At 69.4% G+C, this 57,671-nt stretch carries 37 protein-coding genes and 1 pseudogene (1 of these 38 running past the window's edge); 17 read left to right on the top strand and 21 right to left on the bottom strand.

Annotation, left to right across the window (positions count from 1 at the left end; translation table 11 throughout):
• The 4 genes from SNE206_RS28550 to SNE206_RS28535 all read right to left on the bottom strand — a co-directional run.
• Positions 1-170: the 5' portion of a DUF6009 family protein gene (locus SNE206_RS28550; protein ID WP_407916383.1), read on the bottom strand. It extends 235 nt beyond the left edge of the window; the window shows 170 of its 405 coding nt (coding positions 1-170); its start codon is at positions 168-170; the stop codon falls past the left edge of the window.
• Positions 167-1,759, bottom strand: coding sequence for a phage/plasmid primase, P4 family (locus SNE206_RS28545; protein WP_407916382.1), 1,593 nt, complete (start codon positions 1,757-1,759; stop codon positions 167-169). Before SNE206_RS28545 ends, SNE206_RS28550 begins: the two co-directional genes overlap by 4 nt.
• On the bottom strand, positions 1,756-2,808 hold the full coding sequence (locus tag SNE206_RS28540) for a bifunctional DNA primase/polymerase (protein ID WP_407916381.1): 1,053 nt from the start codon (positions 2,806-2,808) through the stop codon (positions 1,756-1,758). The genes SNE206_RS28545 and SNE206_RS28540 overlap by 4 nt, the downstream gene beginning before the upstream one ends.
• Before the next feature lie 901 nt (positions 2,809-3,709).
• Positions 3,710-3,835 (bottom strand): hypothetical protein, encoded by a 126-nt coding sequence (locus tag SNE206_RS28535; protein ID WP_407916407.1) that lies wholly within the window; start codon positions 3,833-3,835, stop codon positions 3,710-3,712.
• On the opposite strand from SNE206_RS28535, the pseudogene SNE206_RS28530 reads away from it, so the two are divergent.
• A pseudogene (locus tag SNE206_RS28530) lies at positions 3,788-4,960 on the top strand (IS110 family transposase); the annotation flags it as partial. The gene SNE206_RS28535 and the pseudogene SNE206_RS28530 overlap by 48 nt on opposite strands.
• Before the next feature lie 6 nt (positions 4,961-4,966).
• On the opposite strand, the gene SNE206_RS28525 reads toward SNE206_RS28530, so the two are convergent.
• Positions 4,967-5,452 (bottom strand): hypothetical protein, encoded by a 486-nt coding sequence (locus SNE206_RS28525; RefSeq protein WP_407916380.1) that lies wholly within the window; start codon positions 5,450-5,452, stop codon positions 4,967-4,969.
• Positions 5,453-6,167: 715 nt separating this feature from the next.
• On the opposite strand from SNE206_RS28525, the gene SNE206_RS28520 reads away from it, so the two are divergent.
• Positions 6,168-7,118 carry an LLM class flavin-dependent oxidoreductase gene (locus tag SNE206_RS28520; RefSeq protein ID WP_407916379.1) on the top strand — a complete coding sequence of 317 codons (951 nt, stop codon included), beginning with the start codon at positions 6,168-6,170 and terminating at the stop codon, positions 7,116-7,118.
• 521 nt (positions 7,119-7,639) lie between these two features.
• Here SNE206_RS28520 and SNE206_RS28515 read toward each other — a convergent pair.
• Together SNE206_RS28515 and SNE206_RS28510 are read right to left on the bottom strand one after the other, a co-directional pair.
• Positions 7,640-8,326 (bottom strand): hypothetical protein, encoded by a 687-nt coding sequence (locus SNE206_RS28515; protein ID WP_407916378.1) that lies wholly within the window; start codon positions 8,324-8,326, stop codon positions 7,640-7,642.
• 756 nt (positions 8,327-9,082) lie between these two features.
• Complete coding sequence (locus SNE206_RS28510) at positions 9,083-9,796, bottom strand: septal ring lytic transglycosylase RlpA family protein (protein ID WP_407916377.1); 714 nt, start codon at positions 9,794-9,796, stop codon at positions 9,083-9,085.
• A 617-nt stretch (positions 9,797-10,413) separates the two neighbouring features.
• Between SNE206_RS28510 and SNE206_RS28505 the strand changes: the two genes are divergently transcribed.
• On the top strand, positions 10,414-11,553 hold the full coding sequence (locus SNE206_RS28505) for a chitinase (RefSeq protein WP_407916376.1): 1,140 nt from the start codon (positions 10,414-10,416) through the stop codon (positions 11,551-11,553).
• Positions 11,554-11,701: 148 nt separating this feature from the next.
• Here the strand turns inward: SNE206_RS28505 and SNE206_RS28500 are convergent, their stop codons facing one another.
• The 6 genes from SNE206_RS28500 to SNE206_RS28475 form a co-directional block, all read right to left on the bottom strand.
• A complete protein-coding gene (locus tag SNE206_RS28500; protein WP_407916375.1) occupies positions 11,702-12,529 on the bottom strand; it encodes a hypothetical protein in 828 nt (275 codons plus the stop codon).
• A gap of 732 nt (positions 12,530-13,261) precedes the next feature.
• A complete protein-coding gene (locus SNE206_RS28495) occupies positions 13,262-13,909 on the bottom strand; it encodes a GTP-binding protein (protein WP_407916374.1) in 648 nt (215 codons plus the stop codon).
• On the bottom strand, positions 13,848-14,294 hold the full coding sequence (locus SNE206_RS28490) for a DUF742 domain-containing protein (RefSeq protein WP_407916373.1): 447 nt from the start codon (positions 14,292-14,294) through the stop codon (positions 13,848-13,850). The genes SNE206_RS28495 and SNE206_RS28490 overlap by 62 nt, the downstream gene beginning before the upstream one ends.
• The gene (locus SNE206_RS28485) at positions 14,291-14,689 is read right to left on the bottom strand and encodes a roadblock/LC7 domain-containing protein (protein WP_407916404.1); all 399 of its coding nucleotides are present in this window, start codon (positions 14,687-14,689) and stop codon (positions 14,291-14,293) included. The genes SNE206_RS28490 and SNE206_RS28485 overlap by 4 nt, the downstream gene beginning before the upstream one ends.
• A gap of 56 nt (positions 14,690-14,745) precedes the next feature.
• A complete protein-coding gene (locus SNE206_RS28480) occupies positions 14,746-17,175 on the bottom strand; it encodes a nitrate- and nitrite sensing domain-containing protein (RefSeq protein WP_407916372.1) in 2,430 nt (809 codons plus the stop codon).
• Positions 17,162-18,307 carry a hypothetical protein gene (locus SNE206_RS28475; protein WP_407916371.1) on the bottom strand — a complete coding sequence of 382 codons (1,146 nt, stop codon included), beginning with the start codon at positions 18,305-18,307 and terminating at the stop codon, positions 17,162-17,164. The genes SNE206_RS28480 and SNE206_RS28475 overlap by 14 nt, the downstream gene beginning before the upstream one ends.
• A gap of 274 nt (positions 18,308-18,581) precedes the next feature.
• Here SNE206_RS28475 and SNE206_RS28470 point away from each other — a divergent pair, with 274 nt between their 5' ends.
• Positions 18,582-21,287 (top strand): BTAD domain-containing putative transcriptional regulator, encoded by a 2,706-nt coding sequence (locus SNE206_RS28470; RefSeq protein WP_407916370.1) that lies wholly within the window; start codon positions 18,582-18,584, stop codon positions 21,285-21,287.
• A gap of 227 nt (positions 21,288-21,514) precedes the next feature.
• Positions 21,515-22,024 carry a hypothetical protein gene (locus SNE206_RS28465; protein ID WP_407916369.1) on the top strand — a complete coding sequence of 170 codons (510 nt, stop codon included), beginning with the start codon at positions 21,515-21,517 and terminating at the stop codon, positions 22,022-22,024.
• Between the two features lie 414 nt (positions 22,025-22,438).
• On the opposite strand, the gene SNE206_RS28460 is transcribed toward SNE206_RS28465, so the two are convergent.
• The 3 genes from SNE206_RS28460 to SNE206_RS28450 all read right to left on the bottom strand — a co-directional run bounded on the left by SNE206_RS28460 (position 22,439) and on the right by SNE206_RS28450 (position 25,415).
• Positions 22,439-23,488 (bottom strand): hypothetical protein, encoded by a 1,050-nt coding sequence (locus SNE206_RS28460; RefSeq protein WP_407916368.1) that lies wholly within the window; start codon positions 23,486-23,488, stop codon positions 22,439-22,441.
• 137 nt (positions 23,489-23,625) lie between these two features.
• Entirely contained in the window at positions 23,626-24,627 is a 1,002-nt protein-coding gene (locus SNE206_RS28455; protein WP_407916367.1) for a chitosanase, read from the bottom strand.
• Positions 24,628-24,755: 128 nt separating this feature from the next.
• On the bottom strand, positions 24,756-25,415 hold the full coding sequence (locus tag SNE206_RS28450) for a polysaccharide lyase (RefSeq protein WP_407916366.1): 660 nt from the start codon (positions 25,413-25,415) through the stop codon (positions 24,756-24,758).
• A 651-nt stretch (positions 25,416-26,066) separates the two neighbouring features.
• Between SNE206_RS28450 and SNE206_RS28445 the strand changes: the two genes are divergently transcribed.
• Positions 26,067-26,636, top strand: coding sequence for a WhiB family transcriptional regulator (locus SNE206_RS28445; protein WP_407916365.1), 570 nt, complete (start codon positions 26,067-26,069; stop codon positions 26,634-26,636).
• 434 nt (positions 26,637-27,070) lie between these two features.
• Here the strand turns inward: SNE206_RS28445 and SNE206_RS28440 are convergent, their stop codons facing one another.
• The 5 genes from SNE206_RS28440 to eccCa all read right to left on the bottom strand — a co-directional run bounded on the left by SNE206_RS28440 (position 27,071) and on the right by eccCa (position 40,334).
• The gene (locus tag SNE206_RS28440; protein WP_407916364.1) at positions 27,071-28,159 is read right to left on the bottom strand and encodes an alpha-hydroxy acid oxidase; all 1,089 of its coding nucleotides are present in this window, start codon (positions 28,157-28,159) and stop codon (positions 27,071-27,073) included.
• A gap of 313 nt (positions 28,160-28,472) precedes the next feature.
• Positions 28,473-30,101 (bottom strand): condensation domain-containing protein, encoded by a 1,629-nt coding sequence (locus SNE206_RS28435; protein WP_407916363.1) that lies wholly within the window; start codon positions 30,099-30,101, stop codon positions 28,473-28,475.
• 28 nt (positions 30,102-30,129) lie between these two features.
• A complete protein-coding gene (locus tag SNE206_RS28430) occupies positions 30,130-33,288 on the bottom strand; it encodes a type I polyketide synthase (RefSeq protein ID WP_407916362.1) in 3,159 nt (1,052 codons plus the stop codon).
• Positions 33,289-33,388: 100 nt separating this feature from the next.
• Entirely contained in the window at positions 33,389-35,464 is a 2,076-nt protein-coding gene (locus tag SNE206_RS28425) for a hypothetical protein (RefSeq protein ID WP_407916361.1), read from the bottom strand.
• 919 nt (positions 35,465-36,383) lie between these two features.
• Entirely contained in the window at positions 36,384-40,334 is a 3,951-nt protein-coding gene (gene eccCa, locus SNE206_RS28420) for a type VII secretion protein EccCa (RefSeq protein ID WP_407916403.1), read from the bottom strand.
• A 210-nt stretch (positions 40,335-40,544) separates the two neighbouring features.
• On the opposite strand from eccCa, the gene eccD reads away from it, so the two are divergent.
• The 11 genes from eccD to SNE206_RS28365 all read left to right on the top strand — a co-directional run.
• On the top strand, positions 40,545-41,918 hold the full coding sequence (gene eccD / locus SNE206_RS28415) for a type VII secretion integral membrane protein EccD (RefSeq protein ID WP_407916360.1): 1,374 nt from the start codon (positions 40,545-40,547) through the stop codon (positions 41,916-41,918).
• Positions 41,919-42,046: 128 nt separating this feature from the next.
• Complete coding sequence (gene eccB / locus SNE206_RS28410; RefSeq protein WP_407916359.1) at positions 42,047-43,492, top strand: type VII secretion protein EccB; 1,446 nt, start codon at positions 42,047-42,049, stop codon at positions 43,490-43,492.
• Between the two features lie 100 nt (positions 43,493-43,592).
• Positions 43,593-43,928, top strand: a complete 336-nt coding sequence (locus SNE206_RS28405; RefSeq protein ID WP_407916358.1) for a hypothetical protein — start codon at positions 43,593-43,595, stop codon at positions 43,926-43,928.
• 29 nt (positions 43,929-43,957) lie between these two features.
• The gene (locus SNE206_RS28400; RefSeq protein WP_407916357.1) at positions 43,958-44,248 is read left to right on the top strand and encodes a hypothetical protein; all 291 of its coding nucleotides are present in this window, start codon (positions 43,958-43,960) and stop codon (positions 44,246-44,248) included.
• A gap of 37 nt (positions 44,249-44,285) precedes the next feature.
• Complete coding sequence (locus tag SNE206_RS28395) at positions 44,286-44,783, top strand: hypothetical protein (RefSeq protein WP_407916356.1); 498 nt, start codon at positions 44,286-44,288, stop codon at positions 44,781-44,783.
• A gap of 84 nt (positions 44,784-44,867) precedes the next feature.
• Positions 44,868-47,057, top strand: coding sequence for a hypothetical protein (locus tag SNE206_RS28390; RefSeq protein WP_407916355.1), 2,190 nt, complete (start codon positions 44,868-44,870; stop codon positions 47,055-47,057).
• Positions 47,058-47,128: 71 nt separating this feature from the next.
• On the top strand, positions 47,129-47,569 hold the full coding sequence (locus SNE206_RS28385; protein ID WP_407916354.1) for a YbaB/EbfC family nucleoid-associated protein: 441 nt from the start codon (positions 47,129-47,131) through the stop codon (positions 47,567-47,569).
• Entirely contained in the window at positions 47,562-47,861 is a 300-nt protein-coding gene (locus tag SNE206_RS28380) for a hypothetical protein (protein ID WP_407916353.1), read from the top strand. The genes SNE206_RS28385 and SNE206_RS28380 overlap by 8 nt, the downstream gene beginning before the upstream one ends.
• Before the next feature lie 72 nt (positions 47,862-47,933).
• Positions 47,934-50,375, top strand: coding sequence for a WD40 repeat domain-containing protein (locus SNE206_RS28375; protein WP_407916352.1), 2,442 nt, complete (start codon positions 47,934-47,936; stop codon positions 50,373-50,375).
• Positions 50,376-50,574: 199 nt separating this feature from the next.
• Positions 50,575-57,210: a hypothetical protein gene (locus tag SNE206_RS28370; RefSeq protein WP_407916351.1), complete on the top strand. Its 6,636-nt coding sequence runs from the start codon at positions 50,575-50,577 to the stop codon at positions 57,208-57,210.
• Between the two features lie 181 nt (positions 57,211-57,391).
• Positions 57,392-57,671: hypothetical protein (locus tag SNE206_RS28365; protein ID WP_407916350.1), on the top strand; the 280-nt coding region annotated here is incomplete at its 3' end.

The raw sequence follows: 57,671 nt of genomic DNA, 5'->3' as shown, positions 1-57,671 counted from the left end.
CCGAGGATGGCGTAGCCGACCATGCGGCCGTCGCGATGGTAGGGGGGCCTGCCCTTGCGGGACGAGAGCCGTTCCAGGGACTGGCGGACGTAATCGAGTCGCTCGGGGTCTTCGAGCCAGCGGATCTCGATCTCGTGTGCGAGGTCGGCGGGGTCGATCAGGGCGCTCACGGCTGCGGCTCCTCGTTGGCCATGAGGCCGATCCCGGGGTAGTACTTGCGGGAGTTGGACAGGACCATGTCTTTCGGTGACGTCATACCCACTGTCTCGCGAACTCGTGCCGCGAAGGCACGTGCGGTGACAGGGTTGGCTCCTTCTTCTCCGCACCAACGAGTGTAAGCGCCGTACATTTGGGCTTGTTCGGCGCGGAGCCCGTCGGCGACCTTGCAGGCTTCGCCGAGGAAGCGTCCCACGCTGTCCTCGGTCTCCGCGTATGCGCTGGTCGCGGTCTGCACGCGCTGTGGCCCTGTGAGATCCTTCTCTCCGTTGAAGTAGCGACGAGCTCCCGCGATGAGCCAGGCGAGGATGCCGGGCCCTTCCTCCGAGACCAGGACGTTCGCGAGGTTGTCGATCTTACGGTCCTCGGGGACGACGCGCTCGAAGGGGATGAGGCGCATCCGGCGCCAGAAAGCGGGACCGCCCGTGCCGACCTCGGGGCGGTGGTTGCCCAGCAGCCAGAGCTTGTGCGTCGGATGGAAGCTGAAGAAGTCCTGGCGCATGCGGCGAGCCTTGATCTTGTCGCCGCCTGTGAGGAGCTTGACTCGCGCCTCGTCGAAACGGTCGCCGGGCTTGAGCTCGGAGCACATGATAATGCGCCGACCGTGGAGTTCGGCAAGGTCGGTGGGGTGTCCGTCGAAGGCTTTCGCCATGAGGAAGCCGGGCGGGGCCGCATCGGCATAGTCCCCCATGAGCTGCAGCATGACGTCGAGGAGGACGGACTTGCCGTTTTTTCCGGTCCCGTAGAGGAACGGCATGATCTGGGCACCGACATCGCCGGAGATCGAGTAGCCGAGGCACAGGTGAAGGAAGGAGATCATCTCCTTGCCTTCGGTGTCGATGCCGAAGGTGTCTCCGAGGAAGCGGAACCAGCGGGGGGTCTGCATGGGCTGCGGTGCGACGGTTGTTGCGCGGGAATGCTTTTGCCGGGCGGGGTCCGGCTTGCTGATCAGACCGGTCCGGAGGTCGACAACGCCACCCGGGGTGCACAGCGCGTAGGGGTCGGCATCGAGTGCGGAGGCCTGCATGACCATGCCGGGCGCGGCCTTGGCTTGTTCGAGCATGGCGTTCATGCCGTTGGTCGACAGGGCCCGGCGGCGATGCCGGGCCAGATCGGAGTTGGTGTAGTGGCCGGTGGGGTCGTGCAGACTCAACTGCTCTGCAAGGTCGCCGGCGGCCCACAGCACGGTATCCGTCTCGTCGATCTGCCAGCGATGGCCTGCCCAGCTGTACCAGCCAAGGCCCGGTACGTATCGGTAGTCGCCGCCGTAGAGGCTGACGAACAATTTGGCGTTGCCGCGGTCGCTGAGTGAGTCGGGCAGGAGCCCACGGACTACCGTCGTCGATCTCGGGCCGGCTGTGGCAGCCTGGCGCACGGGGATGGCAGAGCTGTCCGTGGCGCCGGGGACGTCGAGCAGGCTGTCCTGGACCGCGGTCGGCGCATGCGCGGGCGATGCCAGCGCAGGGTTGGCCGGCGCGGCGAGGATCTGCTGCGCGGCGGCCATGGGGTCGAAGCCCCCTGCCCCGGTCTCGGTGTGGTTCATGTACGGCCTCGGAGGTGGAGCGGACGTCGAGAGCCTGCTTCAAGCGCGGTGCTGATAATCGACTCACATCGCCGTTCTTGGCCCGGGCGGGTGCTGTTGGCTGCCTCTCGGAGGATGACCAGGGCTTCGTGGTGGTGGATGTAGCCGGAGGCGACGAGACCGCCGGCGGTGAAAGCGGCACGGTTGAGCTTCTCCGTGAAACCCATGCCTTCGGCCGCTGCGGCGCACGCTGTCACTTCGGCGAGCACTGTTGCGAGGGCTTGCGGAGTGCCCGTCGATACGCCCGCGGCCAGGACGGCTTGCCGGGCTCGCGGAGGAGGCTGCGGCGTGTCCGTACCACCTGAGGGTTCTGCATGGTGGGTGCGCAGAAGGTCCCCGGCGAGCCATTCAGGCAGTCTGGCGGGCTGCCGGGCCGTACCCAGAGCGGCATAGGTGCCGACCGGGGTGGTCGTGCCGGGAGCAACGATGTAGCCGCCACGGGCGCGAACATCGACCTGCCATGCGAGGGCACGGTTTTTACCGGACCCTGTGGAGGAGCGGAAGGGCAGGTGGGGGTGCGCCCTGTACCAGATGTGGAGGCCTCCGGACGGGGTACGCACACGCAGTGTGGAGCTGTCGTCGGCGGGGTTCGGGGCTCCGCGGAGTGCTGCAAGGAGTGCCAGGGTGTGAAAGCCGTTGGTCAGGCCGGCGAGGTCGACGTGTTCGGCGATGGGGATTCCCGGCAACAGCCTGTCTCGGCCCGGTACAGGGGTTGGGTGCGCATCGACGTCGATGACGACTAGATCTGCGGGCCCACAGGCGATACCGACGCCGAAGCGGGAGTTCTCCGACCACCAGGCATGGAGCAGGTGGGGATCGGTGGTCGCTGCCAGGTGACCGTGGCACCAGCGGCCGTGCGAGAGACAGGCGCAGCCCTGTGCGCTGTGTCCCCGGGTGGAGCACTGACTGCAGTTGCCTGCCGGGAGTTTGCTTCGAGGGGAGAGAGGGTGGACAGGCCAGCCCTGTTCGGCACACCACAGCGCTACTGTCAGTGAGGACTGTGAGCGCATGGTGGAGGCGTTCTTCCCGCTCGCCGCCACTTGGTCCCTCCCACCTCGTTCGTAGATTCTGTCCGGGACTGTCGAGGCCCGGCGTCAGTTGCTGTGGCATTCGTGCAGGTCAACAAGCTGAAGCGACCGAAGCGACTGACTTTTCAATATGGGCCCACAGACTAGCGGAGCCAACGGTGGTGAAAAACCGTGTTGCCTGGAGCAGCGACCGAGTGGGGGGAGCGAGCGACTGTGGCCTTTCGGTCGCTGGTGGCAGCTGCTGGTTGTTTCCGCAGGTCAGGGTAGGTATGACGTTGCGATCAGCGACTGGAGCGACTCAAGGTCGGTTATATGAACGCGTATGCACGCACGTGAATGTCTTCATATGTACGTCCCAGGGTCGCTTCGGTCGCTGTTTGTGCTGCAGTAAGGCTTTGACCTGCAGAAATGTCAGTGCCTGAGACCAGCGACCGAAGCGACTGAACCGAACCGGCAGGCACATCCGTTCCTTGGGGAAGAGGCATGACCCCCTGTGGTGGCCGAGTGGACGGGTGCTTTTGTTCGGGCGTGTCGTGCCTGCCGAGGAACCGCTGGACAGGGAGTGAGCGACTGGGTCGCTGGTGGCAGCTGCTGGTTGTTTCCGCAGGTCAGGGCAGGTATGGCGTTGCGATCAGCGACTGAAGCGACTCAAGGTCAGACATTGAGTGCGTACGTGCAAACGAGCGCCACTGTATGTCTGACCTTGAGTCGCTTCGGTCGCTGTTTGTGCTGCAGTAAGGCTTTGACCTGCAGAAATGTCAGTGCCTGAGACCAGCGACCGAAGGAAAACGGGTTGTGAAACGGCTGCCGGTCGGGAGCGGCTTGGTGGCCACCCGCCAAGCCGGCTCGCCGCCCTCCCTTGATCAGGAGTGGTAAACCTCGCTCATCCTGGCCACCTGCCCGTCCCGGGGTCGAGGGTGGGGTAGAAGAGCCGACCGAAGCAGCCGGATGGCTTGGTGATCTGGTGGACGTCTTCCTTGGCCTGGACGTCGGCAAGGGTGAGTACCACGGAACCGCGGTGCCCCGGGCGGGCAAGCGGGTCTTCGACAAGCGGCTGCCGAACAGCGAGCTCATCATGATGCGGGCCCTGCTGGACAAGCTCATCGCGAGGCACGGCACGGTCCTGGTTGTCGTCGACCAGCCCGCCTCCATCGGCGCCCTGCCCTTGGCGGTCGCGCGGGACGCTGGCTGCCGCGTCGCTTCCCTGCCCGGCCTGACGATGCGCAGGATCGCCGGCCTCTACCCCGGCGAGGCCAAGACCGACGTCGGCGACGCCTTCGTCATCACGGACGCCGCCCGCACCATGCCCCCCTGCGCGGCATCGAGCTCACCGACGAGACCATCGCCGAGCTGGAGATGGTCGGCGGCTTCGACGACGACCTCCCCGGCGAGGCCACCCGGATCGCCAACCGCCTGCGCGGCCTACTCGCCCAGATCCACCTGCACCTGGAGCGCGCGCTGGGGCCCAGGATCGACCACCCGGCGGTCCTGGGTCTGCTGGAGCGGTTCGGCTCACCGGCCGCCCTCCCCATGCCGGACGCAGCCGTCTGCTCGGTGTCGCCCGGCACTTGGCCCCGCGCATGTTCGAGCGCCTCGTTGAGGACCTCCTCACCGCGCTTGATGAGCAGACCGTCGTCGTCCCCGGCCCCGAGGCTGCCGCGCTGATCGTGCCGAGCCTGGTCGGCTCCCTGCGGGCGGTGCTAGAGCAGCGCAAGCTCCTGGAGAGGCGGATCCAAGAGCTGCTGGACGAGCACCCGCTGTCGCAGATCCTGACTTCCATGCCCGACATCGGCACCAGGACCGGTGCCCGTCTCTTGGTCGACGTCGGCGACGCGAGCGCGTTCCCAACCACCGCCCACCTCGCCTCCTACGCCGGGCTCGCCCCTGCGACCGCAATTCCGGCTCCTCCATATGTGGTGAACAACCCGCCCGCCGGGGCAACAAGCAACTGAAACGGGCGTTCTTCCTGGCCGCGTTCGCCTCGCTCGGAGACCCGGCTTCCCGTGCCGACTACGACAAGAAGATCACCCAGGGCAAACGGCACACCCAGGCTCTCCTCTGCCTGGCCAGACGCCGGGTCGACGTCCTGTTCGCCATGCTCCGCGACGGCGCCCTCTACCAGTCCGCCCTGCCGATGCGGTCAGCTGAGCGGTGGATCCGCCAGCAGCACCACACGGTCCGCAACGGGATCGAACCCGAGCACCGGATTCCCGTAGTCGCCTTCGGCGGCCATGGCCACCGGCTTGCCCAGTCGGCGGCCGATCGCGCGCAGCAAGCCGCACAGGGTGTCCGCTCCGGCCTGGCCCTGCAGCTCGCGAAGGTCGACGTCGAAGTCGATCTCGTCGGCAGACATCGGGCGGAAGATCGCCAGCACCTCCGGGACCGGCCAGACCCGCAGATCGGCCGTCTCGGCATCGGCGGGACGCGACAGCACCTCCGTAGCAGGGGGCAGCGGCCCAGGGACGCCGCCCACTGAGTACTCCCACGTCCATCCCTTCGCCCTGACCAGGTCGAACACCGCCTGCCAGTCCTCGACCGAGGTGCCCGCCACGGACACATCCGGCAAGGTACCCATCAGGTCAGGGTCGAAGAAGTCCTTGGCGTCGTCCCACAGCAGATCCGGCATCCCGCCATGCTGTCCGCCGGCGCCTGCGAACGCAGCCCGATTTCTTTGACGAACCCCATAGAGGTACCCCCGCGGGTCCAGGCCTGTCGGCTGCCGCAGTGCAGTTGGCTGCTATTGGGCCGTATCTCTCTCGAAGACAGGGTTCCCGCCTCGGGCTGAGCCGTCACCGAATCGGTGGAGACCGTTGCCACCGGGTGACCGCTGAACCTGTAGGACGGGAGGGCTCGTAGTCCCCCGTGCAACCACGTCCGCTCGGATGACGCCGCGCTGATCGATGAGCGGCACTCAGTGCGGTCGGTCACGGGAGCAACAGATGACAGGTCGTGACGAGCGAGCGGAACGATTTAGTGGCAGGGAGGGGACAGGTATCCGGACGATCCGGATTCGAGACGGCCATCCGGCTGCTCTGTGCTCACCGTTTGCAGCGCAGCGTGCTCGCCACCCGGGGCACCGCCCGACAGCCACCCGCGAAAAGCCGGCAACACCGCCCCTCTGCCAGGAGCCCAGGCTCCTGCACAGTCCTCGACCAGGGGCTCCTCGGAGGGGGTGCCACTGTGGCCGCCGAAGGCAGCAACGCCGGCGCTGCGGTGCACCTCGTACACCACGCGACGTCGACGTGCCGACGTCCGTGAACCTTTCCTGTCCACCGACGAGCGACCTGGAGCGACGACACATGGTTTTGAAGCTAGGCGTGGGACTGCCGACAGACGGCCCGATGGCCACTGCGGACAACATCTTTGCGATCACCGACCTGGCCGAAAGGCTCGGGTACGAGTCACTGTGGGGCTTCCAACCGTTCCGGAAGCCCCATCGCACCCTGCCCGACGGGCTGCGCCGACACGCCTACGACAGCAGGTTGGAACCTATGACGCTGCTTGCCGCGGTCGCGGGTCGTACCTCTCGGGCAAGGCTCGGCATCGTCGTCTCCCCGGGTCACTCACTGGTGGAGCTTGCCAACCGGCTGGCCACGCTCGACCTCCTGTCCTCGGGTCGGTTGGATCTGGGCATCGGACCTGGCTGGTCGGGTGACAGGTTCAGTCTCTTCGGCCAGCGGTTCGGCGAGAGAGGACGGGCTACCGACGAGCTGCTGGCAAAGCTCAGAAGCGCGTTGGCCGGCGAGCCTGCGGAAGACAGGGAGCACGACCTCCGGATCCCCAGGCCGATGCCCGTCCAGAAGCCGACTGTTCCCATCCTGCTGGTGGGGTACGGCAAGGCGACGGTGCAGCGCATCGTCGCCTACGGAGACGGCTGTGTGGCGGGCCAGTTGTCCTTCGAGCGGTGGGGCCGTCTGGTCGCTGACGTGTGCCGCCAGGTCGCCGCGGCCGGACGCGACGCCTCTGCACTGCGTTTCGTCTGCCGGGCCACCGTACGCCTGCACCGGCGGCCCCTGGTGAGGCGCCGCCTCATGGAGGGAAGCACCGGCCAGATCCGGACCGACCTGGCACGGTACGCCGCCGTTGGCGTGACGGACCTGTCCATGGAGTTCGACTTCGAGGAGACGGCCAACAGACACGGAGCCGCTCCGGGCACCGTTCGCACAAGCGCCGAGCACATCCTGTACGAGCTTGCTCCCCAGCAGGGGACGGACAGTGCGAAAGCGGCCCGTCCCGGCCGCCGGTGCTTGACGATCGCGAGCCGAACGGAGCCTTCCGTACGTAGTACCTGATGGAGTGCCTCTACGGCTCGTGTGCGGCTGGCGCTCCACTGAGCACGATCGGGAGGGGATCCGTGCAAGGAGGACCGGCTCGGCTCGCATGAGGCTCCGGTGAGGTGCTCCAGGAGCCTCATGCACCGATCCCGCAGTCGCCCGCTCGGACCGTCCTGATGCCGACTGTATGAAGGGTTAGCTGATGAACTCGATTGTTCTCGTTGCATCCCTCACTTTGGCAAGCCTCAGTGTGAGGGTGCTGCTCCGGTGGCTTCCGCCGCAGACCAGGCCGTTCCTGGTGCCCGACCGGGGCCGATTGATGAGTGGGCTGCTTTCCCGCATACCTGCTCAGTATGCTCCGCCATCGGATTTTGACGTCCTGCCGGGGCAGGCCGCACAAGACTTGCTCCTCTGCGAGCAGCTGTGGTGGCTCCCCGCCCACGACCCGCACCGGATGTGATGCGCGGTGCTGACACCGGAGAAGCCAGAGGTGCCGCCGAGCTGGACTCGACGGCACCCTACGGCGTGACGAGGGATCGTCAGTGGCGGCGGTGGCGTCGGGTGCGCCGTGCTACGGCGAGGACACCGACACCGAGTCCGACGATCGTAGTACCGATACCGACGAGCAGGCCGCTGTTGCCGCCGCCGCCGGTCGAAGCCAGGTGCTCACCGGGACTCGGAGAGGCCGAAACAGGCTGGGACGGGCTCGGCGAGACCGGCGGGGCCAGCGACGGCGAGGAACTCGGGCTGCCGGACGGCTGCGACGAGGGAGATCCGCTGGGCGTCGGCGACGAGCTGGGCGTCGGCGACGAGCTCGGTGACGGTGAAGGGCTCGCAGCCGGTGAAGGACTCTGCGTCGGCGTGGGGCTGGGGACAACGGGCTCGCAGAGGTCGGATTCTGCAACCTTCTGCTTCACCGTGACCTCGGCGATGCTCAGCCGCCACGTGTCGTTCGGGCCCGTGTAGCCGACCGTCACCTTGACGGTTGTGCGCCCGCCGATAGATCCGTGGTAGACCTCCTTGCCCCCGATGCGTTCCAGCGTGTAGTTCCCGCCGGTGCGGTACTTGTTGCCGACCACGAGCGTGACGTGTGTGGGGTCGGGACGGCACTCCGCCTTCAGCGAGACGTCACCGGCGTTCCACGCGTACGCGGTGCCGGTGGCAGTGACGACAAGCGCGGCTGCCGCGGTGCACCCGCTCACCAGCGCGACTCGGAGCTTCTTCATGCAGTATCTCCTTCGATGTCCCGGCGAGGGACGCGTCGTCAGGGTCTGTTCCCGCCCTGAACGGGGCACGTGCAGGTGTGACGCGCCGAATACAGCGGTCGGCCTCGGGCACACCGCTCGTCGAAGGATCCAACGTCCGCCTGTGGAAGGTGGGTTCAGCCCAGGGGTACTCCGTCGTGCACGTCCTGCAGAGGTGGTGTCGCGAGAGGGGTATCGGAGTGTCGAACCTCTGGGGAAAGAGGGAGCCCCGACCGCGCGGGGGTGTGCGGCCGGGGCTCCTACGAGCGCGGGACGTGACAGGGCTGTCCGTCACCCGGGCGGTGTCGGTGCGGGGTCACCACCCGGGGTCGCGCTCAGGGTTCCATGCCGCCTACACGGTGGCATGGAGTCATTGCCGACCCGTGTCCCTGCACGGGCCGACATTTGTATCAACGGACGGTGGTACTGCCCGGGTTCACGGAAACCAGACGGTGGACCAGTGTGTGCAGAAGGTTGTCACCTGCCCGTGTCACCCAGGGAGTGCTGGACGGAGCGAGGTCCTGTACAGCGGGCTCCGCTCGACCGGAGCGGTGCTTTTCGCGCGGTGGCTCGTCGTCGGTGTGCGGAGAGCCTCACTTTGGGACAGTGCCGCCTGCAGGACAACGAGTGCTTCCAGGGTGCGGTTTCAGCCGTCGGCCCTCTCGGCGAGATGCACCGAGAGGGCCGACGAAAAGAACTGACTGGACAGCAGAAGGTTGATCGGAAGGAGAAGGAACCTCACCGGCCTACGGACATGGCGTTCTGCTGATCGACCATCTCCTGAAGCTGATCGGCCCACCGCGCCTGCCACCATGCGGCGTCGTGGTTCAGCCACCAGGGAGAGCCGTCGGACGGCGACTCGCTGTCCACGGGCGCCGGGGCCTCGGCCTTCGCCGTCGGTGCGGGCCGAAGCCCCGTATTCGTCCGCCGGTGCTCGCGCGTCCGAGGCTTCGAGACCGAAGCGGCGTCGGAAGGATCGTCGGCCGGCGTGGCATCCTCCGACTGCGTCGGCAACACGGCGGGACCACCACCCGGCGGACAGTCATCCATGGCGATCGGGCGGAAGCCGGCCGCCAGGGAACTCAACGGAGTCGTAGTCGGAACCGTCTCGACTCTCACCTGGGTGAGCCCGCCGCACAGATCGGCGCCGAGAGAATGGAACGCACCCGCGGACAGGTCGATGCAGCGGTGGTCCGGGTCCGTGAACGGTCCACGGTCGGTGATTTCCACGACGATGGCCGGGCCGCCGCCGAGGTCGGTGACACGCACCCGTGTCCCGAAGGGGAGGGTCCGGCTGGCCGCCGTCATGTCGGTCCGGCGGAACGGTGCGCCGCTGGCGGTCGGCGCACCCTCGACGTTCTCGTTGGTCGCGCCGTACCACGACGCGGTACATGTCTGCTCGGCCGTCGAGGCCGCGTCGGCCCCGCCGGGCAGCCAGGCCGCACCGGCCACTACCGCGACTCCCGTTGCGGCAAGTGCTGCCTGCCAGTGCTTCTTCGGTCGCCTTCTTCGCCCCATGGGCTGCCTCTCGTGACGGGCGATCGACCCGCGTGACGGGTTGCGGCCGACCGCCACCGGATCCGGCCGGGTGCGTGTACCGACCTGCCCGACAATTCCACTGCACCCCATGGAAGTTGAACGGTCCGTTGAGTTCGTCCGGTTCAGCGGGAGATGAACCGCGAAGTCCTGGCGGTCCGTACTCACCGATGGGCCGTCCTTTCGCACCGGGTCGGAAGCCTCGGACGGGCAGCGCTGATCCGTGCCGTCCGGGCGGAGGCCGCCTGCCTGTCGGCTCAGCGGGTGGCAGGAGGGAGGAAAACCCCCGGCTCGGGGACGGCGGCACTGCCGCCCTGGACCGCCACGCTCGTATCCCGCCCAGGAGGCCTTTCATGACCCCAGCCCAGCCCACACTTCGACGGCGGGTGTTTGCCGGGGCTGCTGCTGTCGCAGCCGCGGGCACGTTCGCCGTGCTACCGGTCGCTCCGGCAGCAGCCGCTCCGTCGGACCCACTGGGTCTCAACGCGCCCTACGAGTACCTGGGGTGGGGCAACGCCCAGGATCCCGTCGAGGTGATGAAGACCACCGGGATCAAGCAGTTCACGCTCTCCTTCATCCTCGCGGGCCAGGGATGCGATCCGCTCTGGGACGCAGACCGCCCCCTCAAGGGCGGTGACGACGCCGCTGGAATTGCGGCGATCAGGGCAGCCGGAGGCGACGTGGTGGCCTCCTTCGGCGGCTGGGACGGGGCGAAGCTCGGTGAGCAGTGCCAGACCGCGTCGGAACTGGCGGCGGCCTATCAGAGCGTGGTGGATGCCTACGACCTGAAAGCCGTGGACTTCGACATCGAATCGACGGAGCTGAGCACGCCGGCGGTCCGCCAGAGGGTGGTGGAGGCGCTGAAGATCCTCCGCCAGGGCAACCCCGGCCTGCTGATCTACGTGACGATTCCCGCCGACCCCGGAGGTCCCATCGCCGACGGCGTGGACCTTGTTCGCAAGGCCGCCGCGGCCGGGACCGTCGTGGACGGCTGGACCGTCATGCCGTTCGACTTCGACTCGCACTCGGGCACGATGGTCGACGCCTCGAAGGAAGCGGTCACGGGCCTGCAGAAGGTGATCGCCGATGCGTACGGCTGGGACGCGGACAAGGCATGGCGGCATTCGGGCATCTCGTCCATGAACGGACACACCGATCAGGCCGGCGAGACCGTGTCCGTCGCCGACTTCCTAGCACTCCGGGACTTCGCGACCACACGGCATCTGGCCCGCTTCACCTTCTGGGCCGTCAACCGCGACCGGTCGTGCCCGCCCGGACAGGCTGCCAACGAGTCGTGCAGCGGCGTTGCCCAGGATGATCTTGCCTACACCGCGGTGGCCGCCGGCTACCACGCCGGGGATGCTGCTCCCGCCACGCCCTCCCCGGATGCCGAAGCCACCGATGAGCCCGGCCCCACGGAGTCTCCTTCGCCGACCACCCCGTCCGTGTCGGCCACCGCTGCAGCGGCTCCTGCTTCGCCCACATCCACCCGGCGATCCGGCTCGCCCCGTCCGGCATCCGCTCGGCCCACCGCCAGATCGGCCGATCAGGAGGGATCTTCCCTCGCGTCCACGGGCGGCGGGGACGAGACACCTGTACTCGTAGCCGCTGCGGGCGGCCTGCTGATGGTGGGTGGAGCAGTCGGACTGGCCAGCCGTCGCAGGCCCCGCTGACGCGGCGCAGGACCGTACCCGCGGAGGGGCCGGACCCGGGCTGCTCCCGGCCCCGGCGCGCCGCCCCCCCCCCCGGGGGGGGGCCGGGCCCCCCCCGCCCCCCCCCCCCCCCTCCGCGGGCGGCAGCCCGATGATCGGCCCCGGCGGGTCAGGCAGGGCAGTCCACCCGGAACTGGGCTGCTGCGAGGCGGGCGCCGTTGCGAGCCGAACTTCCCCAGTCCAGACCCCGGTTGTGAAGCCTGATCACCAGCCGGCCGGCGGCCGGAGCGAAGCTACCGACCTGGACCCAGCTGCCCTGGCGGCCGACCTGGTCCACGGTGAACGAACCGTAGTCGGCACCGGAGGGGCCGTTCTGGACGGAAAAGTACGCAGGCGCTCCACCCACCTGTTTGATTGATCCGGTGGGCACATAGGAGGACACCGAGCAGGTGGAGACGGTCGTGCCCACATCGAAGGTCCACAGCACGTAGGTACTCGGGTCATCCTTGTGCCGGTCGCCGGACATCGGAACGCCGCGGAAGCCCCCGTTGCAGCCAGCCCCGGCGTAGCCGCCGCTACCCACTGCTGCCCAGTCGGATGCGTCGTCCGGGACGGAGCCGATTTCCTGGTAGCGGGCGGACCCGCCGTTCGGGCACCCGTATCCGCCGATCGCGTGGAAGCCTGCCGGCTGAGCTGCCGGCGGTGCGGCAGCGCGGCCCGTGGACGGCGCGGCGGTGTGTGGCACCTTGGTCGGCCCGGCGGAGGCCGTTGGACCGGTGGACGGGGTGCCGGTAGTGGCCGGCGTCGGAGAAGCCGTGGCCGGCGGGTTCGAGGCGGAGGGATCGGGCCGGTGCCGCGCGGCTCGGGACGGCGCTCCGGCGGCGCTGTTGTCCTCCGGCTGCGCATTGCCCACGGACCCGGCGCTCCCCGTGCTGCTGCTGGGCAGGAGAGGGGCGATGATCAGCAGGATGCCGCCGGTGGCTATCGCTCCGATCATGGCGATGCGGCCGCCGTCCCAGCTGTGCCGAGGTGCTGACGGCCTCCTCGCTGACAGTGAGGCGACAGCCCGGTGCAGAAGCCTGAGCGTACTTCTTGACAGGGTGCCCAGTGCGTGTGCGACGCGATGCGCCCGGTCGGCGCACCAGCGCCGTACAGCTGCCGGATCGGGTCGGCGGCGGGTCCGTCCGAAGGAGCCCTGACCGCCCACCCAGGGGAGTTGGAGCCCCGGCTCGGGTCCGGGCGGTGGCATGGGGGTCGCAGACCCCGTGTGGCTTTCAGTCATCGGGCCTTCATTCCTTCAGAGGTCGTCGACGGGGCGCAGCCGGAGGCCGTCGGTTGCCGTTCGGTGCTTGACAGATCCACGCGGGTGCCGATCCTGGCGATGGTCGGCGGTTCGCAGAGTCGATGCAGGATGCGGCGCTGTTCGGCGGTGGTCGGTTCGACGGTCGCCGGCCGGACGGTGCAGGCCTCGGTGGTGCAGAGGGTGGACTCGGCCGCTGGGGTGCTCGACGGAGGGCGGGGCGGGCCGACCGGATGGCAGGCCGAGGTGACGGCGAGTACGAGCGCAGCGAGCATCGGTCTCAGGTCCGCCTTCCGTCCTTTCCCTTGCACGACGGCCCTCCTCCCGCTGTGTCAGCTTTCGGTCCGGTGATGTCCAGGACCGGTCGTCGCCTCTCATCCGGGAAAACGGCCGGGCGTCGCAGGGTGGTTCGGCGGGGGAGGGTATGCCTTACGTCGGGTGGGTGGTCTGGGCGCGGGTCAGTGCCTCGTCCAGGACGACGAGGAGTGTGTCGCGGACCGACAGCTTGTCCCGGGCGTCGAATTCCACGATGGGGATGCGGTCGGGGATCGCAAGGGCCCAGCGGAGCTCCGCCGATCGGTAGTGCTCCCGTCCGGCGAAGCGGTTGACTCCTACGACGAACGGAAGTCCTGCCTGTTCGAAGTAGTCGACGGCGGGGTAGCAGTCGCTGAGACGGCCGCTGTCGACGATCACCAGCGCACCCAGGGCGCCGCGGACGAGGTCTCCCCACATGAAGCCGAAGCGGTCCTGGCCGGGTGTCCCGAAGAGGTAGAGCTTCAGGCCGTCGTCGATGTTCAGTGACCCGAAGTCCATGGCGACGGTGGTTGTTGTCTTGTCGGGCGTCTGACTGGCGTCGTCGATCCCGGCCGCCACCTCGGTCATGACGGCTTCGGTCGTCAGGGGTCGGATGTCGGAGATGCTGGCCACCGTCGTCGTCTTTCCCACCGCGAACCCGCCCGCAATGATGATCTTGACTGGAAGTGGCGGAGTTCTGCGGACCCCGGACGGCGCGGAGTCAGGAGATGGCTCGAAGACCACGGATGACCCTTCGAAGTGTGTCGACGTCGCGCGCGGCATCGAACTCGGGCATGTGAGCTGTGACGTGGCCGCCGGCGTAGAGGTCGCTCACCAGCACGCGAACCACGTTGAGGTGCAGCCGCAGCCGTGCGGCGATCTCGGCGACCGAGAGGGGTTCACGGCAGAGCGTCATGATCGCCCTGTGCTCGTGCACGGAGTGGCCCGCGCCGATGAGCGGTTTGCCGGTGGTCACCACCTGGGTCTCGATCTCGATCGCCGTGCTCTGCCCCTGCGTCCGTCCCCGGGTCAGCAGGAACGGACGAGGGGCGAGCGAGAACGGCGGGGTGGGTTCGGCGGGGGGTAGGGCGAGCGGGGGCGGGGTCGGCCAGGAGACCTCCTGGTGGAGCTCGGGGTCGGGTCTGCGATCGGGTGGGTAGCCGGTCATGCCTGGACGTGCGTCTTGAGTTCGTGGATCAGCTGCGGGGTCAGTACCGCGCCGGCTCGATTGGCGAACAGGGTCATCTCGTAGGCCACGTTGCCGAGGTTCGCTTCCTTGGAGGCGATGACGCCGAGAACCGAACCACTGCCGATGGCGGAGATGAGCAAGTAGCCGTCGGCCATGTCGACGATGACCTTGTTGAGGCTGCCGAGTCCGTACCCGCCAGCAGCTCCGTGGGCCAGGCTGGTCATGCCCGCAACGATGGCCGAGAGCCGGTCTGCCTCGGCCCGCTCGCCTGGTCGGCAGATCGCGATCATCAGGCCGTCGGACGAGACGGCGATGGCGTCCCGAACGCCCGCTGTCTGCTGCGCGAAGCGGCCGAGCAGCCAGTTGAACCCCATGGCCTCTTCGCTCAGCCCGTTCTGTGTCAGCACTCTGATCTCCTGCTTCCTCTTTGTCAGATCTGCGGCGTGGTTCCGCTGTGGTGGGTGGCGCGTATGATGCCGGCGTTGAATTCCTCGATCATCGCCCTGGCCGCCTCGGGGTCGAGATGCTGAAAGCCTGTGGGAACGCTCGCCGGACGGGGTATCACGGCGCCGGTGGGCATCTGGGCACCTGGTACGCGGCGTACCAGGCCTTCGACCGGCGGGCCTGTCACAGGTTGCGGCTCCGCCGGGGCGGGCAGGGCCGGCGGTGGTGCGCTCGGATCGGTATGGCGGTCCAGCACCTTGCGGATCTCGTCCTCGATCTCACGGCGAAACCAGTCGAAGGGGCCTGGGCCCGGCTCCGGTCGAGGGGGTAGCGCGGCGGGCGCGGGCAGTACGGCGACAGCGGGGCGGTTGTCCGGTGGCGGGACAAGCTTGAGGACGGGCCCGCGGGTCACGGCGCCGTCGGCAGTGGCCGGCCACGATCCGGTTGCGGCCTGCGCTTCGGCCCGGCGCTGTTCGGGGTGACCGGTCTGTGGCGGACCGGGGAGGGACAGCGCCGCATTCTGCACCCGAAGGTGGGTCGTGGGCACCTGCACCCACGCGGTGACGCCTCCGCCAAGGGTTGGGCCGAGATGGATGCGGATGCCGTGTTTCCGGCACAGCCGTCCGACCACGAAGAGACCCAGTACCTCGGTGGGCGCCAGGTCGAGGCGTTCCTCGCGGCCGAGCCGGGCGTTTTCCTCTGCGAGCCTGCTCTCGGAGATGCCGACGCCGCGGTCGACGACTCTCAGGGTGCAACCGTTCGCGGTCTGGCGTGCCCCCACCTCGACCCGGGTGGTGGGTGGCGAGAACGACGCGGCGTTCTCCATGATCTCGGACAGGATGAGCAGGAGGTCGGTGGCGACGTCCGGAACCACCAGCAGCGGGGGTACTTCTCCCAGGTCGACACGTCGGAAGTCCTCGATCGTTCCCATCGCCGAGCGGAGGACGTCGGACAGGTCGACCGGGTCGATCGACAGCATCGGTTCCGTCCAGCCCGACAGGACGACGAGACTGTCGGCATGCCGGCGCAGGCGGGTCGAGACGTGGTCCAGACGGTACAGGCGCTCCAGGAGGCCCGGATCGACCTCGGAGCGCTCCATCTCGTCGATCATGGCGAGCTGTCGGCCGGCGAGGTTCTGCGTTCGCCGCCCCACATTGCCGAACATCGCGGCTGCGTTGCGTCTGCTGGCGATCTGCCGCTCGACCAGGGAGACCGAGGCCTGCTGGACCCGGTTGAACGCGGTCGCGAGCTTGCCGATCTCATCGCTTCCTGCCGACTCGATGATCGCGAGACTGACCGGGGCATCCTGCGCCGCGGTTTCGTCCGTGACCCGGGCGAGTTCGGCTTCGGCGACATCGGCGATGGATTGAGCCGCGTCGTGGAGCCGACCCAGTGGACGGCTGATCGAGCGGCCCAGCGCGATGGTGAGCCAGGCCATGGCTGCCGCGAGCCCGGCGGTGAGGAGGCCGAACACGAAAGCGGTCCAGATCGCGGTCCGGGCGTCCGCCGTCGCGACTGCGGCGGCATCCCGTGCGATCTTCTCCTGGGCGAGCTGTCGCAGGCCGTCCTGCGCGTCCGCGGCATCGAGGACCGCTGTCTGATCGATGTTCGGGCTGGTGGCGCGCTGGCCGGACTGCGCAACTGAGGCGGCGTACGCCCAATCCCGGACAGTGCTCGCGAAGCTTCCCACCTGGCGGGTGGCCCAACCCTGCTGCGCTGCGGTGAACAGGGCTGCCTGGTCCGCCGCTGCCACGGCGAAGAACTGGCCTCTGTCCGTGGTTTCGCGGGCGAGCGCCGCCTCCAGGTCGGCCAGGGAACGCTGGGCGTCCCGCGGATCGGCTGTGATCGTGAGAAGAGCAGCTCCGGTGGCGCTGTTGTCCTCGTCGAGCCGCAGAAGGGTGGTGAGGACACGCAGGTTGCGCGTCTCCCGGGCATTGCCGAACTTACTGTCTTCGGCCCCGGATCCGAGCCCGTCGAGAACGCGGTTGATGGACTGGTCGTACACCCTGCGCAGATCGTGCGCCTTGATGCTCCGCTGCAGAACGAGGGAGCGGTTGCTGCGCAGAGGTGCCAGGCCGTTCAGGGCCTGGGACAGTGCCGGGTGTCCTCCGGTACCGAGCGCATTCAGGAGATCGCTGGCTGCGGCGTCGACCTGCGCCGACTGCCGGACCACTTGGTCGGCGGGAGCCGAGTCGTCGGACAGGTATGCGATGGACAGCAGCCGTTCCCGCTGGAGGTCCTGGACGAGGCCGCTGGCCTGCCGGGTCAGGCCGATCGTCTCGGCGTCGCGGAGCGATCGATCGGCGCTCTGCACCCGATCGGCGATGTACGGGGTGGTCAGAAGTACTGCAGCGGTGAGGGGCAGTGCCGCGAGCGCGGCGACCCGGTGGCGGACCGCGATGTCAGCGACTCGCACCGAGGCCCTCCTTCCGGCGCGGCCGGCCGGCGCCGTCTTCACCGGTGCCCGGGCGAGTACCTCGCAGCACCTCGGGTGCGGCGCTCGCGCGGCGGTGCCGACGGATGCCGGTGCGGTTTACCGCCTGACGAATTCCGCGGCCGAGGCCCAGGAGGGCTGACAGGGCCGCGCACAGCGCGGCCAGCAGGCCGACCACCCACCATCGGACGACCTGCCGTACGCCGCCCTGCTGTGCGTCCAGCCGTACCTGCAGGAGGCCGTTGAGCTGCTCCAACACCGCGATGTCGAGTTGCATGGATGCCTGCAGCAGAACCGTCCGGCCGGAGCTGACGGCATTCTGGTCGGTCGGCAGAGGCTGACTGATCAACGCGGTGGACGGGGCCAGAGCGCCGACCGCCGCGCGGAACGCATCCACCTTGGACAGCAGGTCGGGACCGAAGGTCGGGCTGGCCGTGAACCCGAAGCTCTTCGAGAGACCGGACTGGAGAGCCGTCGAGTCACCCGAGACATGATCCCTGGCAACCAGGACCCGGGACAGGTCTGCGTTGCCGCCGCCCAGCCGCATCAGGTTCAGATCGGACATCCGCCCGCTCTCCACCATGATCTTGGGCAGGCGCAGAAGCGCCGCGTCCATCAGGTAATAGGCATCCAGCGCCGGGTCCAGGATGAGGTTGGACGTGTCGCCGACGCGAGCTGCCAGGAAGAGCGCCTGGTCCACCACGGCGGAATAGGCCGAGAAGGCGGCCAGCCCGCTCGGAGGCGAGCCGAGCAGTATGGAAAGGTCCGACTGGAGGTTCACCCATGTGTCGTGGACCCGCAAGCTCCGGCCGTCGGTTTCGTCCGCCCGGGCCACCATCGACATTGCGCGGCGGACCTCATCCGTTTTGACCGTATGCCCTGCCACGGCCGCCGACTGGTTGTCGGCGAGCACGGCGATGAGCGCGGTGAGCGGGCGCAGGTAGGCGACGCCGCGCTGCTCGGCCACGGTGAAGGTGGCCTCGGACGCCGTGCTGTTCCAGTACTGGACAGTAGTGAACGTCGCGGGCGCCAGCAGCGCCAGGGCGACGCAGACGGTGGTCAGAAGACGGCGGCCGCGATGGGGGGTGGGCCGTTCCCCGGGTGGCTTGGGCATGGATGGGACCGTCTTCCTGGGCTGCTCACAGATGGGTCGACCAGTTCTACGGATGGATGGCTGACTTTGTTTCAGTTGCCCGCCCGCCAGGTTTGACAAAGAGTGCAGGTCATGTGGTTGTTGGCGGCGCCCCTGCGGCCTGTCCGGCAGTTGAGATAGACGATTTTGGGCCGGTTTCGAGCTCGAGTACGCTCACCTGACTGACATCGCAGGCCAGAGGCACTGCACGGGGCCCACGGGCCGAGAGGCCTAGGCGGAGGGATCGGTGCGGAAAGTGGAGGCGCAGGTTCTTCTGCTGGGTCCGGTCCTGCTCCACGACCGGCACGGGAGGACGCTCGATGTCGGTGGGCCCAAGCGGCGCGCCGTGCTCGCGGCTCTCGCCATCCACGCCAACGAGTCGGTGGCGGTCGGTCGGCTGCTCGACCTTGTGTGGGACTGCGCACCGCCCCCACAAGCCAGAGCGGCCCTGCAGGGCCATATTGCGGCCCTGCGCAAGATCCTTCCCGAGGGACTCGCCATCACGACCCTCTCCGGAGGCTACCGGCTCACCTGCGACCCCGGCATGCTCGACTGCGCGCGCTTCGACCGCCTCCGCCGAGCAGCGGACGCCGCCGGGGACGACGCCGACCGGTCTGCACTGCTGGAGCAGGCACTCGGTCTCTGGCGGGGCAGTCCCCTCGCGGACATCCAGGGGTCGGAGCTTCAACGGTCAGGCGCTTACCCGCTGTTTGAGCGGTGGGTGGCGGTCCTGGAGGACTGGGCGGTCACGGAGCTGAGACGGGGATGGGGCGAGCGTGCGGTGCCGGCGCTGTCCACTGCCGTTCGCGCGGACGCAGCCAGGGAGAATCTCGTTTCGGTACTGATGCGCGCCCTGCACCAGGCCGGCCGGACCGGCGAGGCCCTGGAAGTGCACCGCCGGACGGCCGACTACCTGCGCGCGGAATTCGGCCTGGATCCCGGCCAGGCCATGCGGGAGGCCCTGGAGGCGGTGCTGAGGCCCGCCATCCCGCGGAACGCTGTCGGCCCTGCACGGCCCCGGCCGGTTTCTGCGAGCGCCGCAGGGGGCGGCCCGGTTGCCGCGGGCCCGCTGATGCTGTCGACCCTGCCGAGGCGCCCGGGATCCATGACGGGCCGCACGGCAGAATGTGCGTGGCTGGATCAGATCTCCAGGGAACGGGCGGTCGAGGGTTCCCTCGCGCTCGTCGTAGGGCCTGCCGGGGTCGGGAAGACCGCCTTGACCGTCGAGTGGGCGCACACGGTCGCCCACCGCTACCCGGGCGGACAGCTGTTCGCCGACCTCAGGGGCTTCGACGAGGAGTCCCCGCTGACCAGCGGCAAGGTCCTCGCCGAGTTCCTGATGGCCCTCGGAGTGCCCGACGACGAGGTCCCCACCGCGATGGACGAGCGGGTGGCCCTCTACGGACAGCTCACCCGTGACCGCAGGCTCCTCGTCGTGCTCGACAACGTCCGCTCGGCAGAGGACATCAGAGACCTCATACCCTCGGGTGCCGGCTGCGCGACCGTTGCGACCAGCCGGATGGCACTGCTCGACCTGATAGCGACGGAGGGCGCGGCCTGTTTGTCGCTGCGCCCGCTCCCGGCCGCCGACGCCGTCGCGCTGCTGTCCGCCCTCATCGGTCCTGACCGGGTCGTGTCCGAGCCCGCCGCAGCGCTCAGGCTCGCCGAACTCTGCGACCACCTGCCGCTCGCGCTACGGCTCGCCGGAGCACGGCTTGCGATCCGTCCCGTGTGGAAGATTCATGAACTGGTCGCCGACTTCGAGGACGAACAGGACCGGCTCGACGGCTTCGAGGTCGACGGCAGCACCGGTGTCCGGGCTGCTCTGGAGCTGACCGCCACGCGCCTGCCCATGGTGTCCAGGAGGCTGCTGGCACTCCTGGGTCTGTATCCGGGCGGTGACATCGGCGTTGCGTCCGCAGCGGCACTGCTGGGCAGTGACCTCGCCGAGGCCCGCACAGCACTGGGGGTACTCGCGGCCGGCCACATTCTGGTGGAGGAGGTGCCCGGCAGGTACACCCGCTCCAGTCTGATCCGCCTCTACTCCCGTCAGCTCCTCGACGGACTGGAACACGGCGACAGGCACGAGGCCTTCGGCAGACTGCTCGACTTCGCGCTGGCGGCCTCCGCATCCGCCGCCGCGCCACTGGCCGTGTACCCGTGGTTGGTGGAGCGGCCGGACGGAACACCGCCGGTCGGCGTCGGCGAATGGACCTCGGGTATTGACGCCCAGAAGTGGTTCCGGGCGCACGAGTCGACGCTCCGGTACCTGCTTTGCCAAGCAGCCCGCGAAGGCCGGCACGACCTGGTCTGGCGCCTGGCGGAGAACCTCTGCATGCTCTATCTCCGCGCGGACCCGGTCGGGCACTGGACGGCGACAGCTGCCCTGGGTCTGCAGTCCGCCGAGGAGTACGGATCGCTCTCCGCCGTCGGACGGATGCAGAGCCAGCTCGGTCTCGCCCTGTCGGAGAGCGGACGTGCCCAAGAAGGCCTGGCGCATCATGAGACCGCGATACGCATAGCGGAGGCCGCCGACGACACGGCCAATCTCTGCGCCGGGCAGATCCGGCTTGCAGTCTGCTACGAGCGGCTCGGCATGGCGCCGGCACTGCTTCGGCAGGCATTCGGGACCGCGCTGCGAACCGCCCGACGGCTCGGCGATCGACGGGTGCATTCGGTCGCGCTGCACCATTGCAGCAGGCTGGCGCGGGCCGACGGAGACGCCTCGGCGGCGCTCCGATTCATCGACGAAGCGATCGAGCTCGTCGCCGACTACGGCGATGTCGAGAAGATCTGGCTCAACCTGAACCGTGCCTGGGCGCTCCACGAGCTGGGGCGCGCCGAGGAGGCGTCCGGCCTTGCGCGTGCAGTGCTCGACCGAACGACTGAACTCGGCAAGGAGGAGTACGTGGCAGAGGCCCGCACACTGGTCGAGCGGATCCGGCGCTCCCTGGACAACTGATCCCGTCCGGAAGCTCCTTCGCCACCGTGCCGCACCGAGCAGCCGCTGAACCGGCTTCGTGCGCCGACCCGTTCACCCTGAGGGCGCAGATACGGCGCCCCCAGGGCGCTCCCGCTTCCCCGGGCGGGGGCGCCTACAAGGGCCGGTCCGGCCCGCCTGCCGCTCCCTGGGGCGAGCACCGAGCGCTGCCCCGGTCAACCGGCAGCCCGACATCGTGTGGAGAGCCCGTGCTCAGGTTCAGCGGCCGCTGGCGGATCACCGTTCTGCAGAAGGCCGCCGACTTCGAGCAGCGTGCGGTGGTCCGGACTCCGCAGGGCGTCACGGTCATCCCCGGCAGAGCAGGAGCCTCGCACGTGCTGGATACCGCGGAGTGGGAGCTGTCTCTCGAACACAGCTGGGGAGCAGGATGGTTCCCCAACATCCGGGTTCTGAGCACTCCGGCGACGGGCTCCAACGGCCGGCCCGCCCGACTGCTGCGCAGCAAGGACCGGGACTGGCCGGGCGACACGGTCGAGCAGAACTTCGTGCTTCGGCTGGATCAGCTGGACCATGCGCACGCACCGGCGCCATACCCCTCCGAGGCCCGGGCTATCCGTACGACCGCGGTGCACGACCGCCTGGACGCAGCCGTTGGTACGACCGTCGACGCCAGGCGGACCGAGGCCGGTGGCGCGCCCGTGGGCAGGCCGACCGCCATGAGGACAGCGTCCATCGCCGCCTCGCCGACCGACTGGTGAGTCGGCGGACCCGTCCCGAACCTGGCCCTTTCGCGTCATTCTCCATGCCCCGTCTCCGTTTCGGAGCCGCCCTCGCCGCTGTGGCGGCACTGGCAATCGGCGGCGCCGCTCTCCACGCATCGTGCGCCGCGGCCACCAGCAACCCCTGCGCGTGGGACGACCAGAGCACGTGCGAGGCCGATGGCCGGTAGGTGGTCGACGACGGCGATCGGTACTTCTGTGGCCACCACGGTTCCAGCGGTGTGCCGATTCATCTCTACGTCTACGACTTTCCGGCCGGCTACTTCGGACGACCGGTCCGATGGTGAAGGCTGACCTTCGTACTCGCGACGCTGAGCGCCCGGAAGCACTCCTGCCGAGTGCTTCCGGGCGCTCACCGTCGCGGCCGATGTGATACGGCCTGGTGGATGCGGATCAGGACGCCCCGGCAGGCCACACCGGGGCCGAGTCCTCCTCGGGCGAGGGGCCCAGCACAAAGGCTGTGGCCCGGGAGATCACGTCGGCGTCGACCTCTGCGAATTCGAAGTCCGATTTACGGATGTGCGCGAGCAGGGCCGCGTCAGGGGCGAGGTGGTGGCGCTCCAGGAAGTAGCCCACCCCTTCCGTCCAGATCCACTCGCCATCGGTCAGGAACCCCAGCGGGACCGCCTCCCCGGCCGTGGGGTCGAGAGGGTCGGGCATACGGCTGGTGGTGCTGAGCACCGGGTAGCCGGACGCCAGGTAGTCGAGCAGACGGTCACGTTCGGTGACTTCGGTGATCAGCGGATGGTCCGGATGGAATCCCGGCCCGAGGACCGGATCTGCGTGGTCGAAGACCCGGGCGAGATGGAACTCCGGCTCGGCCGGGTCGCCGCTGGCCCAGAGAAGCAGCGCCCGGTCGAGTGCGAGCCGCTGGTATCCAAACAGCGGCTCCTCCACCGGAACCACCTCCACGCCGGCGTCCCGCTCACCTGCCGACGCCAGCGCGTCGTAGAAGGTGCCGGCCAGCGCCGGTGCATCATCGGGAAGTTCGGCCTGTACTAGGTACACCCTACGGTCGGCCTCCTCACCGAAGAGTGACCTCCGCCAGCACCTCCACACGGCTGCGATCCGTTCCGCGGACGCTTCGGCGGCCAGCACGACCGCTTCGTCCACCGCGTCGGCGCTTGTCGTCCCGGCGGGTCCGTAGGAAGCGAATTCGTAGGCGGGCTCCGGCACTTGGTCGACGGTCAGGAATCCGACGTCGACATTCAGCCGCTCGAATCCTTCGGAGTCCTCGGTCAGCTGGCGGGCACGGTCGAGCTCGTCCTGCGTGACCGCGAGGCCCCGGTCGGCGATCGCCTCCAGCGTCACCGACACTGCCGTGCGGATCTCGCCGTCCGCCAGGGCACGTCGGGCGGTGCGCAGGAGGTCGTCTGGCAGCCTTCCCGCGAGCGACAGCAGTAGTCTGTGGCAGGTGAGGTCGCGCAGCTCCTGCTCCGACATGCTTCAGGTCACCGTCCTTGTTGACGTGAGGGATATCGGTGGCGGGCCAGGGGCTTCCGAGTCGGCAACCACGGCCGCCACCACACTACTTTGCTAAACGTCCGGGGAACCGCTGATCGGTTCACGGTTCCGGCGGTTCAGCGGTTGATCGTGTAAGGCTCGCCGTAGACCCGCCACGACAGCGGCGGCTGCAGATTGAGGTTCCCTGCCTTGAGGAACTCGCGCTGCTCGGTGTCGACTCGGCTCGTGTCGTCGTGGGCTGCCTCGGTCTTCATGGCCGCCTTGCGGGCATCCAGGAATGCGTTGAGATAGGCGGTCACATCGCCGCCCTGTGCGGGCGTCTTCGCGTTCTTCATGGCGGTGGCGCGGATCCCGCCGAACGACGCGGACGAGTTGCCGGGGCCGTGCATGACGATGGCGTCGTAGTAGATGAACTGCCCGAGTATGGGCAGGCCGTCCGCCTTGGCCTGGCTGACTGCGGGATTGAAATAGACACGGTCCCGCTCGTCCTCCTGGGCCTTCTTGAACACCGGGTCATTGGCGGCGGTCTTCCAGTCGGCGACGAAGGTGGGGTCGAGACCGGCGTGGGAGGAGCTCTCGTTCACCTTCTCGAGTGCCGGGAGGTACTTCGCCAAAACGTTGCCGGGCTTGAGCTGCTTGTAGTGCTTGACCATGTCGAGCATGTCGCCCGTGCCCGAGCAGAAGCCGACGATGCCGGCGGTGTAGCCGCGGCCGTCCTTGATGTCCTCGATGTACGCGAACTGGGATTTCCAGTCGAGTGAGGAATTCTCCGCGGTGGAGACCAGTTCCATCGCGATCTCCTTCGGCCCGGGTGATGTCAGATCGAGGGCCGGGTCGATGCTTGAGATGGATGCCGGACGCTTCGACGGTACCGGGCTCATGGGGCCGACCGGGACCGGGGTGGCTCGCGCGGATTCGACGGGGTGACCGCTCGGCGTCGGTGTCGCCATCGGCGGGTGGCGGCTCGAATTGAGTGCCGACTGGGACTTGTGAGGCGGCTGGGTGGTGCGGTGGACACGGGCCGAGGCGGCCGTGGCAGGAATGACGGCGATTAAGGCCACCGCCGTGGCGATCCGGATGTTGCGTCCCATGGTGGGACGGGCGTGTCGTGCCGGCATGTGACGCTCCGTTGTGTCGGGTCGCCGCCCCATCTGACGGGCGACCGGGCTTGGCCTGCGGGGATGATGGGAGAGGCCCGTCGGCGGCCTCGGCAGCCGGCCGGGGCCGACCACGGCTGACGACGGGCTCAGTGTTGGACCCCGGGGGAGAGTGAGAAGTCCGCGAAATAGGCGTGCTGCGTGCCGGCCGGCCCCCACGTGGAGTCGTGGCCACCGTAGAAAGTGGAGAAGAAGATGCCGGAGAAGGGGATCGAGGCGATGCCCGTGGCAATGCCTGGCAGAGAGGCGGCCTGTTCGCCGTCGTACCAGACGGTGACGTCGCCCGAGGTTCGGTCTACGAGCTGCTCGACGGTGTGCCAACGGTCGTCGGCCGCCCAGTGCCAGTCGCCGACCGCGAGATCCACGCCGTATCCGGTCGGGCCGGAATCGGTAGGGGTGTAGAGGTAGACCTCGCCGTTGTCAGGTGTTCCGCTGGACCCCCGCCACATGAAGCGGGTGGACCAGCCGCCGTGGCTGCCGCCGGAGGCCTGGCCGACCTTGCCTCCGTACAGACCCGGCAGCTTGCCGGCCCTTCCCCAGTCGTAGCCCGTGGGGAACTTGACCCGATACTTCAGGTCCAGGGTGGAAGCGGACGCCAGACTTTTCAGGCCGAGCGAGTCCAGCGAGGTGTAGAACTGCCCACCGCCGGAGGTCGGGCAGTCGGTGCACGAGGGGGCGGAGGACCTGTCGCCGTAGGTGACCTGAAGAGCTGTCCCGCCTGGGGCCTCGGAGTCGGCGACTGCGGCCATGTCCTGCCATCCCCAACCTCCGGACGGGGTTACTCCCCAATCACGCTTCCAAGCTGTGCTGCCGAATCCGTCGAATCCGCCCCGCCACGCCGAGGAACCCGTGGCAGTGGGGGCCGGTGGCGATGCAGTGGCGAACTGCGGTGCCGATGACGTGGACGACGGCGACGGATGCGCGCCGGGAGATGCCGTCGGCACGGCCGAGCCGTTCGGAGCGGACGTTGGCATGCCCTGCTGGATCGTCGTGCGATGCGGCCTGTGCTGGGTCGGCCCGGGGCGGAGGCCCGCCGAGGCCACCGGCACCAGACCGGCCGTCACCAGGCCGAGGGTGGCCACGGACAGCACCACCTGCTGGCATCGCTTGCGCGGAAGACGGTGGGTGTTGCGGCGCACTGGGGAGTGCATACGTCTACTCCAGTGGTGCGGTCTCGAAGCTGGTGAATCGGGTCGGCAAGTGCCCTCGACAGAGGAACGTGCCGAAGAGCAAAGGCAGTTCATTCGGCACCCGGCCGGTGCCCGGTCCGTCGGCGACCCGTTGAACCAGGGCGATCCTTCGTCGCGTGCTATCCGGTGCGGGAGTCATTCGGACCCGCAGGATCCTTGGTGACCGGAGGCTGCTTCCCGGCTCGCCGCGCACTGTGTGAGAGGCATGAGATGTCCGCTTCCCCGGTCACCCGCTTGGCAGCGCTGAGGCTGCACCGCCGACTGCAGCAGGATGTAGGGCTCCCTGCGGACGAGGCAGTCTGTCGCTACGTCGATCCCGAGATCTTCTTCCGCGCCCGGCGCGCCTCCTCCCAGGCCGACGCAAGTTTCGATATCGCGAAGGAGGTCTGCCAGGTGTGTCCGATCCGCGAGGCGTGTCTGCAGACGGCACTTCGGAACGGCGAGAGTGACGGTGTCTGGGGCGGGTTCACCCCCGGCGAGCGGCGGCGCTTCTCGGGACAGATGCGTGACTTTCTGGCACTGGGTGAGGAAGGCGTGGAGTTGGTGGAGCGGACGCTCCTGAGCGGGGGGAAGATTCAGCAGAGGCACCGCCCCGGCGTGGTGCTGATGCTGCTCGACCAGGGCTGGTACGAGTCGGCCATCGCGGAGGCGATGGATGTCGCCCCGGGTACCGTCCGGGCCGCCCGGGAGACGGCTGAGCGTATCCAGTTGCACTGCAGAGCCGTCGGGATCGACCTGCCGAGCTGGGCACGCCGGCTGCCCGCTGCCGTGGCCAGCTGATCGCAGACCTGCTCCACCGGCCGCGGGTACCGGCCGACGGTCCGGTACCCGCGGCCCGCGTATCAGTTCCCCGCGGCGCGTTGCAGCCGCGACCGAGGGCAGGGGGAGGCCCCGCCGTGTCCACGGCTACCATGCTCCTGGCCCTCGCCAGCCGGTCGGCGAACAGGTCCACCGTCTCTCCGGCGCCACCGACCACCGGCAGGTCCGCGACCACGAAGTCGATCCGGGCGCCCTCCCGTGCGGTCCCGGACCGCGAGTCCGGGTGGACAACACGTCCGGAGATTGCGGCGCATTCGATGCCGATGCCGGCGATGCCCTTCCGCGTGGAAGAGGCCGTACGGGCCGTCCTCCAGCAGCAGGTCGAGTTCCCCGGCTGCCCCGCAGCAAGTTTCATCCGGGTGGCCCGGTCGAGGGCTGTGGCTTGACGGCTTGGGTCACTGCCCGGCTGAGCGCACCGTGCTCAGGCGTCTGGCTGCGGCCAGGTCGCGGCAGCCGGCGAGCAGCAGGGCGGACCGCAGTTCGTCGCGGACCAGACCGAGCACGTGCGACACCCCCAACTCGCCGCCGACGGCGAGGCCGTGCAGTACCGGCCGTCCCAACAGGACCGCATGGGCACCGAGCGCCAGGGCCCGCAGGACGTCGAGGCCGCTGCGGATGCCGCTGTCCACGAACAGGGTGCATCGGCCCGCAACCGCCTTACGGATCGCGGGAAGCGCGTCGATCGGTGTGATCGCGCCGTCGAGCTGTCGGCCGCCGTGGTTGGAGACCACCAGGGCATCGACTCCGGTATCGGCCGCGATCCTGGCGTCCTCGGCCGCGAGCACGCCCTTCAGTACGATCGGGAGTTCGGTTCGGTCGCGCAGCCACTCCACGTCCGACCAACCCAGGGCCGGTTCGATGGACAAGGCGGTGTGCTCGGCCACGGTGCCGCACTCCTGGACGGTCGGCAGGTTGGCCGCGTGGACGGTGTCGGGCAGGGCGAATCGGTTCCGGTCGTCGCGCGGCCGGCGGGCCATCACGGGAACGTCGACGGTCAGCACCAGCCCGGTGCATCCGGCGGCCTCGGCCCGCCGCACCAGTTCGGCCGTACGACTGCGGTCGCGCAGCCAGTACAGCTGGAACCACGTGGTGGCACCCGTGGCGGTGATCTCCTCCAGCGGCACGCTGCTCATCGTGCTGGCGATGAAGGGGATGCCGGCGAGTTCTGCCGCACGGGCGGCGGCGAGTTCGCCTGCCGGATGGAACAGCTGCTGGAAGGCCATTGGGGCGATGGCGACGGGCATGGCAGAGGGCATGCCGAGGAGTTCCTCGGTGCAGTCGGCGGATGCGACGCCGGACAGCACCCGCGGGACGATCCTGACAGACTGCAGCGCAGATCTGTTCGTGATCAGAGTTGTCTCCTCGCCGGCGCCACCGGCAAGGAAATCCCATCGGTCACGTGGCAGCACGGCGAGCGCCAGTCGTTCCATCTCGGCGAGAGAATCCACCGATGCCATCGTCGGGGTACGGCCGGTCAGAGTCATCGGACCTCCTGGCCTGTTCGCTGGACCTTCATCGCTTCGTCCAGGGCTCCTGGACGCTGCCGCTGCCGAAGGAGTGGGCCCCGGTCCGGTCGATCACCTCGAAGAACAGCGTGTGCCGCGGATGATCGGACCGGGTGATGACGGGGCAGAAGGGAGCGGGCGACGGATGTCGCGACGCCCTGCAGGGCGAGTCCGAGGCCGGTGGAGTGTGCAACGGTCGCGCAGACGTCCGCCACCCGCATCCCGACGTGGTGGGGCCCCGCGGGGCTGGGCGGGATGGGCCCGGGCCAGCCGGGCGGTGAAGTTGTCATGGTCATCGCTTTGCTCTTCGGCGGTCGGGGATGGTGGGAAACGGCGGGTGAGCGGGGAGCGGCAGGCGGGCGATGAACTCCCGAACCACTGCTTCGACGAAGGATGCCGAGACCAGATCGGCCCGGTGGGTGACTTCGATCAGGGCTGAGCCATCCGGTCGGGGCCATACTTCGGTGGTCAGTCCGAACGCCGAATGCTGCCGCGGTAAGTGACGGAACTCCGCTCGGCAGCCGGGTAGTTCGAGATCCGCGCGGGCGTGGTTCTGGAGCGCGAACATGCTCCAAGGCAAGGGTGTCCGCGCTGCAGACGGCCGTCCGGCCAGCCCGGTCACGTCTACGAACAGGACGTCCTGATCGGCTAGGGCATCTGCGACGGCGCGACGGACCACGTCGAAGGGCAGTGCCGCGCCCTCCTCGGTGCGCAGCCGCAGCGGCACCATGTCGATGAAGCAGCCGAGCGACTCTGTGCGCAACGCTGTTCCGCGCCGCACGATCGGTACTCCGATTCCGAAGTCCGAGCATGCGGTCACCGTGCGCAGTGCCTCCGCGTAGGCATGCAGCAGGACCGTGAACGGGGTGGCGCGCAGCTGCCGGGCCCTCCCCGCCACGGTGGACCAGGTGGCTGGGTTCAGCCGGTACGTATGCGCCCGGGTCGGCTGGACAGTTCGCTCATCGGGGCGGGGCGGCACCACCGGCAGCTCGGGGATGCCTCGCAGGACCTCAGCCCGGTGGGCGTGCCGGGCTGCCCGGTCGACGAGCGACAGCTCGGCTCGGCGATCGTCTGCGAGCTGTGCGAGAGTGGGCGCCGGGTTCGGGAAGGACGGTTCCAGCCCGGCGAGTCGCGCTGCGTAGCAGTGCGAGAGTTCTCGGGCGAGCACGGACTCCGAACCGCCGTCGAAGGCGATGTGGTGGACGGCGATTCCGAGCATTTCTCTGCCTGTTGCCGCATTCTGCACCGTGACGGTGCGCCAGTTGCGGCCCGTGCCGGGATCGAGTGGTTCCCTGAGAGCGGCCACGAGGGCGGCGTGCGCGGCTTGCTCGTCAGGGGACTTCGGCAGTCGGCGAACTTCGGGGGCGGCGTGCCCGGCGGAGGGGTTGGCGAACGGGCCCGACAAAGCGTCGGCCGGCAGGTACGCGGCGTGCAGTGCCTCGTGGCGATGGTGCAGGTCGCCCGTCGCGGCGCTGAGTGCGGCATGGTTCAGTCGGCCGTCGATCCACCAGGCCATCAGGCAGTTGTGCGCGTTCCCTTCTGGGGCGGCGGCTTGTCCGGCCCGGAAGAACTCCTGGACGGGGGAGAGCGGGGTGCGTAGGCCACGCTCGGCGTTCGTTGCCGTCACGAGCGGGAGGCCCGCTGCCACAACGCTGTGCAGTAGGGGGACGATGGCGCGCTGCCGTACCCGGTCGAGCTGAAGGGCCGTGTGCTCCGACTCGGCGGGCTCGGTGCGCTGTCCACGCAGCTTGGTCTGCCGGTCGACTGGGTCGGCGTACTCGGCCATTCGGTGGTGCTCACGCAGCTCGTGGTAGATCTCGTGGCCGATGTCGGGCACGAAGGCGTGGTCGTTGCTGTCGAGGTTCTCGACGAGTCGGCGCACCGCTGCGGTGCCGGTGCCGACCGGTGACTCCTGTGGCATGGTGCTCCGTTGTGGACGGTGGGTCGGGTCAGCGCGTCTGCGGCGTGGACAGCAGCTCGACCAGATGGGTGGCGATGGTGTGCACGCTCGGCAGGTTCCGGAACAGCGTGTGCGGGAGTTCGGTGTCGAATCGGTGCTCCAGCTGCCGGAGGATCATCGTGCCGAGCAGCGGGTCCGCGCCGAGGTCGGCGAGCGGGCGCCGCGGTTCGAGGCTCTCGGGCGACAGTTGTAGCTCCCGTGCGACGACCTTGCCGACTGTGGCGGTGACCTGGGCGAGCAGTTCGTCTGCTTCGAGGCCGTCCCACTCCGGGACTTCGGATCGTGCGCCCGCGGATCGGCGGGCGCCCGTGGCGAGGAATGTGGTGGGCAGCGCGTCGGCCGGTACGGCCTCGTCTCCGAGTGCGGCGTGCCAGTCCCGGTGCGGGAGGGTCGCATCGTCGAGCACCGTCTGCAGGGGCCGGGTCCGCGTCGAGCCGTGGACGATGGCAGGTCCGCCGGGGAAGGGGCGCGAGTTCGGATCGTCGAGTGCCTGCGTGTGATGGGGTTCGAACCTGTAGCGGTGGTGCTGCCAGGGCCGAGTCGGCAGCTCCGCGAGCCTGCCCGCCGGCTGGAGCTCCTCCCAGTCGACCGGAACGCCGTGGTTGTGCAGGGTACCGAGGTTGTCGAGGAGATTCGACAGCTCCGGCCGGTTGCGGCGCAGTGAATGGGCCATCACACGGTTGCGGATCGCCAGCGAATCGAGGGTCTCCAGGACGGACTGCGACACCACGGGGTGAGCGGAAACCTCCAGGAAGGCACGGTGGCCGTCGGCTGCGGCTGCGGCCACGGCGTCGTCGAGCCGGACCGGCGCGCGTAGGTTGGCCACCCAGTACGCCGCATCGCGGGCGGTGGTGGACCGGGGGTTCTGCAGGACGGTGGAGTAGACCGGCAGCCGGGCCGGTCCGGGGCTGAGAAAGGCCAGGTCGTTCATGAGGCGTTCCATCAGTGGATCCATCGCGGGACTGTGGAAGGCGACGTCCGAGTCCACCGGACGTACCGCTGTCCCCTGTTCCCGCCACTGTGTGCACAGTTCGGCCACGGCAGCGGCCGGTCCGGACACCACCGTCGACCGGGGGGATGCGCTGATGGCGGCCGTGATGTCCCGTCGGTCGCCGAGGCGGCGCACCGTCTCGGCGAAGGAGAGTGACACCATCGCCATCGCCCCGTGCCCGGCCACGTCGGGCAGGAGCAGCGAGTGGTGGCACATGAGCCGGGCCGCGTCCGGCAGGTCCAGGATTCCCGCCACCGTTGCTGCTGCGACCTCGCCCGTCGAGTGGCCGATCACGGCCGCCGGCGTGACGCCGTACGAGCGCCAGACGGCCGTGAGCGCCACCTGAACCACGAAGATCAGGACCTGGGCGTGGTGCACCGGGTACGGCTGGTCCGAGTGTAGGGCGGCGCGCACGGAGAAACCCATCCTGGCCGCCACGATCGGGTCGACCAGATTGACGATTTTTTCGAACTCGGGTTCGCCTTCGAGGAGCTCCCGGCCCATGCCGGGCCACTGCTGGCCGTGGCCGGAGAATACCCAGACAGCCCCTCGCGCGGGGCCGTCCACGATCCGGCCCTCGGACACGCCGTCGGCACGCCGGCCGTCCGACAGGGCCCGCAGCCGGTCGGCCAGCTCTGTCCGGTCCGCCGCCACGACGGTGCCCCGAGCGGCCAGATGGCTTCGATGGACGGCGAGCGTCCGGCCGAGATCCGTGAGCGGGAGGACGGGCGCCTCCCGATCCTCCAGCCGGTCGGCCAGGTCGGCGGCGAGTGCCCGCACACCTGACGGCGTGGCGGCCGACAGCGGGTACAGGTGTGGACCGTGAGGGTCTCCGGAGGATTCCGGCTGGTCGGTCTGAGGGACGGCCTCTTCCACCACGGCGCACGTGATGGTGCCGCAGTAGCCGTAGTCGGTGACCAGTGCCCGGCGAGGGCCGCCGTTCGCCGGGGCAGGCCAGGCGAGTTGCTGGGTCACCGGGCGGAGGCCCGACGAGTTCCACGGGAGCGACGGATCGAGGCCGGTCGGGAGCAGTGTGGCGGGAATACGGCCGTGTTCGACGGCCAGCGCCACCTTGATCAGGCCGGCCACACCGGAAGCGGATTCGAGATGGCCGACGTTGCTTGTCACCGAGCCGATCGGGCACGGCTCGTCCACCGCGCGGCCGGCCCCGACAACGGCGGCGAGCGCCCCGGCCTCGATCGGGTCGCCGAGCCGCGTACTCGTTCCCCGGGCCTCCACGTATCCGATCGACAGGGGGTCGACACCGGCTCGGGCACACGTCTGGCGCAGCATGTGCTCCTGGGCTTCTTGGCTGGGCTCCATGATGCCGTCGGTCCGGTCGTCCTGGTATACCGCGCTCCCCCTGATCACCGCGCGGACAACGTCGCCGTCCAGCAGGGCGTTCTCGAGGCGCTTGAGGACGATGACTGCGCAGCCTGCCTCGTGCCCGTGGCCGTCTGCGTTCGCGTCGAGGGCCACGGAACGCCGGTCCGGGGAGATTGCCCCCGCCGTGCCAGGCACAAGGCTGAAAGCCGGCCTGGCCGCCGGCATGACCTCTCCGGCGAGGGCAAGTGAGGTCTCGCCGCTGCGCAGCGCCTGGCAGGCTTGGTGTACGGCGGCGAGTGCGGCCGATCCTGTGGTGTTCACCGTGACGCTCGGGCCTTGCAGGTCGAGTACGTGGGAAACCCTGTTCGACACCGCGCCCATCGAGGACCCGGCGCCCATCCACCCCTCGATGTGTGGCAGCGACTCCGGCATGTGGCGGCCGTGGTCGTCGAAGCACACCCCCATGAACACCGAGCCGTCGGTGCCTGCAAGCCGGGAGGCCGGGACACCCGCGTGCTCCAGGGCCTCCCACGCAATCTCCAGTGTCACCCGTTGCTGTGGGTGCATCAGCTCGGCCTCGGGAGAGGAGATTCCGAAGAACTCTGCATCGAAGCCGGTGATGTCCTCCGGGAAGGAATCCGGCTGGATAGTGCCGCGCACGACCTCGGAACGGCGGGGCCCGTCGGCATTCGAGTCCCATCGCCTCTCCGGGACTTCTTTCCGGGCGTTCCTTCCGGCGAGCAGGAATCTCCAGTAGGCGGCGGCCGAGTCGATCTTTCCGGGGAACCGGCATGCCATGCCGATGACGGCGATCGGATCGTGATCGGACACGTGAACTCCCTCGGACCGGCCCGGGCGATGTGCCTACGATCGGTTGCGGACGGCACCGATCGGTTGTGCTCCGATGAACGGGGCCTGCTCCGGTCCGGGTTCAGCTGATCAGCGGATTCAACAGGCCGCCGCATCCGGGTGTCAGCAGAAAGCGTTCGGGCCGCTCCACTGGCCTGCGCTCCGCCTCCGGTGTTCTGTCGCGCTTGCCGAGCCAGGAGACCAGGCGTTCACGAGCACTGCGGTCACGGTCCGCGGAGTCGGTGCCGGCCGAGCCGGCAGCCTCGCGGAGCAGCACCCGGTCGGGGCGTGACCCGGACACGCCTGGTAGGACGTCGACCACGACGAAGCGCGTGCCTGGCGGAAACACCACCTGGGGCTCCTCGCCCGAGGCGCCGAGGAGCGAGGTCCGTCGACCTGTCGTGGACCAGACGGCGAATTCCACGGGCACGCCCAATCCAACCGTGTGCAGAGTGAGCCCGGTCACCGCCGCGGGCTCGAAAAGCTCCCGCCCCGGCTCGTAGCAGGAGAGCAGCGATTCGTCGGCCTCGGCGCCGAACAGCACGGCTCCGTGATGGCTCGGAAGCCTGCGCAGGCCCGAACCCAGGCAGTCGAGGAACGGGGTCAGGGGGCCGGGCTCCGGGTTCCGCGCCGCGGCCGTCAGCTCGGCCCGGGGGGCCGGGATGTCATCGTCCGAGTGGTAGAGCTGGACGGCCACCAGGTCGGGCTTGATGTCGTCCTTGGCCGTCGAGCGGAGTCCCGGGAGTCGGGTGGCAAGGTGGTCTGCGCGGCTCGCGCACCGCTGATAGTGGTTTCCGAGCAGCACCCGTACCGCCTCGCGTGTTTCGCGGCTGCTCACCCGGGCGGCCACCGGGAAGTCCTCGGCGGCGAAGACCGTGATGCGGGGCGCCGGCTCTGTTCCCGCCGTGCTCTCGGTGTCGTCCGTGTCTTCCGTGCCGGTGGCGGTGGGCTGTGCCGAGGGTTCGTTCCGAACGGTCACTGCTGGGCCGTCGGGCAGACCTGAACCCAGTATGGCCTCCACGGCCGCGGCCTCACTCCCGCGGGGTGGCGCTGCGGTCGAAGGGTCATGGGTGCTGAGGGACTGCGGCCCGGCCGGGGATACGGAAGGGTCGGGTGAACCGAGCTGGGGTGGTACGGACCCGGATGTCACCGTGGGCACCGGCACCGGCACCGGTGGAAGTGGAGGTGGCAGGTCCGGCGCAGCTTCTGGTGCGTCGTACGGGGTGCCGGTGGCGGGCGCTGTGCCGACTTGGGTGCCGTCGCCCGGGTCGAGGCCGGTTGCCGTCGGCACCGGGCCCAGGGGCGTCGGGTTGTGGCCGGTGGTCGGCACGGAAGCGCCCGCCGCCCCGGGATACCGGGACGTCGGCCTCAGGAGCACGAGGCCGGGCCCGGAGGGCGCCACGGCGGGACGGGGGAGTGCAAGGGCGGGGCCGGGCAGGGCGGTCTGCCGCGGCGGGGCACCCTCGGAACCCAGCCAGATCAGATGGTGCAGCCGTGCGACGAATCGGGCCACTGCTTCCGAGCCGGGTGTGAGCACGCCGTTCACCAGCAGGCCGAGGCCGCGGGCCCGCGGCGGTGGCAGAAGGTCCAGGACAGGCACCAGTTCCTCCCAGATCTCCTGGGACACGGGCCTGCCCTGCTCGCCGACGATCAGGAGGGGGCGCGTCGGGTCGGGCGGGCGGAAGCGCGGAAACCTCTCGACCGGGTGTTCGGGGCGCAGCCACAGCCCGGCGGGCACCGCCTCCAACTCCCAGAACGGGAACGCACGGAAGACGCCCGGCGCCGTCACCTCCCACCGCGCACCTGCCGACCGCCACCCGGACGTCGTCACATGCTGCGACCCGGTCGACCTCAACCGGGTGAGATACGGCTCCCAGGTCGGATCGCCGTGGCGATCGAGGATCCGTGAGGAATACCCGCCCCCTGCGGTGACCGGGAGGCCGACCGCGGCATGGACGGGTTCGCCCACATACTCCGCCAGCGCACCGCTGAGCGTGGTGAGGGCGCCGGGCGTCGCCCATGGAGCGCTCAGCAGTACCCGCGACGCCGAGAGATCCAGGTTGGCCAGGGTGTCGCCGAGTGCCGCGGCATCTACCTGCGGCCGGTCCGGGGTACCGATCACGATGACCAGAGTGCCCGGCCCCGCGGCCGCCGCCAAGAAGGCAGGGTACGGCACGGCATCGGCGTCCTCCGCCGACCTGATCCAGAAGCCCGATGGCAACCGGGTGACTGCGGTCCTCGGCACGGAACGGCGGACCGGACGGACCGGCTTGGCCGCGACCGTCGGGCCGGGCGGCTCGACCGCGACCGTGTCACGGAGTCTCTGCGGCGCCATTCCGGGCCGGCACATCCACCATGACGCCGCTTCTACCGCACCGTCCGGGGCGGAGACCCGCAACGTCCCGTCGGGCTGGACGGCGACCACCCCGTCCGGGGCAACCACCGTCATCCTGGCCGCCGCGGCGACCTTCTCCGCAGGCCGCCGCCCCTCGGCGGAGAGCGCGGCCATCCCGGAGGCTGCGAGTACGAGCATCGTCGCGCCGCGTGCCGACGCGGTGCGCGCGAGATCGCGCAGGCCGCCACGGAGAACGGCCACGGAGTCCGGTGCCGCCGCCAGCACGACCAGCGCATCGGGAACGGGGCGCAGGGAGCTGACCAGTACGGTGAGGTCATCGGCCTCCGCCGGGGCGATGACGAAGTGCGGGCCCACCGGTCGCAGTACTGACCGGGGCGCCCCGGCCGGCGGGCCGACCTCCTGGGCGGCCGCACCGCGTCGGCCGAACAGCCGACGGGCTCTGCCTCCGCCCGGGTCACCGGCCGCCGCACGCGGGGACTCCGGAGAATTGCCCGGTTCCGCCGCCCGGTCGGACCGCTCGGCGCCGTCCGTACCGGCCTGATGCTCTCTCAGGCTCATTGCGTCCTTTCGGATTCCCCGGCAGTCCGTGCCTTGGTGACCTCCGCAGGGGCCTGATACGGGGGTGGTGTCCGGCTCGACCGCTCGGCACAGTGAGAGGCCCGCAGGAGGCGACGCCCGTTCGGGTATACGGGTGACCGACACGAGCTGGTTCATACCGCGGTCATTCGTCGGACGCCGGGCCCTGTTCCTCGGGCTCACCCACGAGCGCGGTCTGCACCTGGACCGTCCGCCGGCGGGTGATGTGCAGGGCTCGGCCGGCCGGCAACTGCCGGGGTTTGACACTGCCGAACATGTAGCCCTCGCTGGCCGGGCAGGACAGCAGCAGGGCGGGTGTGTTCACTTCCTGCAGTTTGCGCAGCAGAGGGTCGCTCATGGCCCGGCCCGCACCGTTGGCGCTGCGCGCCACCACCAGGTGCAGACCGAGTTCGGTGCCTTGAGCCAGGTACTCCAGCACTGCTGCGAACGGGTGGCTCGCAGCGCTGCCCGAGACCAGATCGTAGTCGTCGACGACGATGAACAACTCGGGCCCGGTCCACCAGTCGCGCAGCTTCAGCTGTGCCGGGTTGATCTCCTGATTCGGCACCCGGACCTTCATGGCCCTGGCCGCGCCGTCCACGACCTGCCGTAGAACATCGACTCCCACGGCGTAGCCGAGACGGTATTCCTCCGGCACGGACTCGTACAGCTCACGCCGGAAGTCGACCAGCATGATGCGGGCTTCGGCCGGCTGGTACGCGGTGACGACCGCTTTGGTCACGAGTTTCAGCAGGTTGGTCTTGCCGGACTCGCTGTCGCCGATCACCAGCAGGTGAGGCGACTCCTCGAAGTCGTGCCAGAACGGGGCGATCTGCGTTTCCTCCACGCCCAGGGGGATCTGCAGACGGCCCCGGGGGGCCGGCAGCGTGGCCGCGTCGAGGAGCAGCGGCAGCATCCGCACCTCCGGTGCGCGGGGGCCCGTCCAGTGGTCGTTGATCAGGTCCACCAGGTCGGCGACGGCCTCGCCGAGGTCGTCGGTGCTGCCCAGTCCGTCGATCCGTGGCAGCGCGGCGAGAAAGTGCATCTGGTCGTCCGTCAGTCCGCGACCGGGGGTTTTCGGTACGGTCCCGGCCGTCCGGATGTTGATCACCGAGTCGACGGCGTCGCCGAGGCGTAGTTCGAATCGCGTGCCGAGCTGGTCCCGCAGGGCGTTGCTGATCTCGCCCCACCTCGTGGTCGCCACGACCAGGTGGACGCCGTAGTTGAGCCCGCGTCCGGCGACGAGGGCCAGGGTCTGGACGAGGTCGGGAAAGTCCTGCCGTACGGTGTTCCAGCCGTCGATCACCAGGAAGACGTCGCCGTGCTGCTCGTCGGCCAGGGTCGGATCCCCGCCCGCCCGGCGCTGGCGGAACGACGCTATCGAGTCGACGCCCAGTTGGGCGAAGCGCTGCTCGCGGCGGGCGATGATGGTGTTGATCTCCGTGATGGTGCGGGCCACCCGTTCGGCATCGTGACGTCCCGTCACCCCGCCCATGTGCGGCAGGGCGCGCAGCGCGGAGAGTGTTCCGCCGCCGAAGTCCAGGCAGTAGAACTGGACCTCCGCCGGCGTGTGGGTGAGTGCCAGGCTGAGGATCAGTGCCCGCAGCAGGTTGCTCTTTCCCGACTGGGGGGCACCGGCGATACCGACGTGGCCTCCGGCCCCCGAAAGGTCGGCGAACAGAAGGTCGCGCATCTGCTGGAACGGCCGATCGACCACGCCGACCGGCACCGCCAGACCTCCTCGGCCCGCCCAGCCGTCCGTCGTCATGCCGTACGCGGGGTGGGGTGCGAGTGGTGGCAGCAGTTCGTCGAGCGTCGGCGGCACGTCCAGCGGCGGCAGCCACACCCGGTACGCCGGAGGTCCTGCGTCCGCCAGCTTCTCGGCCGCGATCTCCAGCAGGCTTCCGCCGCTCACCTCCTCGACCGCAGTCTCCTCCACCGGCTCCTCGGTCGCCGGGGGCTGGGTGACCGCCACGTACTCTGTCCCGTACCGCACCACCTGACCTGCCACGATCTCCTGCTCGGCCGCCCGGCGCCGCGTGCGGTAGGTGCCCGACACGTATGCGGCCTTGAACCGGGTGAGGGTGGCGATGTCGCTGCGGAGGAAGCCGTTGCCCGGCTGAGGCGGGAGCTGATAGGCGTCCGGCACGCCCAGCACACCCCGACTCTCCATCGCGGAGAACGTCCGCAGGCCGATCCGGTAGGACAGGTGGGACTCCAGCGCGTGCATCCGGCCTTCGTCCAGACGCTGCGACGCGAGCAGCAGATGCACACCGAGCGAGCGGCCGAGCCGGCCGATCATGATGAACAACTCCATGAAGTCGCGGTGCGCGGCCAGCAGTTCGCTGAACTCGTCGACCACCACGAACAGCGTCGGCAACGGATCGAGCAGCGCACCGCCGGCCCGAGCCGACTCGTACTCGAGCAGGGAGCTGAAGTTGCCCGCGGAGCGGAGCAGCTCCTGACGGCGCACCATCTCGCCGTGCAGTGCGTCGCGCATCCGGTCCACCAGCGAGGCCTCGTCGGCCAGGTTGGTGATCACCGCGGACGTGTGCGGGAGACGGTCGAGGCCGAGGAAGGTCGCACCGCCCTTGAAGTCCACGAGGACGAAGTTCAACGTCTCGGACGAATGAGTCATGGCCAGGGCGAGGACCAGGGTCCGCAGCAGCTCGGACTTGCCGGAACCGGTGGCCCCGATCAGCATTCCGTGCGGCCCCATGCCTCCCTGGGCCGACTCCTTGATGTCCAGATCGACGGGTGCGCCGTCGCCGCTGATTCCCAGCGGCACCCGGAGCCGCTTCTCGGTCGACCGTTCCGCCCAGGCGCGGTTCACGTCGTGGTTGTGGAGGTCGTTGATGCCGAGCAGCGACGTCAGGTCGAAGTCGGTGGCCAGAGGCTCGGAGGAGTCCACCGAATCGCCGATCCGATACGGCGCCATGAGTGCTGCCAGGCGTCGTGCCGCACCGACCGGCAGGGCGTCCGGGCGGCCGAGCACCGTCACCTCGTCCTTGCGGTTGCGGTCCACCTCCACCATTTCGAGCCCGTCGTCCGTGATCCGCAGCCGCAGGGTGATGCGCGAATGCTTCCACTCCAGGCTGCCGCCGATGTCGATCACCGTCGCATTGCGGTATCCCGCCAACGCGGCCCGGCTGGTCGACGCCACCTGGGTACCGTCCAGCACCACCACTGTGTACGGCTCGTCCCGGCTGGGCTGCGTATCCGGTTCGTAGGGCGGCCGGGCTCCGAACTCGTCCCCGAGCAGCTGCTCCAGCTCGCCGATCGAACCCGCCACCAGCCGCACCGCGCCGGCGGCGTCGGTGTCCATGGGGTGCAGCGCGTGCGGAAGCCACTTCAGCCACTCCCAGTCGTCCCGCCGGTCGGGCTCGGTGACCAGGCCGATCCGCAGCTCGTCGGGGGCGTGGAACATCGACAGTTGCGCGATCACTGCCCGGGCGAGTGCACGCGCGGCCTCGGGGTCCTCACCCGCGTCGACGAGGATGTGAGCGTACCCGCGCACGTGCACCGCGATCGGTTGATCACCCACCGTGCCGTAGGCGTGGATGAAACGGCGCAGCGCGTGCGCGCACAACGGCTCCAGGTCCTCCACCGGTTTGGTGGCGAGTGGTGCCAGTTTCACTGCGAGCCGCTGTGCGCCCGAGCCGATTCGTACGTCGCCGAAGTCCGGATGGGTGGGCCGCCGTTCCCACAGCCGGGAGGTCCGCACGAGCGACCACAGGGAGGAGGGGGCCGGATGGCGCCAGGCCAGTGCCTGCTGCTGCTTGACGATGTGCTTGCGGACCTGGCGCCGCATCTGTGAGAGATAGCGCAGATAGTCGCGTCGCTCGCCGCGCAGCATCCGCTTGCGGTCGCTGGAGCCGCGGACCAGTTGGGTCACCAGCATGCCGACCGCCGAGAGCCCCATCATGCCCATCGCCACGTAGGTGAGGATCCCGCCGCCGCTGCCCGGATGCAGGAAGATGACGACCATCGACAGCGAACTCAGTGCCATCGGTGCCATACCGATCACGCTGGACATGCCGCTTTGTGCCTCCGGCAGCCCGGGAGGCTCCTGCAGCTGGATCTCACCGTCCGGCATCTCCGGACCGGGGCGCCGGGGGGTACGGTTGACGAGGATCACGGCCAACGGAAGGCTCCTTCACTCGCGTGGCAGCCGTAGGACCGGCCCCACCTGAGGACGGCCCGCGGACCTTCCCGGGTTCATCGGCCGGACTGAACTCTTCGCATGCCGGGGCACGTTCCCCCGGGAGATCGACAGTGAGCGATCCCTGGGGAAGGCGGGCGACGCGTGAGCAGTGCAGTGGCGGGGCTGTGCAGGCTGCGGTTCCAAGCGCCGGGGGTGGTCTTCGATCTGTCCGTGCCCTCCGACGTCGTTCTGGCGGACCTGCTTCCCGCCGTCGTCGGCTATGCGGGTGCCGATTTCGACGAGAAGGGTGTCGACCACGGCGGATGGATCCTGCAACGTCTCGGCGGCGAGCCGCTGGACGAGGAGCGCACTCCGGAAGCACTCGGCTTGCGCGACGGCGACGAACTCCACCTCCGGCCGCGACACGACGCCATTCCGCCGGTGCACTTCGACGACCTGGTGGACGGGGTCCGCACCGGGATGGACGAACACGGCGACGGCTGGCGCCCGGTCATGGCGCACCATCTCTCGCTCGGGCTGGCGCTGCTCGCCTTGGCCGGAGGTGTTGCACTGCTGGCCCTCCCGGGTCCGTACCAGCTGCGCAGTGCGGTGGCGGTGGCCATCGGTTGCCTGGTGCTGCTGGGTGCCACGAGTGCCTCCAGGGCGATGGGGGACGCCGGTGCCGCAAGTGCCCTGGGTGCCGCCGCCGTGCCGTACCTGGTACTCGCCGCCGTCCTCGTACCGCAGGGTGTTGACGGATTGGCCGGCCCCCGGCTGCTGGCAGCGGGCTCGGTCGGCGCGGGTGCGGCCGTGCTGGCGCTGGCTGCCGTGTCCTGCTCGGCACCGCTCTTCCTCGGCATCGTCGTCACGGGAGTGCTCACCGCTCTGGCGGGTGTGCTGACACTCTCCGGTGTTCCCGCGCAGCACACCGCGGCGGTGGTCGCCTCCGCGGCGGTGGTCTTTGGTGCATTCGTTCCGGCGATCTCCTTTCGGCTTTCGGGGCTCAGGCTTCCAGCTTTGCCGCGCAACTCCGACGAACTGCAGGACGACATCGAGCCGTTCCCGGCACAGAACGTCCTTGACCGCAGCGCAGTCGCCGACAGGTATCTGACGGGTTTCTTCGTCGCTCTCGGAGCGGTGTCCCTGGTCTGCCTGACCTTCCTGTCCGGCGGTTCCGGCTGGGGGATGCCGGTCACAGCGGCCGACCTGTCCGTGCTGCTGTTGCTGCACGGGCGGGCCATAGGGAGCCTCTGGCAGCGGCTGGCTGTTCTGGTTCCCGGCTTGTACGGCCTGACGCTGTTGGCCGGGCGGCTCGGGCTTCAGTCGACCTGGAACGGGCGGATGGCACTGCTGGCCGCGCTGCTGGGGCTGGCGATCGTGTTCTGCACGGTGTCCTGGACGGTCCCGGGGCGGCGGCTGCTGCCCTACTGGGGCCGGATGGCCGACCTGCTCCATACGCTGACCGCACTCGCTCTGATCCCCCTGGCGTTCCAGGCCACGGGCCTCTACCAGCGGATGCGCGGCATGTCCGGCTGAGGGGTAGATCCCGTGGAACCCCGCCGAGCGGCCCGAGCCGGCTCGGCGACGAGCCCGGCGGAGAACCTCCGCACCGTCCCGGCCCGCCGGGACGTCGACCGTTCAGCCGCACCGAGGAGACGGACCGGATGCAGTCGAGGCGCGACCAGGTCCAGGCACACCTGTTCGTGATGAGCAGGCTGGCCTCAGGGATGCTCCGCGACGAACCGGACGCACCCGACACGCCGATCGGACGGACCTCCAGGGGCATGATGGGCGGACTGGCGATCGCCGCCCTGATCTCCCTCGTGGTCGCGATCTACGGCATGGTGGTACCGGGCGGGGCCACCAGCTGGCAGAAACCGGGAACTCTGGTCGTCGTCAAGGAGAGCGGTGCCCGCTACCTGTCCGTGGGCGGGGTCCTGCACCCTGTTCTGAACGAGGCGAGTGCCCGTCTGCTGGCGGGTGACCAGTTGACAGTGGAGCAGGTCAGCGTCAAGTCCCTGGAAGAGGCGCCGCGCGGTGCGCCGATCGGCATCGTGGGAGCCCCCGACGGTCTGCCCGAGGCGTCCCGGCTCGGCAAGGCCCCCTGGCTCGTCTGCGCGATCCAGCAGACGGACCTGCCCGGCCGGCCGTCCCGCCTGGCGCTGATGATGGGGCCGCGGCAGGAGGGACGGGCGCTGACGGACGACCAGAGTGTCCTGGTCGCCACGCCGGACGGCACCGAGTACCTCCTGTGGCGTGGGAGGCGGCTGCGTCTGGACGATGCGACCGGACGGGCGCTCGGCTACGGCGCCGTCGTCCCGTTCCCGGTGAGCGAGGCTTTCCCCAATACGCTGCCCGCCGGCCCCGACCTGGCGTCGCCCCCTGTCGACCGGCGAGGATCTGCGGGTCCGTCCCTGGCCGGCCTGCCGACCCGGGTCGGCCAGCTGTTCGCCGGCCCGGCGGGTGAGCACTACGTGCTTGCCGCGGACGGTCTGGTCCCGCTCACCGCGACCATGTTTGAACTTTTGCGTGGTGACCGCCGTACCCAGCAGGACGCCTACGGCGGCTCGGCCGTGACGCCCGTGCTGATAGGGCCTGCCGACCTTGCCGACCACTCCGTGTCGGCCGCCGTGGCGGCCCGGTGGTCCGACGGAGGACTGCCGTCCACGCCGCCGTCCGTGCAGAGCGTCGTCCGGACGCAAGCGGTCTGTACGGACCTGCGCCTGAGCGCCACGGAACCCGTGATCGGTGTGCGGATCGCGGATGCCGCGGCTGTGACGGGCCAGTCGCCGGCCGTCCAGCCGGGTGTGCTTGCGGCTTGTGCCGGCGCCGACCTGGTGGCCGTACGGCCTGGCAGCGGGGCGCTGGTACGCGCGTTGCCGGGCGGCGGGGCGGGCTCCACGCTCTACCTGGTGACCGACGCCGGGGTGCGCTACCCGCTCGCTTCGGCCGCCGCCGCCAAGCAGCTCGGCTACGGCGCCGCGGCCGTGCAGTCGGTGCCCGACCTGCTCCTCGGACTCCTGCCCACCGGACCGAGCTTGGATCCGGACCTTCTGTCCGGGGGAGGGGTGGTCGGGCCTCCGCCCACCACACGGCCCTGTGCAGGGTGAACCGTGGACCGAGCCCACCCCGTTCACCATGCCGGGCTACCTGTACTCCCCGACCAACCACCTATGCCACATGGCAAGTTGATCCCAGGAAGGAAAGCCGGTGTCCACTCCCCTACAGACAACCGACGATGCCGTCGACCGAGTTCGGCGGGCGCTCGAAGAGCAGTTCCAGTCCATGGCCTCCGCGGACCAGGCGATCAGGCAGATCCGGAACGAGGTCCTCTACGGCTTCCGGGCCTACGCCGGCACCACCTTCACGACGAAGCTGCAGGACTGGACCACCCGGTACGAGGAGGTCCAGAGGGCGTACCGCGAGTTCCACGACCGGCTGGGCCAGGGCCACGCGCTCATCAACCGCAGGCACGACGAGGCTGTTCAACTCGCCGCGGCCTTCAACCCGGGAAGCGAAGTCGCCATCGCCCTGAGCGGCCAGTAACCCCTGATCTCCGAGAGGAACGAACGACCATGGCAGACATCGAACTCCACCACACCACCGTGGAGCAGGCGGCCGCCGACCTGGTGTACAACGGCCGACGGATGCAGAACAGCCTGGAGGAGTGCCACCAGATCCTCGACCAGTCGAACGCCTACCTGCAGGGCGAGCTCGCCACGGCGGCCAACAACTTCCAGCTGGTGCTGCGGAACAACAGCGTGCAGATGAACGACGACATCGTCCAGGCCGCCAACGTCCTCACCCAGATGCACGACATCCTGCGCTCCGCGGACGTGTCGGCCGCGGCCAGCTTCGGCGCCTGACCGGCGTCAGCCGGCCCAGGAAAGGAGGTGAAGGGGCATGGCCGAGAAGACGGACCTCAAGACCGACACGACCAAGAAGGCATCGGACAAGGACAGCAGCAACGATCTCAAGGTCACCGACGAGTACCTCCGCGGCTTCGCCGCGGACCGGATCAAGAAGTTCCTCGACGCCCTGAAGGCGGATCCGTCGATCACGGCACTGACCGGGTTCGCCCACCAGGTCGGCGGCGGTGTGACGCCGGGGAGCTACTCGGCTCTGCTGCCCGGCGGAGGCCCGCTCGGCAGCGCCAAGGGCCTGCAATCCGCGTTCAAGACGTTCTGCCTTCAGCTGGAGTCCCAGCTCAAGGCCTTCGAGTCCCAGATGAGCCGCATGGCCATCGATCTGCAGATGGCCCAGTCCAAGCTGCAGAACGGCGCTGACGAGGCACTGACGTCCGCCCAGATGATGTGGCTGCTCAACGACGTGATGCAGACACTCGGAGGTGGTCCGACCACGACCACCTCGACCACCAACACCACGACGCTCACCAGCTAGGCCGCGCAAGCCCTGCGTGGGCCGAGCCGGGGCACGGCAGCCCGGCCCACGCGACCCAGCGACAGAACCGGGAGATCGCCTGCCATGGACGGGGACTGGGAGAAGGCGCTGGCGGTGTTCGCCTCCAGCACACAGACATCCATCACCAACCGCCACGAATTCGGTGACGACGGCAAGGCGTCCTGGTTCAGCAACTGGAAGGCCCAGCAGTCCAACAGCTTCACGGAGAGCGTGCCGTTCGACGTCTGGTGGTCCTACAACTACGTCCACAGCAACGGCCGGCCCTACAGCTACGTGCTGGGCGTCAACCTCGACTGGGGCCTGATGGCGGGTGCGGACACCCTGCTGGGCAAGCTCGTGCGCGAGCCGCGGGCCATCATGGAACCGCTGGTGTGGGCACCCAACCAGAACGACCGGGTCAGCGTGTGGAGCTTCGACGCGGCCGCCACCATGCTCCACGGCGTCGGCAACTTCCTCCAGGCCTGGCTTCCCATGGTCAGGGAGTGGGCCGGGTCGATCGATGCGCCCGGCAGCGACTGGCAGGGCAGCGCGGCAAGCGGGTTCAAGGCAGTCCTCAACGCGTTCGCCAGCGAGCTGGAGAACGTCAACTTCCAGCTGAACGACCACAAATACGCGCACGCGATCGAGGACAGCCGGAGCGCGCTGAGCGGCGCGGCCATCAAGATGATCAACGGCTACGGCGCATGGATGGGGGACCGGCTGGTCTGGCCGGTCAACGCCGTCCACGACGCGTTCATGGAGGCCATGAAGAGTTGCACCGTGACGGTCCAGGAGACCATCACGGGTGACACTGTGGTGACCACGGAACCTGTCCTCACCATCTCCAGTCCGGTATGGGGCTCGCCGACCACCCAGGAGTTCTGGGACAAGATCCAATCCGATGCGAAGAAGCGCTGGCGCCAGCATGTCTCGGACACCCTGGACACGTACGCCGCCCAGGCCCTCGCCGACATGGACGTCTCCTACCAGCAGAGCATCACGACCCTCGGCTCCGGAATCATCGCGCAGACGCTCCAGCTCCCACCGGCCAAGCAGGACACCTCTACCTCGACGAACCCGCTGGACCAGCTGGACAAGAACCTCGCCGACATGAACAAGAACATGAACGATTCGATGACCTCCATAGGCACCGGCATGGGCGACGCGTTCAAGCAGATGTCCACCGGCATGGGCGAAGGCTTCAAGAACATGGGCACGGGCCTCACCGGGATGTCCACCGGCATGGGTGACGCGTTCAAGCAGATGTCCACCGGCATGGGCACAGGCTTCACCGGGATGTCCACCGGCATGGGTGACGCGTTCAAGCAGATGTCCACCGGCATGGGCACAGGCTTCGAGAGCCTCGGCCTGGGCGCCGGCACCGGCACCGGCAACGGGGTGGTCGACAAGAACGGCAACCCCGTATTCGGCAGCGACGGCAAGCAGGTGGTCGTGCCGGCCGGCGGCTACATCGGCGACGGGGGACAAATCTACGACTCCACCGGCAAGCCGGTCACCGACAAGAACGGTAACCCGGTCAAGGCGCCCGCAGGCTCCACGGTCAGCGGATCGACCTCGAGTCCCCTGGGCGGCAACGCCAAGGTCCCGGTGGGCTCGAAGGTCAATTCCGACGGCACGGTCGTCGACCAGAACGGCAAGACGGTCACGGACGCCAACGGCAACAAGGTCGTGCTCGGCAAGGGTTACACCGTTGCGGCCGACGGCACGGTGCTCGACTCCCAGGGCCGGCCCGTCTCGCAGCAGACCCAGCTGATCAACGACGAGTTCGCGCCGACCAACCGTTCCAGCTCGTCGTCCTCCGACCCGCTGATGACACCGAGCTTCAAATACGCCACCGGCACGGGAACGGGAAGCGGCGACTCCGACCCCTACGTGATCGGCAGCTCGACCGCCGGCACCGGCCTCGGCGGTGGCCTGGGCCTTGGTGCCAACCAGTTCTCCGCCCGCACCGGTATGAGCTCCAAGGCGGTGGCGAACGGAGGCGACCCGCTCACCGCCAACGCCGCAGCGGCCGAGCAGGAAGCGGCCAGGAAGGCGATGGCCGCCCAGGAGGCCAAGGTGGCGGAGCAGGCCCAGGTCATGGGCCGCACACAGGCCACGAGCAGCGGCATGCCCATGGTGCCTCCGATGGGTGGCGGCGGTGGCGCAGGCGGTCCCGGCGAGAAGGACCGACAGCGCACCACCTGGCTGGCGGAGGACGAAGAAGTCTGGGGGACCGAGAGCAGCGCTGTGAGCGGCGTCATCGGCCGCTGAGAACGACCACGCAGTGCGCACCGCAACCACCGGAAGCGACCCGCACGCCACCGATACCCGAGAGGTGACACATGAGCAGCCCATTCACCGAGCACCTTGAGCAGGCGATGGCCGCGATGGCCGAGCAGCGGACCAAGATGGAGGAAGCCCGCAGGGAACTCGAGAAGGCCACAGCCTCCGCCACGTCCAAGGACCGACTGATCACCGCCAAGGTCGGACCGCAGGGCCAGGTCGTCTCGCTGACCTTCCACAACACCGGCTACCGCGAGATGGCGCCCGTGCAGCTCGGTGCCCTGCTCACGGACGTGCTCAACGAGGCAAGGGCGAGCATGGGCGAGAAGGTCATCGCGTCCATGAAGTCCTTCCAGGGCCTCGGTGACATCCTCCGTGACTCCATGACCGGTGGTACCGACCTCGACGAACTGCTGGCGCCGCTGCGTGCGATGAAACCCGACTTCGATGCCGAAGAGGCGAAGAAGGACAGCGCGAAGCAGGAGGAGTTCAATGGCTGACATGCTCCGGTCCAGTCAGGACCTGGCGAAGGCCTTCACCAAGTTCGAGGACCTCTCCAAACTTTTCGAGAAGATCGAGAACGAGGTCCGGTTCATCAACGAAAACAACAAGACCTGCGTGGGCGACGACGAGATCGGCCGGAACTACCACAAGCAGGTCGACAGGCCCACGAAGAACCTGAGCGAGCTGCTCACCGCCATGGACACGTTCATTCTCTCGGCGGGATTCCGCGGTAAGCAGACCCAGCAGGTCATGGACGCTGCCGACCAGAACGCGGCCGACGTCGCATAGAGCCACCGCGCCCGGCGGGGGCACCGCGCCAGGAGTCCGTTCGGGCGCGCGGACAGCAAGAGGAGCAAAGGCGTGACGGAGACCAGCAACGAGCGCGGAAGCGCAGCCGACCGGTCGCAAGAACCCCCCGGCGGCGGCCTGCCCGAGGAAGCCGTGCCGGTCCGGGTGACCTCCACCGAAACCGAGGCCGGCGACTTGTCCGGCGACACGGAAGAGCCCCTTCGCGGCGTCCTGGTCGCGGCAGAGCCGGATGGCACCGCCATCCGGGCGGCCGGTCCGCCGGGCGAAGCGGAGATCCTCTACCGCGTGGGCAGCGAGTTCTCCCCCGTCAGCCCCTTCGGCCGCATCGAACTCACTCTCGGCCCGGACGGAGGCGCACGGCTGGAGCAGCACCGGCCGGCGGACACCCGCGCCTGGACCGCACAGCTGGACTCCACGGTCTGGCAGCGGCTGGTCGCGTCCCTCGAACGCGCAGGCTTCCCCGATATCGAGGTTCCGCCGGTTCCCCCGGGCGGCGCCCCGCGCACGCTCACGGCCACCGCACTCCCGCAGGAGGGCGAGCTCGTCCTCGGCTGGGATCCCGTCGGCGAGGACATCGACAATGCGCTCCGCACTCTCGACGCGCTGGTCCGCCAGGTCAGCGCGGGCGCGGTACGGGCCACCCTGAACGGACTGCCGCCGCTGGCCCACACCGTCCTCCGCGAGCTTCCCGACGAACTCGCAGAACCCGCCGGTTCCGGCTCCGCAACCTTCGGCGTCCTCCAGGAGCGCGATGTGCTCCTGCTGACCGGCACCCGCGGCGAGGTGGACCTGCTCGCCGCGGACGGCGGCGACCTGCTCGGCCACACCACGGCCGGCGAGGAACCGCTGCGGGCGGTCGCCCTCGGCCAGGCCGAGGGACGCCAGCTGATCGCCGTCGGCGGGGACTCCCGTGCCATCACCGTACTGAACGCGGACAACGCCCAGGTGCTCCACCACCGCGCCGGCCACACCGGGCCGGTACACGCGCTCACCGCCGCGCACAGCCTGGGCCGCGATATCTTCTTCAGCGCCGGCACCGACCCCGAAGTCCGGGCCTGGGACACCGGCGACGCCGTGCCGCTGGGCATCCTCACCACCTCCCGAGCAGGCGCAACCGCCCTGTGGGCGGGCGCGGCAGCAGGGCGCGACCTGCTCGCCTGCGCCACCGGGACCGGCACGGTGCACGTCTGGCAGGTGGCCGACGGCAGCGAGGAACGGACACTGAACGGCCACCACGGGCCCGTCCGGGTACTGGCCGGCCACGAGAACGAGGCCCGCACCCTGCTCGCCTCGGCCGGCGCGGACACCGACATCCGGATCTGGGATCTGGAGACCGGCGAGGCACAGGCCACCCTTGCCGGCCACACCGGAACCGTCACCGGCCTCGCCTGGGCCGCAGCATCCGACACGCCCGTCCTCGTCTCCTGCGGCTTCGACGGCACTGTCCGGGTCTGGGATCCGAACCGCAGCGAGATGCTGCGCAGCTGGTCCGCCGAGGACGACTGGGTGTGCGCCCTCGCGGTGGTGGCGGACGGCCGACAGGTGGTCACCTCCGGTCCCGACGGCGGGATCCGGCTGTGGGACACCGCCACAGGCGAGGCCGTGCCGTCTCCCGGAGAACTGGGCGGCGCAGCCGCACGCCTTCTTGCCTCGGCCACCGTCGCAGGCGAGGCCCTCCTCGTCGCCGCGCAGGAGGATGCCGTCACGGCCTGGGACGTCGCGAGCGGCGAGATCCGCCATCGGTTCGGCACCGACGGTGAGGACGTCACGGCGCTGTCCTTCGGCACGGTCGACGGCGACCCGGTGCTCCTGTGCGGCACCGAACAGGGGACCGTCCGCGTGTACGACGCGGCAGATGGCACGCTTCTTCAGATCCCCACCCCCCACACCGGTCAGGTCCTCGCCCTCGCCTTCGCGGAGGTCGACGGCATCGACATCCTGCTCTCAGGCAGTTCGGACCGAACGGTCCGGCTGTGGCACGCGGAGACCGGCACACCGCTCCAGCTCCTGGCCGGCCATCGCGACGGCGTCACCGCTGTCGCGGTCGGCGCCGTCGACGACCGTACCGTCGTCGCTTCGGGCGGCTACGACCGGACGGTGCGCACGTGGGACGCCGCCACCGGCCGTCCGCTTCTGGAGATCCACGGTCACCGCGCCCCCGTCTACGCCGTGCAGTTCGGCACCCTGGACGGGCGGCCGGCAATCGCCTCCGCCGACGGCGACGGCGAGGTCATGGTGCTCGACGCCGCGACGGGGCAGACGCTGGTGACTGCGGCCGCGGACGGCGTGCCCGCCCGGGTGGTCGAGTTCGGGGAGTTCCTCGGTCGGGAAGTCCTCGCAGTCGGCCACGAGGACGGCACCCTGCAGCTGTGGACCCTTCCCGAAGGCGACCTGCTCGGCAAGCGCACGTTCGCGGGCGCGGTCACGGCCATTGCCTTCGACGGCCTCGGCACGCTGCGGGTAGGGACCGAGAACGGGCCGGTCGTCGTCTGACGCGCACCGGATGAATGTGTGTGGACAGTCGGCGGACGGATTGCGTCCGCCGACTTTTCGTCGGTCGGTCCTGGTTCCCGGAACATATCGGAAGGATCTGCCCCGGCACTGTTTATTAACCACCGATTGCACTGGAATTCCATCTCCTCCGCCATGCTGGTCCGGACCGTGACCGCCCGGGCCGGAGGTTTCCGACGCCATGTCCCACACGTCGATCGAGGTGACGGGCGACATGGCAGGCTTCTTCTCCAAGGTGACCGGCACCGACTGGCCACAGGCCCGCGAGGGGCTGCTGCGCGACGTGCGGGACGACTACGAGGCGCTGGCCCGGGACCTCCCCGTCCTGCGTGGCTACATCGTCGAACTGGTCGCGCTCTGCCGCACACAGTTCGAAGGCGAAGCGGCGGACGCATTCGTCGACCGGATGCGGTCCTTCATCGGCGTCGGCGGCGGGGACGACTGTGTGTCGCTCGCCACCGAAACCGCACGGCAACTCGCGCTGTGCGCAGGCGACGTCGCGAATTCGGTGGAGTACACGAAATGGATGGCCATTGCGCAACTCGTGCAGTTGCTGGCCGAGGTCGCACTGTCGGTCCTCTGGGCGCCGTTCACCTTCGGCACGTCACTCCTCAATCTCTCGTGGCACTACGCCCTGGTGCGGCAGGTGCTGATCGCGCTGCTGAAATACCTGCTGCGAACGATCGCGCTGCACACCTTCGCCGGCGTGGCCGGCGGCCTGGCACTCGACGGCCTCACACAGGCGATCCAGTTCGCGCATCACGACCGGCACACCTGGGACACGGCGGCCACCGCACAGGCGGCAGGCTCCGGCGCCATCGGCGGACTGCTCGCCGGTCCGCTGGACCTGCTGGGCACGGGCCTGGGCAAGCTGGTCGGCTCGGCGATCGGACGCAGCGCAGGCTCCGTGGCCGGCCACCGGCTGGCGGAAGGGCTGCTGGCGGCAGCGGACAGCGCGGCCGAAGAAGCCGTCGCCGCCGGAGCCCGGGCTCCCGCAGCGGCGGCCTCCCGCGGGCTCGCGCGGGACCTCGGGAGGCTCATGGACGCCACTTCGCCGTGGCTTGCCCAAGGATCCTCCGGCTTCGCGAAGAGCTCCGTCGCCGACGGTTTCACGTCCGCCACGGCCAAGGCTTTCGAAAGGAACCTCGCCGGCGTTCTCGGCACCCACGCAGCCCGTACGCTCGGCGGTGAGTTCGGCGAAGCCTTCACCCGCCACTGGGGGCAGGCGGGCGCCGACCACGGTGTGCTGAGCGGCATATTGCGCGACGTTCTGAGCAAGGCCGCTCCGTCCCCGGGAGGCCTCGACGCCCTGGCACGGCTCGTCCCCGGGCTGGCCGACCACATGCCGCACGGAAACCTGCCGTTCCACCTGGGCTTCGCACTCGGAGAACAGCTCGAGGGAGGCCTTCACAATGCGCTGACCGAGGGCTTCTCCACGATGGCGTTCTCGGAGGATCACCACTTCTCGGTGTCCGGAACGAGTTTCGTGTCCGGCCTCGCCACGAGCCTCCTCAGCCGAGCCCTGCACCACGCGGCGTCGCCGTTCCTGACCCGGTACGCCACATGGGTGCAGAACCTCCAGCACGCACCGGTCGAGCCCGGGCACAACGCCTACTTCGGGCCGCTCCACCCACTCACGGTGCTGTCCGTACTGAGCAACATCTCCGGAAACCCGGCACCCTTCCCCGTGCCCCGCCTGGGGCTCCGCCCGGACGACCACCCAGGGCAACCGCACACCGTCTCCGCCCCGGTCACACCCGCCAGGGCCCTCGCGGAGCTCCACCAGCCCGAGCCGGCGATCCCTCATCCCGTCCGTACCCAGGAACCGTACGGCGTGCCCTCACCGCATGACACCGCGTCGTCGCCGGCCGCACAGCCCCGCACCGCATCCACGGCCCCGACCGAGGACCCCGCCTTCACCGCACCAGGCAGGTCGGACGACCCGCAGGTACGCCATCCCCCGGCCCGGGTGACCGACCTGAAGCGGATCGGCGCATCCGACCTGCTGGTCGGCCTGCACACCGATGACACAGCCGTGGTCCGGGATCTCACCCGGCTGTTCCACGACGCCCTGCCCGGCGACCTTCCGGCGGCCAGATCCATCGTGCAGAGCTTCTTCGACCCGGCCACCCTGCGCCCCAAACTGTCGGCGCTCTCCCGCGGCGACATCTGGGAGGCTCCCTTCGACCTCGGCGCATGGTCGGGTCGGGTGTCCGTCCGCGCGGACGTAGAGGATCTCACGTTCGCGAGCGTCGCCGAGAAGGTCGAATTCGACAACGGATCAGAACGCGAGGCTCTTGTCGGTCATCAGGACGACACTGCGCGACGCCTCACCACCGGCGTCCAGGGACGGCTCAAAGCCGGCCGGTTCGACCTGACCGAAGCAGTGTCCTACCAGCACGACCAGGTGCAGGGAAGCCTCCGCTCGGACGCCGGCCGGACAATCGCCCGCGGGAAGACCGTCGAACCCGGGGCCCTCTTCACCGGGCGGCTGCGGCTCACGCTCGACTTCGCGGACCTCACCCTCCACGGCAAAGCCTTCACACTCCCGGACGGCAGCCGCACCAAGCACCTGGACATCGGCGCGACCATGGGGTTCCCACTGCGGGACACCCTCGACCCGCAGGGCAGCCGTCCTCCGGTCGGCCCCCGGTTCGCACCCCCGCAGCGGATCGTCGACGGACTCCGCCTCGGCGGATCGGACATCGTGCTCGACGTCTCGGCCGCCCGCCGCACGCCGTCCGGCACCGTACCGCCGATGGTCGAGGTCCTCACCGGCGTCGAGGCGACCGGGAGCGAAGTTCTGGGCGACCTGTGGCCGCAGCTGCGCGAACGACTGCATACCGAACTCGACCTGGGCCGGCTCCAGCAGGACCTGAAAAGCATGATGGCCGGCGAGTACACGCGGGTCGAGGTCTTCAGCGGCGACGGTCTCGCCAGAGGCTCCGTGGAGATCACCGCGACCGTCCGCGCCATGTGGCAGACCGGTACCACCGCACAGACCGAGTTCAACGTGGGCACGGGCGTCCACCGCACCGACTCCCGTCAGGACACCGCCGGCCACGGCGTTCAGTTTCCCCTCCCCGGCCTGCTCGGCGGCAGCGCGAACGCCGCAAGCAGCGGAGCGGCCGGCGGCGGCGTCCAACTCATCCGGGACCGGGTGCGGATCGCCGGAACCGCCCACGAACTCACCCTCACCACCAAGACCAAGGCGCCGGGCGTGGTTTACGACGGGCGCAGCGCACTGCAGCTGGTGTTCACCAGGACCGGGCCCCTCGGCACCGAGCGGGGCACCGCGACGGCCGAGGTGGAGTTCCGGGCGCTCGTCGAGCAGTCCGAGGCCCGCCCCGTCGGGGACACCCCCTACGGCGAACAGTCAGGGCAGGCCGGTTCCCGACCGTCCGACGATCCGACGCTGTTCGTGGCCACCGACCGTCCGCAACCTGCGACCCGGCGGACGTGGGAGCCCGGCACCGAGATCCACAGCCCGCCGGACCGGGTCTGGACCACCGGCCCCGGCGGAGGTCTCCCAGACACCACCACCCTGCGTGACCTGGCCGACGTCGCCCTGGTGCACCAAAGGCTGGAGAACGAGGGCCGTCGGGTGCTCGGCACCGCCTGGGACGGAGTCAAGGACCAGCTCCACCACGTCTTCAGCCACTCCGTTCTGGCCTCCCGGATCACCGCCATGACCCGAGGACTCCCTCTGGAGACACCGGAACTGGCGACCCGAGGCCCCCTGATGCACCGGATCAAGATCACCGGTACCGCCCGTGTCGTCGACATGGAGTACAAGCGGTACGAGCCGAAGGCCGAACTCCACACCGTCGACGAGATCGTCACCTTCACCGCAGACCGCCACCTGCTCTCCACCGCCCGAACCGGGCAGATCCAGGGCAACGGATCCGCCACCCCAGCCACGCAGACCGGCATCGACATCGGAGGCTCGTCCGGCCACCAGGTCCGCGACCGCGGCGGCTGGCGGGACGGCACCAGCGGGAAGGTCTACGCCAACGGCAAATACGCCAGACCGCAGGCACTGTTCACCTCGACCGTGGAACTCGACCTGCGCCTCACCACCGACGGCACGGAACACCGCCTCCGCGTCCCGGTGAGCGCCGAATTCAGCATCGACGCCAAGGACACCGGTCGCTACCGCGTCGGCGCCGACGGGCTCGGCGTCTTCGACGGGCCCGGCACCGGCCGGCCGCAGCACCATCAGCCGCCCGCTCAACCGCACGACCCGCCCACCCGCATCACCACCCGCGGTGCCATGAGCGCCTCGGATGTCGTCCACAGCCTCGGCACCGGCGACGCCGCAGTCCACGAGGCGGTCAGAGCCGCCCTGCGCCGCCACTTCGGTGCCGTCCCCGACGATGTGCTGATGCGGCTCGGAGAACGCCTCGACCCGTTCGCACTGAAGGCACAGCTGTCGGCCCTGAGCCGGGGCGGAGAGATCCGCGAGGACATCTCCGTCCACGGATGGACCGGCACGGTGGAAGTTCGGGCGACCCTGAGGAACTTCCGGCACACCGACACCATGGACACCTTCGAGTTCGAACACGGCAGCCAACTGCGCACGGCCGCGGGCTTCGGCAAGGACGAGCGCATCCGCACCACGTTCTCACTCCCCTTCAAGATCAAACTTCCGCACCTCGACCTGGGCGTCACCGTCACCCACCGCATCGACCGGGTCAAGGGCCTCGCCGTGGACACCTCCGGCGGAACCGTCAGCAAGGGCAAAACGGTCGAACCCGCCGGACTCTTCACCGGTACGGCCCGGTTCACCGTCCACCTCGAACTGTCCGGGCCGGGCCGGGCAGTGCACCAGGCCGACCTCGTCGTCCCGGTCGAGGCGACCATCGCCGTGCCGCTGCGCGACGCACCGAAACACGACACCGCACCGCACCGCACCCGCCTCGCGGGCCCCCCGGAGCAGCCGCCGCCCGCCGCCCCGACCCGGATCGAGCGAACCCGGCGCCTCGGCTCCTCCGACATCGTCACCGACGTCCACCCGCTGACACACGGACACACTGCGGCCGACGACACCCCGATGTCGGCCACCCTCCGCGCAGCCGACGCCGTCGGCCGACGGACCCTGGGCCCGGACTGGGCCGGCATCAGACAGAAACTCCTCGCCGAACTCGACCTCACCCGGCTCCAACCCCAGCTCAAACCGATGATGGCCGGCCACGAGATCGTGGTCCGGCACGGCCGGAGCACCGTCCGGGTCTCCGCCTCCGTCGCGCGCCTGCATTACGTCGGCGACACCGGCCAAACCGAGTTCAACACCGGTACCCGGACACAACGCTCCTTCGCCACCTCCGACGGCGTCAGCACCTACGGAAAGGGCCACGGCAGCAGCATCACCGTCTCCGTCGCAGGAACCTCGGACGTGCTGCCGACCGGAGTCTCCCTCACCGCCGGCGGCTCGGTCACCCACAGCCGGGGACACGACCTGATGGAGGTCCAGGCAGGCCGCACCACCGCAGGAACGGCAACCAAGGCGAAAACGCCCGGTGCCGCCTACACCGGCGAAGCCACCCTCATCCTCCGCATGGAGCGCAGACCCCTCCTCACCCTGGGAGACCGCCACCGAGCCGTTCCCGGACCCCGCACCGACCGCGTCACCCACCAGGCCACCACCGACCGGATCAGAGCGCTCGGCGACACGGCCTGGCGGTCGTTCCTGCACACCGGCACGGTCACCCGGGCGATCGCCACCGCCGGAATCGGCTTCGACGCGACCGTGGAGGCGTCCGAGACCGGACCCGGCACCACCACCCACCCCCAGCCGGCTGCGCCCCACCTCGGACCGGTGAACGGCAGCCCACCGCCCGCACCGCCCCACGACGCCATCGTCAGGATGCCGCCCGCCCGCGTCTGGAACGAGGGACTGCGAGACGTCGACGTCCTGCGGTGGCTCGGCGACTCCTCCGGCATTCAGGACCTCCTGCGCCGGCACGGGCCGGACTTCTTCGGCCGCCGCACCTGGACGCGGCTGGAGAGCGTGGCCCGCAGCACGACCAGCCACAGTCAACTGGCAAGCCGATTCACCTCGGCAACACGGGGTGAGGACCTTGCCACCCCGGACCCCGGCCGCCGGTTGCTGGTGGCGAACTGCAGCATCGAAACGAGCCTGCGGATCGTCCAACTGGAATACGACCGCACCGACGGCAAGGTCGAGCTCAGCCCGACCAACGAGACGTCCGTCTCGTCCGCCCGCACCCGGCTGGACTGGAGCCTCTGGGGAGGCCAAGCCCAGCTCGGTCTCAAGGCCGGACTCGACGGCCAGACCGAGGCCACCCTCCAAGCGTCGGCGGGCGGCCAGCACCGAGTGCGCCAAGGCACCGTGCACGGCAACGCCGGCCGCGTGGTCTCCAACGCCAAGCTCGCGACACCAATGGCCCGCTTCAACGGTTTTGCCGAGGTGACTCTGACCTTCGTCAAGGGGGAGCAACGGCTCGTCGAGAGCGGCATCATCCCGGTCACCGTCGACATCCCCGAGCGTGAGACCGGGCAAGCGGGCGTACCCGCCGGCCACTACCTGGCCTTCGGCCCGGACGACCCCCTGGGGCGCCCGATCGCGCTCGACCGGAGCAAGCCCAACCAGACACCCGAGACCGGCGATGAACCTGAAGCCGGCCCCGCCCGGCCCCTGCCTGCCGGCCCCCGGTCCGATCACATCGAACGAGAGCTCGCGGGCCACCAGGCCCCCGCGCGTCCGACGCACGCGTCCGAGCAGTCTCCGGAGGACGAACTCGCGGCTCTCGTAGCCGAAGTGCTCACCGCGGCCAGCCCGTCGCACACGCCCTGAGCGCACATCGGCGCAGGCCGCACAGGCGTGCCGATCGGAGTAAGTGAACGGTTCCCGAGCAGCGATCCGTACCTCTGACCAGTACGTGCAGCAGAACGATTCACGGGAACCGGCACATCTGGGCCGCGACGCCGAGCCGTTTTGCCCGTCGGCCTGTTGTCGTCTTCGTGGGAGTTGTGTGATGTCGCATTCGTCGATCGAGATCGGTGATGATTTTGCGGCGTTTTTCTCGAAGGTGACGGGGATGGAGTGGCCGCGGGCGCGTGAGGGGGTGTTGCGGGATGTGCGGGACGACTACGAGGCGTTGGCGGCGGACATGCCGGTGCTGCGTGGGTTGATCGTGGAGCTGGTGTCGTTGTGTCTGACGCAGTTCGAGGGTGAGGCGGCGGATGCGTTCGTTGCGCGGATGCGGGAGTTCATCGGGGCTGCGGGGGGTGACGACTATGTGACGCAGACGGCGG

This window comes from Kitasatospora sp. NE20-6 (genome assembly GCF_045862635.1).
Note: the sequence above shows the minus strand (reverse complement) of the source record. Positions and strands in the feature narration are given on the sequence as shown.

What these genes read in the sequence shown, in the direction of transcription:
- SNE206_RS28545 (WP_407916382.1), bottom strand. Translation starts at nt 1,759, where the DNA reads ATGAACCACACCGAGACCGGGGCAGGGGGCTTCGACCCCATGGCCGCC.
- SNE206_RS28525 (WP_407916380.1), bottom strand. Translation starts at nt 5,452, where the DNA reads ATGCCGGATCTGCTGTGGGACGACGCCAAGGACTTCTTCGACCCTGAC.
- SNE206_RS28495 (WP_407916374.1), bottom strand. Translation starts at nt 13,909, where the DNA reads ATGCCGCGCGCGACGTCGACACACTTCGAAGGGTCATCCGTGGTCTTC.
- SNE206_RS28450 (WP_407916366.1), bottom strand. Translation starts at nt 25,415, where the DNA reads ATGGCCGCAGTCGCCGACTCCGAGGCCCCAGGCGGGACAGCTCTTCAG.
- SNE206_RS28390 (WP_407916355.1), top strand. Translation starts at nt 44,868, where the DNA reads ATGGACGGGGACTGGGAGAAGGCGCTGGCGGTGTTCGCCTCCAGCACA.
- SNE206_RS28400 (WP_407916357.1), top strand. Translation starts at nt 43,958, where the DNA reads ATGGCAGACATCGAACTCCACCACACCACCGTGGAGCAGGCGGCCGCC.
- SNE206_RS28385 (WP_407916354.1), top strand. Translation starts at nt 47,129, where the DNA reads ATGAGCAGCCCATTCACCGAGCACCTTGAGCAGGCGATGGCCGCGATG.
- SNE206_RS28460 (WP_407916368.1), bottom strand. Translation starts at nt 23,488, where the DNA reads ATGTCGGAGCAGGAGCTGCGCGACCTCACCTGCCACAGACTACTGCTG.
- SNE206_RS28455 (WP_407916367.1), bottom strand. Translation starts at nt 24,627, where the DNA reads ATGCCGGCACGACACGCCCGTCCCACCATGGGACGCAACATCCGGATC.
- SNE206_RS28475 (WP_407916371.1), bottom strand. Translation starts at nt 18,307, where the DNA reads ATGCCCAAGCCACCCGGGGAACGGCCCACCCCCCATCGCGGCCGCCGT.
- SNE206_RS28540 (WP_407916381.1), bottom strand. Translation starts at nt 2,808, where the DNA reads ATGCGCTCACAGTCCTCACTGACAGTAGCGCTGTGGTGTGCCGAACAG.
- SNE206_RS28380 (WP_407916353.1), top strand. Translation starts at nt 47,562, where the DNA reads ATGGCTGACATGCTCCGGTCCAGTCAGGACCTGGCGAAGGCCTTCACC.
- SNE206_RS28445 (WP_407916365.1), top strand. Translation starts at nt 26,067, where the DNA reads ATGTCCGCTTCCCCGGTCACCCGCTTGGCAGCGCTGAGGCTGCACCGC.
- eccCa (WP_407916403.1), bottom strand. Translation starts at nt 40,334, where the DNA reads ATGCCGGACGGTGAGATCCAGCTGCAGGAGCCTCCCGGGCTGCCGGAG.
- eccB (WP_407916359.1), top strand. Translation starts at nt 42,047, where the DNA reads ATGCAGTCGAGGCGCGACCAGGTCCAGGCACACCTGTTCGTGATGAGC.
- SNE206_RS28440 (WP_407916364.1), bottom strand. Translation starts at nt 28,159, where the DNA reads ATGACTCTGACCGGCCGTACCCCGACGATGGCATCGGTGGATTCTCTC.
- SNE206_RS28500 (WP_407916375.1), bottom strand. Translation starts at nt 12,529, where the DNA reads ATGATCGGAGCGATAGCCACCGGCGGCATCCTGCTGATCATCGCCCCT.
- SNE206_RS28490 (WP_407916373.1), bottom strand. Translation starts at nt 14,294, where the DNA reads ATGACCGGCTACCCACCCGATCGCAGACCCGACCCCGAGCTCCACCAG.
- SNE206_RS28370 (WP_407916351.1), top strand. Translation starts at nt 50,575, where the DNA reads ATGTCCCACACGTCGATCGAGGTGACGGGCGACATGGCAGGCTTCTTC.
- SNE206_RS28485 (WP_407916404.1), bottom strand. Translation starts at nt 14,689, where the DNA reads ATGGGGTTCAACTGGCTGCTCGGCCGCTTCGCGCAGCAGACAGCGGGC.
- SNE206_RS28520 (WP_407916379.1), top strand. Translation starts at nt 6,168, where the DNA reads ATGGCCACTGCGGACAACATCTTTGCGATCACCGACCTGGCCGAAAGG.
- SNE206_RS28515 (WP_407916378.1), bottom strand. Translation starts at nt 8,326, where the DNA reads ATGAAGAAGCTCCGAGTCGCGCTGGTGAGCGGGTGCACCGCGGCAGCC.
- SNE206_RS28395 (WP_407916356.1), top strand. Translation starts at nt 44,286, where the DNA reads ATGGCCGAGAAGACGGACCTCAAGACCGACACGACCAAGAAGGCATCG.
- SNE206_RS28435 (WP_407916363.1), bottom strand. Translation starts at nt 30,101, where the DNA reads ATGCCACAGGAGTCACCGGTCGGCACCGGCACCGCAGCGGTGCGCCGA.